Raw genomic sequence first — 55,470 nt, forward strand, 5'->3', positions numbered from 1 at the left:
CGAAGGCCCGCCGCTACCTCTCGTTAAGGGGATTCTCCCCCGTCTTGTACACAGGTCCGGGCGCCCACGTCCCAACGTTGAACACAGGGTTCAAGGAACTTTTTACACACAGGGTGGGGAAAGAAAAAGTCCCGATCAAATCGGATAAAGCCGCGCAAGCTCATTTGTTGTCCACAGAGTTCCACACACCTTCTACACACACTCCACGGCGTTTCGCGCAGATTCTCCCCAGTTTTATCCACAGGCTGAGTTGTGATGTGGGGATGGGGTTCATAGTGTTGACCGACGTCGACGGACGACAGCCGCCGCAGAGCGGCGATGTCGGAGGTCGTCCCGACAATCGAGCCAGGGAAGCGGTTCGTGCGACCAGCGCGAGCCGGCGTCCCGGCATGGTCTCGTCGTGCCCGCGCGAAACAGTGGAGGAGTGAACGTGTCGATCGCCCATATCGGTCTCGCCGACGGTCGTGACCCGGGCGACGCCCGCTCCCCCGAGCGCACGCCGCCGCACGACCTCCTGGCCGAGCAGAGCGCTCTCGGCGGCATGCTGCTGAGCAAGGATGCCGTCGCCGACGTGGTCGAGGTCATCCGGGGCACCGACTTCTACATCCCCAAGCACGAGATCATCTACGACGCGATCCTGTCGCTGTACTCGCACGGCGAGCCGACGGACGTCATCACCGTCACCGACGAGCTGACCAAGATCGGCGAGCTCTCCCGGGCCGGCGGAGCCGAGTACCTCCACACGCTCACCAGCCTCGTGCCGACCGCGGCCAACGCGGGCTACTACGCCAACATCGTCGGCGAGAAGGCACTGCTGCGCCGCCTGGTCGAGGCCGGAACCCGCATCACGCAGATGGGCTACAAGGCCGAGGGCGAGGTGCTCGACCTGGTCAACAACGCGCAGGCCGAGATCTACTCCGTCACCGGCACGCAGGAGACCGAGGACTACGTTCCGCTCACCGAGGCGGTCACGGTCGCCATCGACGAGATCGAGGCCGCGAAGCACAAGGACGGCTCGATGACGGGCGTCCCCACCGGCTTCGCCGAGCTCGACGAGCTGACGAACGGCCTGCACCCCGGCCAGATGGTGATCGTCGCGGCGCGACCCGCGCTCGGAAAGTCGACGCTCGCGCTCGACTTCGCCCGGGCCGCGGCGATCAAGCACGACATGCCGACGATCTTCTTCTCGCTCGAGATGGGCCGGAGCGAGATCGCGATGCGTCTGCTCTCCGCCGAGGCCACCGTCCCGCTGCAGAACATGCGCAAGGGAACAGTCGACAACCGCGACTGGACGACCATCGCCTCCACCCGCGGCCGCATCAACGACGCCCCCCTGTACATCGACGACAGCCCCAACATGACGCTCGTCGAGATCCGCGCCAAGTGCCGCCGGCTCAAGCAGCGGGTGGGCCTCAAGATGGTGATCATCGACTACCTGCAGCTGATGACCAGCGGCAAGCGGGTCGAGAGCCGCCAGCAGGAGGTCAGCGAGTTCTCGCGTGCGCTCAAGCTGCTCGCGAAGGAGCTGCAGGTGCCGGTCATCGCCCTGTCGCAGCTGAACCGTGGCCCGGAGCAGCGCGCCGACAAGCTCCCCGCCCTGAGCGACCTCCGCGAGTCGGGATCGATCGAGCAGGACGCGGACGTCGTCATCCTCCTCCACCGCGAGTCGGCCTACGAGAAGGACAACCCCCGCGCCGGCGAGGCCGACCTCATCGTCGCCAAGCACCGAAACGGCCCCACCCGCACCGTCACGGTCGCCTTCCAGGGCATGTACTCGCGCTTCACGGACATGGCGCCGATCTAAGCGCGTGTGAGCTGACCGGCCTGCACCCATGCTGACCCTCGATCGCGACGAAGCCCGGCGGATCGCCGTTCGCGCCCAGCGGCTCGACGCCCGGGCCGCGGTCGCCGTCGCCGAGGTCGTCCCGCTCGTCGAGCACCTGACGTTCCTTCAGCTCGACCCGACGGCGGTGATCGCTCCGAGCGCCGATCTCATCGCCTACACCCGGCTCGGCGCCGGCTACCGGCCCGAGCAGCTCCAGCAGGCTGTCGAGTGCGACCGCCTGCTCTACGAGCTCAAGGCACAGGACGATCCCGTCCAGCCGCCGTTCGCCATGGTCCGGCCCGTCTCCGACCTCGGGCTCAATCTCGACCGCATGTCCGCCGGGCCCGTCCACGGCGGATGGAAGGCCTGGCTGGAGGCGAACCCGGGCTTCCGGCGGGACGTGCTCGACCGCCTCCGCGCCGAAGGCCCGCTGATGTCGAAGGACATCCCAGACACCGGCCAGGCGCCGTGGGGCTCCTCCGGCTGGACGCACAACCGCAACGTCACGATGATGCTCGAACTGCTCCAGGGCCTCGGTGAGGTCGCCGTCGCCGGCCGGGTCGGCCGCCAGCGCACGTGGGACCTCGCGGAACGCGTCTACCCGGCGGGCATCCAGGTCGTCCCCGAGCGCGAGGCGAAAGGCATCCGCGACGCCAGACGGCTGAAGGCCCTCGGCGTCGCACGCCCGCAACTGGTGGGCGACGCGGGAGAACCGGCGCGCGTCGACGGGAGCTCACGCGAGTGGCGTGTCGACCCCGATGCGGTCGGGCAGCCATTCGCCGGACGTACCGCCCTGCTCTCGCCGTTCGACCGGCTGGTGCACGACCGGGTGCGCAGCGAGGAACTCTTCGGCTTCGAGTACCTGCTCGAGATGTACAAGCCCGAGGCGAAGCGCCGCTGGGGGTACTTCGCGCTGCCGATCCTCCACGGCGATCGCCTCGTCGGCAAGCTCGACGCCACCGCTGACCGCAAGGCAGGGCTGCTGCGCGTGGCGGCGGTGCACGAAGATGCGCCGTTCACCGCCGGCACGCGCGACGCCGTGGACGCGGCCATCACCGAGCTCGCCGCCTGGATCGGCGTCGAGGTCCCGCGATAGCGCGGATCGCGGCCGTGGCGCCTGTCAGACCTGGATGCTCACCTCGTAGACCTGATCGGTCGGATGCCCGGCGCGCTCGTGGATGCGCATGAGCGCCTCCTTGGACGGCCCCGTGGACAGGCAGAACACCTTCCCGCTCACCGGGTCGAGCCACGCACGCTCGATGTGCACGCCCTCCTCGGCCTCGATCGCAGCGTCGGCATCGTGCGCCTCCTGCAGCTGTTCCCTGGTGACGTCGACGAATCCGTCGTGAACGTCGATGAATGTGGCCATGATCGGCTCCTTTCTGATGACAGCAGCCTCGCCGACCGCGGCCGCCACGACATCGGTCATCCGACCCATCTCGCCTTCTTCCGGAAACGGTTCCGGCGCTACACTGCGCTCATGGGCACGGGGTCGCCGCCCGCGGGCGGCGTGGCCAGAGTCTGTCCGCTGTTCGTCGGGCGCGAGGACGTGATGGCGCTCGTACTGCGCCGGAGGGCCGAGGCGGCGGCGGGACGGGGCGAAATGCTGCTCGTGGGCGGTGAAGCCGGCATCGGCAAGTCGCGTCTTCTCGACGAGTTCGTCCTGCAAGCGGGCGGCCGGTCCGTCCGGGCAGATTCGTTCGCGGGTGACCGCGGCACGCCGGGGCTGCTCCTCCTCGGCATCGCTGCGGCGCTGCGTGAGGCCGAGCAGGATGCGGCGGCCGATCGGCTTCGGGAACTGGTGCTGAGAGCCGCCGATGACGCCGCTTCGGAGGGCGCGCGGCGCATCCTCGTCGCCGAACTCGCTGCGACGCTGGCGGAGGGTCTGGCGACGCCACTGCTGCTCCGCCTGGAAGACCTGCATTGGGCCGACCAGCTCAGCCTCGATGTGCTGCAGCGGGTCACGGTGTCCTTGCCGTTGGTCCCCTCGCTGGTCGTCGCCAGCTATCGCTCCGAAGAACCGGAGACGTCCCGGGATTTCACGACGTGGCGGTTGGGGCTGCTCGCCCAGCGACGCGCTGAGGAGGTGGTGCTGGAGCGCCTCGACCGCGACGGCACCCGGCGCATGCTCGCATCCATCGGAGGGGAGGAGCCCGCCGCGGACGAGGTCGACCGGCTGTTCGACGCCTCGGACGGAATCCCGTTGCATGTCGAAGAACTGGTCGCGGTCGGTGTGGATGCTGTCCCCGACACCATCGGCGAGGCCGTGGTCGTGAGGATGGCGCGGCTCGGTGAGAACGCGGCCCTCGCTCTGGCCGCCGCGGCGGTGATCGGGCGGGAGTTCGATCGCGGCTCGCTGGGGGCGGTCCTGGGCGATGCCGCGGGTGTCGACGCAGCGCTGGAGGAGCTCATCGCGGGGAATTTCGTCGTCCCGGCCGGAGACGGGTTCGACTTCCGTCACGCGCTGATCCGCGACGCCGTGTACGGCTCGGTGCCGGCGGCCAGGCGACGCGAACTGCACGCACGCGTCGTCGGGGCAGTGCCGCAGCTCTCCGACGCAGCCATGTCCCGCCATTTCGAGCGTGCCGGGCGCGCCGACGAGGCGTACGCCCGAGCGCGCAGGGCGGCGGGACGGGCCGCGGCTCTGTCGGCCCATCGTGAGGCCGTCGACCTGTATCGCCGGGCGGAGCGCACGGTCCCCTCCGGCACACCGGTGGCCGAGCGGGCAGAGCTCCACCGGCTGCTGGGAGCCGAGCTCGCCGCGACGGATGCCAATCGGGAGGCCGAACGGGAGTTCTCCCGGGCCATCGAACTGTTCCACGAGGCGGGAGACCCCGTGGCCGCGGCCGCCGCCGTGCCGGCGCTCGTCGCCGCCCGGCACCTCCTCGGCGCCGGATACGAGGCGCGAGCCGCAACCATCGAAGAGGCCCTCGACTGGATCGCCGGCGTCGGTGCGACGCCTGCGTCGGAGCACGTCCGCGGCCGCCTCCTCGCGGCCGACGCCGCTGCCGCCATGCTGGATCGCCGTCTCGACCTCAGCCTCCGCTTGACCGAGGAGGCGCGCGAGCTCCTCACCGACGACCCCGAAGAGAGTCTCGCCGTGGACGTCACGCGGGGAGCCGTGCTCGTCTTCGCCGGCGCGGGCGAGCAGGGCTGGGAACTCCTCGAGCACTCGGCCTCGGTGGCCGCCGCCCGCGGATGGGAGGCCGCGGCCGCCCGCGCGTACCGCATGATCGGCTCCTCCGCGTCGGTGCTGCTCCAGTACCGGCGCGGACGCCGGTGGCTGGAGGAGGGAATCGCGTACGCCACGCGGATCGAGCGCTGGAACGACGCCCACTACCTCGAAGCGCACCTGGCTCACGTTGAGTGGGCGACGGGGTCCCTCGACGCGGCCGAACGGCGGGCGAGCCGGGCGCGCGCCGACGGACGCGGCGGCATCACCACCGAGGTGACCGCCCTGCACGTGCTCGGCTACGTCGCCCTCTCGCGCGGCGACACCCGTCGGGCCTCCGCCCTGCTCACCGAGGCGGCGGAGATCGGCGAGCGCATGAACGAGCTGCAACGCCTCTCCCCCGCCCTGTGGGGGCTCGCGGAGGTCGCTCTCGCCGACGGCGACGCGGAGCGCGCGATCGAACTGTGCGAGCGGGGTCGGCGGGGCTCGGAGGCGATCCAGGATGCTGCGTACGCCTTCCCCTACCTGGTCACCGGCACGCGGGCGCACCTTCTTCTGGGCGACGTCACCGGCGCCCGTGGATGGGTGGAGCGGGCGGGAGCGCTCGTCCGGTCGCGGGGCATCCCCGGCACGGAGTACGGCATCGCGCATGCCGAGGCGCTCGTCGCGCTGGCCGAACGCCGGCTCAGCCGGGCGAAGGAGCTGCTCGCCGCTGCCGGGGACGGTTGGGATCGAGTGGACCGATGGTGGGAGGGGACTCAGGCGCTGCTCGACCGCGCGGAATGCGCCCGACGGACCCGCGGTCCGGCCGAGGCGGCCGCCCTGGTCGACGCGGCGCGCGCCCGGGCCGAGGCAGCCGGCGCCGACGCGCTGCTCGCGCGAACGGACGCCCTCACCCGGCGCCTGGCGCGGGGTGCCGAGATGTCGGTGCTGAGCTCGCGCGAGCACGAGGTCGCGCGACTCGTCGCGGCCGGGGCCACGAACCGTGAGATCGGAGAGAGTCTCCACATCGCACCCAAGACGGTGGCGACGCATGTCGAGCACATCCTCGCGAAGCTGGGCGCGGCCCGGCGGACGGAGATCGCCGCCTGGGCCGTCGAGGAGGCGCGGCGCGGTTCGGCCCGGTGAGGTTCATGCCTCCGACCTCTGCGCCCGGCGGAAGCGGGCGGGAGTGACGCCCACCTCCTCCCGGAACGCCCGGGTGAACGCGGACTCGGAGCGGTAGCCGACCTGCGACGAGATCGTCGACACGGTCAGGTCGGTGCCGGCGAGCAGGTCGGCGGCCCACATCAGGCGGGTACGAACCAGGAATCGGCCGAACGTGGTCCCGGTCGCCGCCTGGAAGCGGCGAATGAACGTCGCCCTCGACATCGCCGAATCGCGGGCCAGTGCGGCGATCGACCAGGAGTCCCCGGGTTTCTGCACCACGCGCTGGATCACGTCGGCGATCGGCCCGTCCGCGGCGGCCGTCCACAGGCCGCGATGAGCGCCCGCGCTCGCCGAGGTGCGGAGGACGAGCGCGATGAGCACCGTGCACAACGCCGACATGATGGCCGCACTCCCCGCACCGTCGTGCTGGGCCTCGGCACGCATCAGCGCGCTCAGCTGCAGGAGCACCGACCTGCCCGCCTCCGATTCGAACAGTGACACGTGGGTCGGCGTGGGCAACGAACCGAACAGGATGGCGCCGGCGCCCGGGGCAACGCGGTAGTGGCCGCAGAACAGGTCGATCACGGCCGGCCCGCCTCCGGCGCTGGAGGTGCGCGTGAAGGTGGCGCCCGCGGTCTCCACCGTTCCGCGGGCGGGCAGGGAGCCGGAGGTGATGACCCGGTGCCGCACGGCGGCGGGCAGGACGATCACGTCGCCGGCGACCATCGGGAAAAGGCGGCCGCCGACCTCGAACTTCAGCTCGCCCTCGAGGAGCACATGGAACGGCACCTCCCGTTCCGCACCGGGCTGCACCACCATGGTCGTCGACGCTCCGAGCAGGCACCGCTTGTCGAGCGTGGCCTCGAGACGCGCCATGCGCAGCATCCGGCTGATGTCATCCACTGTGAGACTTTCGAGCATTTTCTTGATACGCGAACATGTACAAGTATCATGACCGTCGCTGTTGACTGCAAGCATGGAAACCACGACAGCACTCACCGCGGACGTTCTCGTCCTCGGATTCGGCAAAGGCGGGAAGACCGCCGCGCACGCTCTCACCGACGCGGGGAAGCGGGTCATCCTGATCGAGCAGTCCGCCGACATGTACGGCGGAACCTGCCCGAACGTCGGCTGCGTCCCGACCAAGATGCTGGTCCACTACTCCACCTCCAAGCGGCTGGAGGATGAGGCCCAGGAGTTCTTCGCCAACTCGATCGAGGGCGTCCGCGCCCTGACCAGCGCCTTCCGGGCCGGCAACTTCGACGCTCTCGACGGCAAGGACACCGCGACGGTCATCACCGGCACCGCCCGATTCGTCGACCCGCACACGGTGGAGGTGGGGAGGGACGCCGACCGGATCACGGTCACAGCGCCGACCATCCTGATCAACACCGGCTCGGAGCCGATCGTCCCGGACATCCCGGGCCTAGCAGACAGCGCCCACCTCGTCAGCAGCACCGACCTCACACGGACGGGGACACTCCCCCGCCGGCTGGTCATCATCGGCGGCGGCTACCTCGGCCTGGAGTTCGCCTCCATCTACCGGCACTTCGGGGCGGAGGTGACCATCCTGGAGGCTGCCGACCGGCTGCTGGTCCGTGAGGACGAGGACGTCGCGGCCGTCGCGACCGGGATCCTGGAGGGCGACGGCATCTCCATCATCACCGGAGCCCGCGTCACGGGGGTGGCGGACACCGACGGCGCCGCCATCATCAGCTACGAGAAGGACGGGCGGACGCGCGACATCCGGACGGATGCCTTCCTCGCCGCGACCGGACGCCGTCCGGCCACGGCGGCCCTGGGTCTGGAGGCGGCGGGTGTCCGGACTACGGCCCGTGGCGCGATCGTGGTCGACGACCGGCTGCGCACGACGCAACCGCACATCTTCGCCCTCGGAGACGTCAACGGCGGCCCGCAGTTCACGTACGTGTCGCTGGACGACGCGCGGGTCGTGATCGACCAGCTGCTGGGGAGCGGGGAGCGGAGCACGGCCGACCGGGCGGCCGTGCCCGCGACGCTGTTCATCACGCCGCCGCTCGCTACCGTCGGGATGACCGAACGCGAAGCGCGCGAACGCGGGCTGAACATCCGCGTGGCCCGCGAGAACGTCGCCGACATCGTCGCGATGCCGCGGGCGTACACGATGGAGGAGACGCGCGGGGTGATGAAGTTCATCCTCGACGCCGACACCGACCTCATCCTGGGCGCCGCCATCCTCAGCATCGACGCCCAGGAGATCATCAACACGATCGCGCTCGCCATGCGCCAGGGCGTCACGGCCACCACGCTCAAGAACGCGATCTACACGCACCCGAGCTCGACGGAGGCGCTGAATGAAGTCCTCGGTGTCATCGTCGGGTAGGACGGGACCCGAGCGCAGGGCGGCGGATCATCCTCGCGGAGGACGCGCCGCCGCCCGGGCGGGGGTTCAATGGGATCCATGATGGGCATCATCCTCCCCGTGCTGCAGGGCGCCGGCAGTGTGGCGCTCGCCCTCGTGGCCTTCGCCCTGTCGTTCACGTGGCCGTCGCTGCGGGAGCCGATCGCGGCTCTGCGCACCGACCGCGCACGCCTGTTCGCGTCGCTCGGGCTCGGCCTGGTGCTCGCGCTGTCCGCCGCGCTGGTCTACGTCACGCCCGGCGTGCTGCTGCGGGACCCGCTGGGGATGCTGCTCGCCGTGCCGGTCGCCATCCTCTGGCTGACCGGGGCCGTCGCCCTTGTCATCCGGGGGATCGTTCTCGGCGGCGCGGCCCGGGGCATCTCGTACGCGCTCGCGACGGTCGCCGTCGCCGGGGTGATCGCCGGGATCGTGTCCGCGCTCGTGACGCAGCACGGCGTGACCGACACGGTGACGCCGATCGGAGGTTTCCTCCTCGCCCTCGGGGCGCTCGCCGCGTTCAGCCTGTGGGCACGCGCCGAGGAGCCGGCTCCGCGTCCGCTGGCGGTCTGACCGCCCAGCGGCGCGAGATCCACACGACGCCGTACCCGGCGGCGAGGATGACCACTGCGATCAGCAGCACGTAGAACGCGACCGAGAGGTACCCGTTCGGGCTCGTGTGCGGGTTGAGGAACGGATAGGGGTACCAGGGGCGCGTTCCGGAGACCGGTTCGGCAGCGATGGGAGCGCGCAGCAGCGTGTAGAAGGCCCAGACGATGGGGAAGGCGGCGATACCCCACACCGCGCGCAGCCGCAGCGGCGTGCGGCCCGGCGCGAAGAGCCAGTCGATCAGCAGGTAGAGCGGCGCGACGACGTGCAGCACCTCATTCGACCAGGCGACGGTCGTCCCCTGCGGCAGCGGGATGTTGCGGAGCAGCAGGTTGTAGACGACCCCCGTGGTCACCAGGTAGGTGACCGCCGCGGCTCGGATGCCGGTGTACCAGACCGGGTCGTCGCCGGTGCGGACCACGAGCAGCACGGCGCCGATGGCGAGCACGACGAGCCCGAAGACGTTCGAGTCGATCGTGAAGAAGCTGAAGAAGTTCAGAACCAGACCGGTCACGTCGCCGCCGCGTTCGCTGGTCGACCGGATGCTCGTCGCGAGCTGGGTCACCACCGCGGCGACCATGAGGAGGACGACCACCGCGCGGAGGACCGCGAAACCGATTCGCATGCCTGGATCGTAGCGAGCGCGGCCCCACGATGCGGCGAACGCGCAGGAAGCCGTTGACTAGACTGGAGGGCGAATCCGTACGAAAGAGGTCGCCGAATGGCTACCGCCGTCCCTGCCCCGGGCCCGACCGTCCATGCGCACAGCCGGTACTGGGTCGTCCCCGCGATCCGGGCCCTGGCGGCCCTCGCCGCCGGCGCGGTGATCACGTTCACCCGGGACGCGCACACGGCCGCGTTCGGACTCATCGTCTTCGGCGTGTTCGCCCTCGTCGACGGACTCGCCACGGGCATCCTGAGCTGGCTGTTCGCCGGCCGTCGCCTCACCCGCACGCTGTTCGCGGTGCAGGGCGCCATCGGCGTCGTCGCCGGCGTGGTGGCGCTCGCCCTGTCGGGCGGCGGGCTGGGGCTGTTCCTCTACCTCGTCACCGTCTGGGCAGCACTCGCCGGATTCCTGGAGCTGTACAACGGCATCCGCGAGCGCGGCCGGGACGCCGCCGCCCGCGACTGGTTGATCACCGGAGCTCTCACCGCGGTGCTCGCCCTCGTCCTCCTCTTCATCCCCGCCGACGCGGTGCTCGCGATCGGCCTGTTCGGGGCGTGGGCCGTCATCGTGGGCGTCTTCCAGGGGATCGGCGCCGCGACGCTGCGAGGGGCCTCCCGCCCGACGGCGGATGCCCGCGGAGCGGAGAGCGGATCGTGACCGCGCGCGACAAGAAAGACCCTCGAGTGACCCAGAACCTGCAGCCTTCGCGGCGCGACCGCTTCCTCCCCGTCGAGCTCATCGGCATCTCGGCCGGCCTGGCCGTCTTCGTCGGCCTGATCGTGCTGATCGCGACGCGCGAGTTCGTGCTCGCCGGGATCGCGCTCGGCGTGACGTTCATCATCGCCCTGGTTCTGCTCGCGCTGTTCGCGCTCGCCTTCAAGCCGACCGAGGCGGAGGTCGAGGACATCCACGAGCAGGATGCGGAGGCCCGCGCCAAGGCCGCCCAGGCGCGGCAGGACGGCGACGACCGCCCGCGCGGCCACTGACCGCCCGCCGCTGCGCCCCTACAGGTAGTCGACCAGCTCGGACGCCAGCCCGATGTACCCGGCGGGCGTCAGCGCCAGCAGCCGGTTCTTCGCCGCCTGCCCGATCTCCAGCCCCTCGACGAACGCGATGAGGGCCGCGTGGTCGACCCGCTTACCGCGGGTGAGCTCCTTGAGCAGCGCGTACGGGTCGGAGATCGTCGAGCGTCCGGCGGTGACCTCGGCCCGGATCACGGTCTGGATGGCCTCGGCGAGCACCTCCCAGTTCGCGTCGAGGTCGTCGGCGAGCGCCTGACGGTCGATGGCGATCTGACCGAGGCCGCGCTCGATGTTGTCGAGGGCGAGCAGCGAGTGGCCGAGCCCGACGCCGATGTTCCGCTGGGTGGTGGAGTCGGTCAGGTCGCGCTGCAGCCGGCTGGTGACGAGCGTCGCGGCCAGCGAGTCCAGCATGGCGCTCGACAGCTCCAGGTTCGCCTCGGCGTTCTCGAACCGGATCGGGTTCACCTTGTGCGGCATCGTCGAGGAGCCCGTAGCGCCCGGCTCCGGCACCTGGCGGAAGTAGCCGAGCGAGATGTAGGTCCAGATGTCGGTGCAGAGGTTGTGCAGGATGCGGTTGGCGTGCGAGATGCGGCTGTACAGCTCCGCCTGCCAGTCATGCGACTCGATCTGCGTGGTCAGCGGGTTCCAGTCGAGGCCGAGGCTCTCGACGAACTCGCGTGAGATGCGGGGCCAGTCCGCCTCGGGGTCGGCGACGAGATGGGCGGCGAACGTGCCGGTCGCTCCGCTGAACTTGCCGAGGTGCACGCCGCCCTCGATCTGCTCCCGCACCCGCTCGAGGCGGTGGACGAAGACCGCGAGCTCCTTGCCCATCGTGGTGGGCGTCGCCGGCTGGCCGTGGGTGCGGGCCAGCATGGCGTCGTCGCGGTACTGCTTCGCCTGCGCGCGCAGTTCCGCGATGACTGCACGAAACTTCGGCAGCCACGTCTCGCGCACGGCGGCGCTGACGGTCAGGGCGTAGGAGAGATTGTTGATGTCCTCGCTGGTGGCCGCGAAGTGCGTCAGCTCGGCGATGCTGTCGAGACCGAGCGCGTGCAGCCGCTCCCGGACCAGGTACTCGACCGCCTTCACGTCGTGCTTGGTGGTCGCCTCCAGCTCGGCGAGCCGGTCGATCTCCGGCTGCCCGAAGTCGTCGGCGAGGGCACGGAGCCCCCGCTTCTGCTCCTCCGTGAGCGGCGACGACCCGAACATCCCGTGCTCGGTCAGGTAGAGCAGCCACTCCACCTCCACCTGCACGCGTGCACGGTTGAGCCCGGCCTCGGAGAGGTGGTCGCCGAGTCCGAGCACGGCGGACCGGTAACGGCCGTCGAGCGGGCTGAGCGGCTGGGGAGGCAGGGCGGTCATGGTGCTCCTCGCGGGATCAGGCGGCGGGTTCCCCACCATTCTCCCGCACGAGGAGCGGCCCCGACGACGTCAGTCCCGGCTCACCGGGCGGATCAGCAGGCCCAGCAGCCACGCGATGATGCCGAGCACCAGCGCCCCCAGCACACCCGACCAGAAGCCGTCGATGTGCAGCCCGAAGCCCATCGCGTCGCTGATCCACGACACGATGAACAGCAGGAAGGCGTTCACGAGCAGGGAGATCAGTCCCAGCGTCAGGATGTACAGCGGGAACGCGACGACGCGGATCACCGTCCCCACGATCGCGTTGACCACACCGAAGATCAGCGCGATGAGCAGGTAGGTCAGCACGAGCGCGGTCGTGTCATCCGCATAGGGCTTCACGGTCACGCCGCTGACGATCAGCGTCGTGAGCCACAGGGCGAAGGCGTTGACGACCAGTCTGAGCAGGAATCGCATGGCCACATCTTCGCAGTGACCGGCACCGGGGTACAGGGGTCCGCTAGAGTCGGCGCGTGGCGAGACGACCCGACGGCCTGGTGGCACCAGAGTCTCTGGACGATGCGTCGACCAAGAAGGTGTACCGGCCGCTGCAGTGGTGGCCGCTTCGCGTCATGAACCCGTGGCACAAGTTCGCGGTCCTCGTCGCGCAGAATGCGAGCATCTGGCTCATCTCCCTCGCGCTCGGGCGCTTCGTGCCCGAGGTGGTGAACCTTGTCATCACTCAGACGCTCACAGCGGTGACGATCATCGCGGTCGCTCGCTCGTTCCGCGGGTGGGGAGAACCGGTCGCTCCGCCTCGAGCCTGGTGGAGGTTGTCGGCGCGGCCTCTCATCGGCTGGTGGCTCGGCGCGCTCTATCTCCTGAGTGCCTCGAGCCCGCTGTTCGACTCGGACAGCCGAAATGACGGCTGGGTGATCCTGTCGGTGGAGTTCGCCTTTCTCGGACTCGCGTTCCTCAACTCCTCGATTCGGCTCACAGCCCAGCGCCGCCGTCCACAGGCTTAGGGAATTCCCCTGCCGGTATGCGGGCGCGGCTAAGTTGGGTCTGTGAGTTCCGATGACACGCTCGGCGTGAGACTGCGCCCGGAGATCGTCGCCGTCCCCGCCTACCGGCAGGGGCGCCCGGCGCCGGCCGACGGTTACAAGCTGTCGAGCAATGAGAACCCGTACCCGCCGCTGCCCTCCGTGGTGGATGCGGTGGCCGCGACCCTCGGGGAGCTCAACCGCTACCCGAACGCCGGCGGCGCCGACCTGCGCGCGCGCCTGGCCGAGCGCCACGGCGTCTCCGTCGAGCAGGTGCACCTGGGCAGCGGCTCGGTCGCCCTGCTCTCTCAGCTGATCTCCGCCGCGGCCGGGGTGGGCGACGAGGTCGTGTACTCCTGGCGATCGTTCGAGGCGTACCCGGGCCTGGTCACTGTCGCCGGCGCGACCAGCGTGCAGGTGCCCAACCGGGCGGACGGAAGCCACGACCTCGACGCGCTGGCCGACGCCATCACCGACCGCACCCGCGTCGTCATCGTCTGCACCCCGAACAACCCGACCGGCACCATCGTCACCGCCGCGGACTTCGAGGCGTTCATGGCGCGCGTCCCGTCCGACCTGCTCGTGCTGCTCGACGAGGCGTACTACGAGTTCGTCACCGATGACGCGGCCGTGGACGGCATCCCGCTGCTCTCGCGCTACCCGAACCTCGTCGTGCTGCGCACGTTCTCGAAGGCGTACGGACTCGCGGCGCTCCGCATCGGCTACGCCGTCGGGCCCGCGGCCGTGCTGAATGCGGCGCGGTCGGCGGCGATCCCGCTGTCCGTCACCGACGCCTCCCGCGTCGCCGCCCTCGCGTCGATCGACGCGGAGGACGAGCTCATGGAGCGCGTCGCCCGCATCGCCATGGTGCGCGACCGGCTCCGGGATGCGCTGCTCGAGCAGGGCTGGGCGGTTCCGGAGGCGCAGGGCAACTTCGTCTGGCTGGCCACGGGCGAGCAGACGGAGGCCGCGAACGACGCCTTCTTCGATGCGGGCCTGACGGTCCGCGCCTTCCCGCCGGAGGGCATCCGGATCAGTGTCGGCGAGGAGCAGTCTGTGGACAAACTCCTTCAGGTGGCGGCCGATGTTGTGCGGAACCTACCAAATGGCCACCCCGGCAAGCGGTTAGGTTAGTACGGTGGTTGCGACGAACGAGAATCCGCGCCCGGCGAACACGGTCCAGCTGCTGACAGCGGACGGCCGTTTCCAGCCGAGCGAGACGTCGGCGGAGTACCTCCCGTATCTGGAGCGGCTCGACGAGAACGACTACCGCCGCTTCTACCGCGACATGGTGCGGGTCCGTGCCTTCGACAACGAGGCGGCCAACCTGCAGCGGCAGGGCCAGCTCGGCCTCTGGGTGCCCAGCCAGGGCCAGGAGGGCGCGCAGGTCGGCTCCGCGCACGCCGCGAAGCCGCAGGACCACCTGTTCCCGTCGTACCGCGAGCACGTGATCGGCATGATCCGCGGCATCGACCCCATCGGGATCATCGGCCTGCTGCGTGGCACGACGCACGGCGGTTGGGACCCGACGGACCCCGCCGTCGGCAACTTCCACCTGTACACGCTGGTCATCGGATCGCACACGCTGCACGCGACCGGGTACGCGATGGGCATCAAGTTCGACGGAGCGGTCGGCACGGGCGACCCCGAGAAGGATGCGGCCTCCATCGTCTACTTCGGCGACGGCGCCACGAGCCAGGGTGACGTGAGCGAGGCGTACGTCTTCGCCGCCAGCTACCAGACCCCGCAGGTCTTCTTCCTGCAGAACAACCACTGGGCGATCTCCGTGCCGGTGAGCACGCAGTCCCGCACCCCGCTCTACCTGCGCTCCAGCGGCTTCGGCATCCCGGGCGTGCAGATCGACGGCAACGACGTGCTGGCCTCCTATGCGGTCACCGCCAAGCACCTGGACGACGCCCGCAACGGCGAAGGCCCGAGCATGATCGAGGCGCTGACGTACCGGATGGGCGCGCACACCTCGAGCGATGACCCGAGCAAGTACCGCAGCGACGAAGAAGTCACCTATTGGGCCGAGCGCGACCCCATTCTGCGGTTCCGGATCTTCCTGGAGCAGCAGGGCGTCGGGCAGGCGTTCTTCGACAGCGCGGACGAGGAGGGTGCCGACCTCGCGGCGGACATCCGCCGGCGCACGCTGGAGCTCGGCACACCGAGCGTGGCCTCCATGTTCGACCACGTCTACAGTGAGCCGCACCCGGTGACCGAGGAGCAGCGGCGATGGCTCGAGGAGTACGAGGCATCGTTCGGAGGTGACGCATGAGCGACGTGAGAAGCGAGGCCGAGTACGTGGAGGCCGAACTGATCGAGAGCCATCCGGAGGACGGCGGCGCGAATGACGGCGACGGCGCGGTCAACAGCACCTCTCTCGACACCCAGGCGATCGATGTCGTCGAGATCATCGAGAGCGACCCCGACTCGCGCGTGCTCGAAGAGCACGTCGCCGAGCAGGAGTGGACGCGCGAGTTCGTGATCGAAGACGAGGACGCGGCCGCCGTAGCGCAGGCGAACGCCGACGCTCAGGCGTCCGCGGAGGTCGGCGTGGATGCCGCCGCCGCGGATCACGCGCCGGCGGACGCACCCGAGGCGGCTCAGCCGTCCGAGGAGGCGGCCCCCGCGCCGGCCCCCGCGCCGCGCATCCAGTCGCTCCCGATGGTCAAGGCGCTGAACGCCGGTCTGCGCCGCGCACTCGCCGACGACCCGAAGGTGCTCATCCTCGGCGAGGACGTGGGCCCCCTCGGCGGCGTCTTCCGCGTGACTGAGGGACTGCAGCAGGAGTTCGGGACTCAGCGGGTCGTCGACACCCCGCTCGCGGAGGCGGGCATCATCGGCACCGCGATCGGGCTCGCGATGCGCGGGTACCGCCCGGTCGTCGAGATCCAGTTCAACGGCTTCGTCTTCCCCGGCTTCGACCAGATCACGACGCAGCTCGCCAAGATGACGAACCGCCACAGCGGCAAAATGCGCTTCCCGGTCGTCATCCGCATCCCGCACGGCGGGCACATCGGCGCCGTCGAGCACCACCAGGAGTCGCCGGAGGCGTACTTCGCGCACACGGCCGGCCTCCGCGTGGTCGCGCCGTCGACGCCGCACGACGCCTACTGGATGATCCAGGAGGCGATCCGCTCCGACGACCCCGTGGTCTTCTTCGAGCCGATGAGCCGCTACTGGCCCAAGGGCGAGGTCGACCTGGTCGAGAACGCGACCCCCCTGCACGCGAGCCGCGTCGTCCGTACCGGTACCGACGCGACGGTCGTCGCGTGGGCCGGCATGGTCAGCGTCGCGCTCCGCGCGGCCGAGCTCGCCGCCGAGGAGGGGCGCAGCATCGAGGTCATCGACCTGCGGTCGCTCTCCCCCATCGACTACGCACCGGTCGTGGCCTCGGTGCAGAAGACCGGGCGCCTGATCGTCGCGCAGGAGGCGCCGGGCAACGTGTCCGTCGGCTCCGAGGTCGCGGCGACGGTCACCGAGAAGGCGTTCTACTCGCTCGAAGCCCCGGTGATCCGCGTCGCCGGCTTCGACGTCCCGTTCCCGCCGGCGAAACTCGAGGAGCTCTACCTCCCCGACGCCGACCGCATCCTCGAGGCCGTCGACCGAGCGCTGGCGTACTGAACGCCGGCGGCGCAGCGACGCCGCACCCTGACAGAGAGAAGTCGCACATGAGCGAGTCCCAGTTCCTGCTGCCCGATGTGGGCGAGGGTCTGACCGAGGCGGAGATCGTCTCGTGGAAGGTGGCGCCCGGCGAGCAGGTCGCGGTCAACCAGGTGATCGTCGAGATCGAGACCGCCAAGTCGCTGGTGGAGCTGCCGTCGCCGTTCGAGGGCACGGTGGGCGAACTCCTCGTCACGGAGGGGCAGACGGTCGAGGTCGGCACGCCGATCTTCACCGTCACCGCCGGAGGCGACCCCGCGCCCGCTCCCGAGCCTGCACCCGCCGACGAGCTCGTGGCCGACGCGGCCGCGACCGTTTCGCACGAGGAGGAGCCGAAGCCGGGCGCCGTTCTGGTCGGCTACGGCTCGGCCGGGCACGGCAGCAGCCGGCGCCGCCGCGTGAGCCACCCGGGCACGGCATCCATCCCCGTCGCGTTCAGCGGCAGCATCCCGCAGCAGTCCGCCGCACCCGCCGCCGCAGCGCACGCGCCGCAGGCGCCGGCGACCGCACGCGCGACCGCCCCGGCGGCCCGGCCCTCCGGTCCGGTCGTGGCCAAGCCGCCGATCCGCAAGCTCGCCAAGGACCTGGGCGTCGACCTCACGCTGGTCACCCCGACCGGTCCGATCGGCGACATCACCAGGGACGACGTGGTGCGGGAGGCGACGCAGGCGACCGTGTTCCGCAACATCCAGACGCCGGAGTGGCCGGACGACCGCGAGGAGCGCATCCCGGTCAAGGGCGTGCGCAAGGCGATCGCGAGCGCGATGACGTCGAGCGCCTTCAGCGCGCCGCACGTCAGCCTGTTCGTCGACGTCGACGCCACCCGAACCATGGAGTTCGTCAAGCGTCTGAAGAACTCGGCCGACTTCGCGGGCGTCAAGGTGTCGCCGCTGCTGATCATGGCCAAGGCGATCATCTGGGCCGTGCGCCGCAACCCCACGGTCAACTCGACGTGGACGGATGAGGAGATCGTCGTCCACCACTACGTGAACCTCGGCATCGCCGCGGCGACTCCGCGCGGGCTGATCGTGCCGAACGTCAAGGAGGCGCAGGGCATGACCCTGCTCGAGCTCGCGCGAGCCCTCGAGCAGCTGACGCTGACGGCCCGCGACGGCAAGACGCCGCCGAGCGACATGAGCGGCGGCACCATCACGATCACGAACATCGGCGTGTTCGGGATGGACACCGGCACGCCCATCCTGAACCCGGGCGAGGTCGGGATCGTCGCCCTCGGAACGATCAAGCAGAAGCCGTGGGTGGTCGACGGCGAGGTGCGCCCGCGCTACGTGACGACTCTCGGGGCCTCGTTCGACCACCGCGTGGTCGACGGCGACGTCGCCTCGCGCTTCCTGGCGGATGTGGCGTCCATCATCGAGGAGCCGGCGCTCCTGCTCGACTGAGTTTGACAATCATTCTCAACAAGCCGTAGTCTGTTGCGGTGCACGCGACCGCGTGCCCTCGCTTCGTGTCGTTCGCGACTTAGACAGGCTCCCCATGAAGACGCGCTCCCTCGTCTCCGCCCTGGCGCTCGCCGCCGTGACCGCGCTGGCGCTCGCCGGCTGCTCCACCCCGTCCGCTGAGGCGGATGGCACCCTCCGCGTCGTCGCCAGCACCAACGTGTACGGCGACATCGCCGAGACGATCGGCGGCGAATCCGTGCACGTCACCTCGCTGATGTCCGACCCGGCTCAGGACACGCACTCCTTCGAGGCCAGCGCCCAGAACCAGCTCGCCGTGAAGAAGGCCGACGTCGTCATCGAGAACGGCGGAGGCTACGACGACTTCATGCAGACGCTGGTGAAGGGCGCGCAGAGCGAGAGCGCGACCGTCCTGAACGTCGTGGACCTCTCGGGCAAGAAGCCCGTGGACGGCGAGCTCAACGAGCACGTCTGGTACGACATCCCGACGATCCGTACGCTGACCGACGCGCTGACCGTCGCGCTGGCGAAGGCGGACCCGTCGAAGAAGGCGGAGTTCGAGAAGAACGCCGAGGCCTTCGAAGCGAGACTGAGCGCACTGGAGGCGGCTGAGGCGAAGCTCAAGGCGTCGTACGCCGGTGAGGGCGTCGCCATCACGGAGCCGGTGCCGCTCTACCTGCTGGACGCCATCGGGTTGCAGAACAAGACCCCCGAGAAGTTCAGCGCCGCGATCGAGGAGGAGAACGACGTCTCCCCGGTCGTGCTCAAGGACACGCTTGCGCTGTTCAGCGGCCACCAGGTGCGGCTGCTCGTCTACAACGAGCAGACGACCGGGGCCCAGACGGAACGGGTGCTCGCCGCGGCGAAGCACGCCGGCATCCCCGTCGTGCCCGTGACCGAGACGCTGCCCGACGGCCTGCACTATGCGGGCTGGATGCAGGGCGTGCTCGATGAGATCGGAAAGGCGCTGGCACGATGAGCGAACCGTTGCAGCGAGTGGCAGCGCCCGGCGATCGCGACGTCGTCCTGAGGCTGCGCGACGCCTCCCTCGGGTTCGGCGAGCGGACGCTGTGGAGCGGCCTCGACCTGGATGTGCACGCCGGCGAGTTCGTCGCGGTCCTCGGGCCGAACGGCTCCGGCAAGACCAGCCTGCTGCGCACCATCCTGGGCCAGCAGCGTCTCGACTCCGGCGAGATCGCCTTCGAGGGGCACGCGGTCCGCCGCGGCGATCGCCGCATCGGCTACATCCCGCAGCAGAAGCTCATCCCCGCCGGCACTCCGCTGCGCGCCCGCGACCTGGTCGCCCTCGGCGTGAACGGTCACCGCTGGGGCCTCCCGCTCCCCCGCCGCGCGGACCGCGAGCAGGTCGACGGCCTGATCGACGCGGTCGGCGCCCGCCGCTACGCGGACGCCGCGGTCGGCTCCCTCTCCGGCGGCGAGCAGCAGCGGCTGCGTGTCGCCCAGGCCCTCGCCGGCGACCCGGCGCTCCTGCTCTGCGACGAGCCGCTGCTCTCGCTCGACCTGCAGCACCAGCGCGGCGTGAGCGAGCTCATCGACCGGCGGCGCCGCGAGCACGACAGCGCGGTGGTCTTCGTCACGCACGACGTGAACCCCGTGCTCGGGATGGTCGACCGCGTGCTCTACCTGGCCGGCGGCCGGTTCCGCACCGGCACGCCCGACGAGGTGCTGCGCAGCGACGTGCTGACGGACCTGTACGGGACCCCGGTGGACGTCATCCGCAGCCGGGGCCGCATCGTCGTGGTGGGCATCCCGGACGCGGAGACCCATGACCACCACGAACACACCCGCGAAGCGCACCCGGAGCCCGCCGCATGATGCACCTCGACATCTGGTCGCAGCTCTTCGACTTCACGGACTACGGCGAGCTGCTGCTGCTCGTGAAGAATTCGATCTTCGCCGGGGCCGTGCTGGGCATCGTCGGCGGACTCATCGGCGTGTTCGTGATGCAGCGCGACATGGCGTTCGCGGTGCACGGCATCAGCGAGCTCTCCTTCGCCGGCGCGGCGATCGCGCTGCTCTTCGGCGTCAACGTGGTGGCCGGCTCGCTGATCGGCTCCCTGATCGCGGCCGTGCTGATCGGCGTGCTCGGCGCGCGAGCGAGGGACCGCAACTCGATCATCGCGGTGCTCATGCCGTTCGGGCTCGGGCTCGGCATCCTGGCGCTCGCGCTGTATCCCGGCCGGAGCGCCAACAAGTTCGGGCTGCTCACCGGGCAGATCGTCTCGGTGGACGACCCCCAGCTGGGCTCGCTGCTGGTGATCGGCGCGATCGTGCTGATCGCGCTTCTGCTGATGTGGCGCCCGCTGACCTTCGACAGCCTGGATGCGGATGTGGCGGCCGCGCGCGGCATCCCGACCCGGTTCGTGGCGCTGGCGTTCATGGTGCTGCTCGGGCTGGCGGTCGCGGTGAGCGTGCAGATCGTCGGCGCACTGCTCGTGCTGTCGCTGCTGGTCACACCGGCCGCCGCAGCGATGCGCATCTCGTCGTCCCCGCTCGCCGTCCCCGTGCTCAGCGTGGTCTTCGCGCTGGTCTCGGTGGTGGGCGGGATCATGCTCGCCCTCGGCAGCGCCCTCCCGATCAGCCCCTACGTCACGACGATCTCGTTCGTCATCTACGTGGTGTGCCGGATCGCGGGCGGCCGGAGGACGCGGCGCCGAGCGGTCACGCGCGACCGCCGGCCGGAGGGCTCACGGCCGCTCGTGAGCCGGGCGGGATAGCCTGGGATGGTGAAGCGCAACACGTGGCAGCGGGAGGCCGTCCGCGAGGCCCTGACCTCGACGGAGGGCTTCATCAGCGCGCAAGGGCTGCACCTCAGCCTCCACGAGGCGGGGTCGCCGATCGGCCTCGCGACGGTCTACCGCGCGCTGGCCGACCTCGCCGCGGAAGGCGACGCGGACTCGCTGCAGTCGCCCGAGGGCGAGAGCCTGTACCGGGCGTGCACCACGGGCCACCACCATCACCTCATCTGCCGCAACTGCGGGCTCACCGTCGAGATCGAGGCGGACGCGGTCGAGGAGTGGGCGCGGCAGGCGGCGGCAGCGCACGGCTTCACGCAGGCGCAGCACGTCGTCGACGTGTTCGGCCTGTGCGCCTCGTGCACAGCCAAGGCTGATTTGGCCGGCCCCGCATCCATGGCGTAGAATGGTTCTTTGGCTGAGTGGGCTCCTCCCGCTCAGATCGTGTACGAAACCCCCACACTTTCATGCGTAGGGAAGTCGTGCGCCGACAAGTGACCTTGGGTGGTGCCGTCCGGCACCACGGTATTGGAGAAGAAAGAAATGGCAGCAGTGTGCCAGGTGACTGGAGCCGTTCCCGGCTTCGGTCACAACATCTCGCACTCGCACCGTCGCACGAAGCGCCGGTTCGACCCGAACATCCAGAAGAAGACGTACTACGTTCCGTCGCTTCGCCGTAACGTCACCCTGACCCTGAGCGCCAAGGGCATCAAGGTCATCGACGCCCGTGGCATCGAGGCAGTGGTCAAGGACCTCCTGGCCCGTGGGGAGAAGATCTAAGCATGGCGAAGCAGCAGGACATCCGTCCGATCATCAAGCTCCGTTCGACGGCGGGCACCGGTTACACCTACGTGACCAAGAAGAACCGCCGCAACGACCCCGACCGCCTCGTGCTCAAGAAGTACGACCCCATCGTGCGCAAGCACGTCGACTTCCGAGAGGAGCGCTAATCATGGCCAAGAAGTCCAAGATCGCCAAGAACGAGCAGCGCAAGGTCGTCGTCGAGCGCTACGCCGCCAAGCGCGCCGAGCTCAAGAAGGCCCTCGTCGACCCGAACGGTTCCGACGAGTCCCGTGAGGCCGCCCGCCTCGGCCTGCAGAAGCTTCCCCGTGACGCCTCCCCGATCCGCGTGCGCAACCGCGACGCCGTCGACGGTCGTCCCCGCGGAAACCTCAGCAAGTTCGGTATCTCCCGTGTTCGCTTCCGCGACATGGCGCACCGCGGCGAGCTGCCCGGCATCACCAAGTCGAGCTGGTAATCCAGCGCGACGACGCTCATCCGAGGGGCGTCCGGCTTCGGCCGGGCGCCCCTTTGGCGTCTCCATCGGTGAAAGAGGCCGGAAATCCGCGAGTTTCCGCGGGATTCTGATACATTCGAGGCGGTCGACCGACCAAACGTAATGGCCCAGTGTGGCCTCAACCGTTCCACAAGATAGCTGTAGATCCAGCACAAGGTCCGAGGAGGACACTCAATGGCTGACAACCTGAACAAGACCGAGCTCGTTGCCGCCGTCGCTGCGGCGTCGGGTCAGAGCCAGGCCACCGTCTCGAGCGTCGTCGACGCGTTCTTCAGCACCATCAGCGAGACCGTCGCCAAGGGTGGCAAGGTGACCATCCCGGGTTGGCTCGCCGCCGAGCGCAGCGAGACCGCTGCCCGCACCGGCCGCAACCCGCAGACGGGCGAGGAGATCTCGATCCCGGCCGGTCACCGCGTCAAGCTGACCGCGGGTTCGAAGCTCAAGGCTGCCGTCAAGTAGTCCTTCCCAGCTTTGCCCGAGGGCGGCGCCGCGATCTGCGGCGCCGCCTTCGTCGTATCCGGGCGTCCGCTGCTGTGGGCGGGCATCCAGGGCCGTGGACGTAGGCTGGACGGGTGCCACGAATCCTCCGCGTGATCGGCCCTGCCGTGCTGCTCCTTGCAGCCGCCGTGGCCATGATCGCCGCCCTCGCGTTCGGTGGCGGCGCGGCCGCGCCCCTGCTTGCCGACCCGGGCGTGCTGGTGCGCTGGGGGCTGCCCGCCGCGACGCTCGTGGTCAACCTCAGCCTGGCGGGAACAGTCGGCGCGCTCGTGCTGGCCTGCTTCGCCTTCTCCCCAGACCGCGACGAGTACGGCAAGGCGCTCGACTTCGCCGCGGGCAGCGCCGGCGTCATGACGGTCGCCGCGGCCGCGACCGGGCTCTTCACCTTCGTGAGCGTGTCGAATGTGCCGTGGTCGTTCGACGCCACCTTCAGCAACGGGCTGAGCTCCTTCGTCACCAGCGTCTCGCTCGGGCAGGCGTGGCTCGGCATCACCCTGATCGCCGCGGCGGTCACCGTCCTCTGCTTCGCGGTGCGCAACCAGACCGCCATCGTCTTCGTCACCCTTCTCGCCATGGCGACCGTGGTGCCGATGGCGCAGCAGGGGCACAGCGCCGAGGCCGCGGGTCACGATGCCGCGGTCACGTCTTTCGGCCTGCACGTGCTGTTCGCCGCGATCTGGCTGGGCGGGCTCGTCACCCTCGTCGTCGTCAAGCAGACCCTCGGGAAGGGACGCCTGGTCACGGTGCTGGAGCGCTACTCAACGGTGGCCCTCCTCTGTTTCATCGTCGTGGCGGCCTCGGGCTATGTGAACGCGGAGCTGCGCGTCGGCACGCTCGCCGAGCTCGCGACGCCCTACGGCATCCTGGTGCTGGTCAAGGTCGCGGCGCTGGTGGTGCTCGGCCTGTTCGGCCTGACCCAGCGCCGCTTCCTGATCAACCGGCTGAAGACGAGCGGTGAGCCGCGCAGCTTCTGGTGGATCGTCGTCGCCGAGCTCGCCTTCATGGGCATCGCCTCGGGCGTCGCCGCGGCGCTCGCCCGCACCGTCACGCCGGTCCCCGAGACGCGAGCGGCCACGCCGACTCCGGCCGAGATCCTCACTGGCGAGAAGCTGCCTCCGGAGCTCACCTGGGGGCGTCTGTTCACCAGCTGGAACTTCGACCTGCTCTGGGTGCTCGCCTGCGCGTTCGGGCTCTTCTTCTATCTCGCCGGTGTGTGGCGTCTGCGCCGCCGCGGCGATGCCTGGCCGATCTACCGCACCGTCCTGTGGACCCTGGGCATCGTGCTGCTCTTCTACATCACCAACGGTGGTGTGAACGTCTACGAGAAGTACCTCTTCTCGGCCCACATGTCGGCGCACATGGTGCTCACCATGGCCGTCCCGCTCCTCTTGGTACCGGGCGCGCCGGTGACTCTGGCGGCCCGGGCGATCCGCAAGCGCCGCGACGGGTCGCGCGGAGGCCGCGAGTGGATGCTGCTCGCGGTGCACTCGCGCTTCGCGGCCGTCATCTCCAACCCGATCGTCGCCGCGGTGCTGTTCGCGGGCTCGCTGTGGGCGTTCTACTACACGCCGCTGTTCCGGTGGGCCACCACGGACCACATCGGGCACGAGTGGATGATCACGCACTTCCTGATCACCGGGTACCTCTTCGTGCAGTCGCTGATCGGGATCGATCCGGTGAAGTACCGGCTGCCCTACCCGTTCCGTCTGCTGCTCCTGCTGCTCACCATGGCGTTCCACGCGTTCTTCGGCCTGTCGATCATGCAGATGCACGGGCTGATGCTCGCCGACTGGTTCGGGGCGATGGGGCGCACCTGGGGCGACGCTCCGCTGGTCGACCAGCAGACCGCCGGTGGGATCGCCTGGAGCATCGGCGAGATCCCGACGGTCATCCTCGCCATCGTCGTGGCGATCCAGTGGAGCCGCAGCGACGAGCGGGAGACCCGCCGGCGGGACCGCAACGCCGACCGCACCGGCGAGGCCGAGCTCGAGGCCTACAACGAACGGCTCGCCCGGATGGCGGACCGCGACCGAGCGGTCCGCTAGGGCTCCTGCGCCACCACGATGGCAAGCGACCCGTCCGGCCGGATGGTGACGCTGCTCAGGCTCATCGAGAACGGATGGTCGTCGCTGCGCTCGCTGACGGTGCCGTCGAAGAGCGACTGGACGGTCACGTCCAGGTGGGCGACGCCCACCATCTCGTCCGTCTTCCAGCCGGTGTCGCCCGCCACGAGGCGGACCACCGGATAGGTGACCATCGACCAGACCGGGTCGCCCTGGACCCGGTCGTCGATCTCGGCGCCGAACGGGCACCCCGCCGGCTGCAGCACCTTCTGCTCCGCGCAGCGGTCGAGGAAGCCGTCGACCTGCTTCTGCACGGCGGTGGTGAACGCGGTGGTGGGCTGCGCATCCACGACGGTCTCGGTCACTTCGCCGGGCGATACCCGCGCGAGCACGGGCGCAGCGCGGACGTAGGCCGACGTGTGCGACAGTTCCAGCGGCGCGAGGGGGACGGCGAGATAGTCGGCGGAGACGCTGAAGGCGTCGGCCGGCTGGTCCGGCGAGGCGGCGCGCGGGCTCACGGTGTGGCGGCCGACGGTGAAGTCGTCCGCGTGGGCCACAGTGATCCGGGCGACGCCCAGCGGCGTGGAGGCGAACGACCAGGTGGGCAGCACGCCGAGGACGGAGCCGGTCTGCCGCACGTGGAACGTGGCCGAGACGGGCTCGCCGTCGGCGGAGGCCTCCACGACGACGGTGCGCGTGCCGTCCTTCTCGGCCGTCTCGGACGCGATGCGCGCATCCCGGATCGCGGGCAGGATGTCCGACCGCAGCAGCTCCCGTGATGCGCCGGTCGGCAGCTGAGCAGCGCGGAGCGACGCCCGCGTCGGCGCGGCGCCCGGCATGGCGAGGGCCTCCGGGACGCGGTGGGCGGCCAGGTTCCCGACGAACGCCTCCACGAAGCCGGACGAGCTGTAGTACGTCCGCTGGACGGCACCGATGGCGGCGCCGAGCGCGATCAGGAGGAGCACGCCGAGTCCCGACCAGAGCAGGACGGCGCGCCGGAGCGCGCGCGTCTCCCCCACAGCCATGAGGCCATCCTAGGGTCCTGTGGATAAGCGGCAGCCGCCGTGCAGGCGGGGTTAGAGTAGTCCGGCAAGCCGGGCGAGACGGAAGGGGAGGTCATGGGCCGTCTTTCCCTCTCGCCTGAGCAGCAGGCGGTCTTCGACCTCATCGAGAACACCCGCGAGCACGTCTTCGTCACCGGCCGCGCGGGCACCGGCAAGTCGACGCTGCTCAACCACCTCTCGTGGAACACCGAGAAGTCGCTCGTCATCTCCGCGCCCACCGGCGTGGCGGCGCTGAACGTCGGCGGCCAGACCATCCACTCGCTCTTCCGCCTGCCGATCGGGGTCATCGCCGACCACGCCATCGACCAGAGCGCCGAGCTGCGCAAGTTGCTCAACAGCATCGACACACTGGTGATCGACGAGGTCTCCATGGTCAACGCCGACCTGATGGATGCGGTCGACCGGAGTCTTCGCCAGGCGCGGCAGCGCGCGGGCGAGCCGTTCGGCGGCGTGCAGGTGGTGCTGTTCGGCGATCCCTACCAGCTGGCGCCCGTGCCCGGCGACCGGGAGGAGCGGGCGTACTTCGCCGACACCTACCGCTCGATGTGGTTCTTCGACGCGAAGGTGTGGCAGGAGACCGACCTCCGAATCGTCGAGCTGCTGCAGGTGCACCGGCAGCACGAATCGGACTTCCGCTTCATGCTCAACGCGGTGCGCCATGGCCGGGTGACGAAGGAGATCGCCGACCGGCTCAACGAGGTGGGCGCGCGCCCCGCGCCGGACGACGGGACGATCACGCTGGCGACCCGCAACGACACCGTCAACCGCATCAACGCGCAGGCGCTGGAGCGGCTCCCCGGCCGGGCGCTCACGGCCAAGGCGGAGGTCAGCGGCGACTTCGGCGGGCGCAACTTCCCGGCGGACGAGACGCTGGAGCTCAAAGTGGGCGCGCGGGTCATGTTCCTGCGCAACGACGTGGGACAGGGCGACGGGCCGCGGTGGGTGAACGGCACGATCGGCACGGTCACCAAGATCGACTCCAACGTCTACGTGGATGTCGACGGCGAGGTGCACGAGGTCGAGCCGGCCATCTGGGAGAAGTTCCGCTATACGTGGTCACCCGAGACGAAGAAGCTCACGAAGGACGTGGTGGCCGAGTTCACGCAGTTCCCGCTCCGGCTGGCCTGGGCGGTCACCATCCACAAGTCGCAGGGCAAGACCTACGACTCCGCGATCGTCGACCTCGGGACCCGCGCGTTCACGTCCGGGCAGACCTACGTCGCGCTCAGCCGGATCACGACGCTCGATGGGCTCTACCTGACCCGACCCCTGCGGCCGAGCGACATCACCGTCGACCCCGACGTGGAGCGGTTCATGAGCGACGCGCGCCCGGTCAGCATGCCGGTCGGCGGGGCCACGCGGTGACGGCGGGGCGGACGCGAGAGAGGGGAACCGGATGGCGGTGACGTTCGTGCTGGACTTCAGCGACGGGCAGCGGCTCGAGACGAGCGGCAACGGTGTGATCGGGCGGAATCCCGCCGTGCATACCCCGGGTACCGAGATGGAGGACCCGGCGCACGTGGAGCTCGTGACCATTCAGGACGACGTGAAGTCCGTGTCCCGGGCCCACCTGGCCTTCGGGCAGTACGACGGCGTCTTCTGGGTGATGGACCTCGGCTCGGCGAACGGCACGACCATCACCTACCCGGGCGAGGGGACGTTCGCCTGCGACCCGAAGACGCGGCACGAGGTCGATCCCGGCTCGGTCGTGCGCTTCGGGAGCGCGTCGTTCGCGCTGACCCGGCGCTGACAGCCCCTCGGGGGGCCGGTCAGTGGTGGTGGTGGACCGTCACCGCGGCGACCCCGGCATCCGTCAGGGTCAGCGCCGGGATGGTCACCGCGCTGACGACGCAGGCGCTCAGCACCAGGCCGGCGAAGAAGCGGAAGAAGCTGCTCTGATCGGGGTTCGGCCGGCCGCGGCGGATGACGACGGCCGCGGTCGCAGCGACGGCCACGTCGAGCAGGGAGGCGGCTCCCATCGGCACGAAGGGCAGCGCGAGGACAGTCCCGCCCGAGGCGGTGGCGCCGACGACGGCAAGAGCGGCCCACATGCCGACGGGCAGGAGGGCGAGGGCCGGAACCAGCCGGAACGCCGGCGGCCGGTCCTTCGCCAGCGTGGCGGCGGCCCAGACTAGCTCTGCGAGCGCCAGGACCAGGAAGGCCGCGAGGAGTGCAGGGGGTGCGCTGGGAGCCAGGGCCGCATGCAGCAGCCCCGCTCCCAGCGCGGCCACGGCCAGGAACGCGCGGGTCGCCGGGCCCACCGCGACGGCCGAATGGGCCGAGGCGGCGGGGGCGACCCGCAGCGTTTCCGTCATCCTGCTCATGGGATCCGTGGCCCCGCCGGTCAGGCGGCGGCTGTGGTGGCGCGGGTGCCGCGGTCGGCGCCGAGGCCGGTGCCGAGCAGGACGATCGCGCTCACGAGGTGCAGGAAGTGGTCAGGCGTGTTCAGGGCCAGGATGTTGGCGTCCGTGCCCACGAGGAAGAAGCCGACGATGCCGAGCAGCAGGTAGACGGCGCCGACGGTGATGTTGACGGCCTTGGCCGCAGCGACGCGGGTGAGCCCGGCGATGAGCAGGGCGGCGCCGATCAGGAGGTGGGCGATGTTGTGCAGCGGGTTTACCTCGAAGATGCCGAGCAGCAGTCCGCCCTTCGTGGCGACGAAGCCCACGCCGCCGGTGACAGCGAAGCCGAGGAGCCCGACCAGCAGGTAGACCGCACCGAAGATGGTGGCCACCAGGCGATTCGGTGATGTGCGCATTGTCTCGTTCCTTCCATAGGACGGCGCACGGGCGCGCGCCTCACTTTCCCATTCGAAGCGTCGTCCGAATCGGATTGGAGCCACAGCCCCTTGCGGAAGGGTCTGGTTTCTGCCGCACGTTACAATCGCTGGACACGCAGGGCGACCGTCGGGGGTACAACTGATGCGACGAGACACGACGTTCAAGCGGTTGGCGCTCGCCGCGACCGCGGGAATCGTCGCGCTGATCCTCGCCGGCTGCACCGGCGCATCCGGCAGCACGGACCTGCCGGAGCAGCAGTCCGGCGGCTTCTCGAAAGACGTCTCGAAGCGCCTCTCGACCGCGGTCACCGACGCCATGACCCTCGCCGACGCTTCAGCGGGCTTCGCCGGTGTGTGGGCACCCTGGGCGGGCAGCTGGACGGCCGCGCAGGGCACGACGACCCGCGGCGGCTCGAAGCCGGTCACTGAGGGCATGACGTTCCGCATCGGCCAGAACACGACGCCGATGACGTGCACCGTGCTGCTCCGGCTCGTCGACGAGGGCCGCGTCGAACTCGACGACCCGGTGACCAAGTGGGTGCCCGGCCTGGTCGGGGTCGACGGCGTGACCCTGCGGGAGCTGTGCCAGAACACCTCCGGCATCGGCGACTACGCCGCGGCACTCCGCTCGCAGTTCGTCCTCAACCCGACCCGCCAGTGGCCGCCGCTGGAGCTGGCGAGCGACGGCATCGCGATGCAGCGCTACGGCAACCCGGGCGAGAAGTACGGCGCGTCGTCCACGAACGCGGTCCTCGTCGGGATGGCGCTGCAGAACGCCACCAGCCGTAGCTGGCCCCAGCTCTACAAGCAGTACGTGTTCGACCGGCTCGGCATGAACGCCAGTACGCTGCCGGAGAGCGCGCAGCTGACCGTGCCGGGGCCGCATCCCACCGGCTACGCCGCGGGACTCGACGGCGCGGGAGCCACGGTCTGCGAGCCGATGCGCGACGTCAGCCGCCTCTCCCCCTCGCAGGGATGGACGAGCGCCGGAGTGGTCTCCACCGTCTCCGACCTGAAGGCGTTCGGCCAGGCGCTCGCCACCGGCGACCTCCTCAGCGAGAAGTCCCGCAAGGCGCAGACGGACGCCGTCGTGAACGGTCAGTCGTGGCAGCGCTACGGCCTGGGCGTGCAGCTGCTCGGTCCCCTGCGCGGCAGCAGCGGGGCGATCCCGGGCTACCTGTCGGCGGTGTTCGCCGACCCGTCCTCCGGGCTGACGGTCGTCGTGGCGCTCAACAACTCCACTCCCGGCGCGGGCTTCGCCCAGCTGCTGGCGCAGCGCCTGGCATCCATCGTCTCGAAGGTTCCGCCCGCGCAGAAGGGAGCGAAAACCGTCGCGTCCCTCCCCTGGTCGGAGCAGCAGACCATCGACGCGATGGCCAAGGCGGCGCCCTGCCCGGCGAAGAAGGCCGGCTGAACCCTTTCCAATACCCCGCGTCATGAAACCGCCGCGGCTGCGTCCTCCCTAGTGGGGCAGTCGCACCAGTGTTGATCCGCCGCGATCACGGCTGCTCAGCGACGTCTATGAGTACGCTCATGACACCGCTCCAACGCAGCCGCTCGCGCCGCGTCCTACTCTGCCACCACCAGCCATCTACGGCCCGCAGCCGCCGGGGGGTATTTCGTGAAGGACGTGAGCCTGGCGTGGCCGTCAGATTCTTGCCGATGGCTTACAAAGGACTAGTACATGGCGATTCTTTTTGCACTGTTCCTCGTCGTGGGCGCACTGGGAGCGCTCGCGATATGGCGGATGGAAAAATCTCGTAGCCGGACGCTCGACACGCACTTCAGTGGCGTAGTAGTGGGGAAGCGCAAATCGGCAGAAAGGGCCGAGGGTACATTGCCGCCCCGAGGCGTTGGTCCAGGGGGTATCAGGATCGTTCCTGAGTCGTTCATCCTTGAGATTCGGCACGAGCACGAAACTCGCTATTTAGTCGTCGATGAGGCCACATTCGATAGCTACGAGCCTGGTGATGATTATCCGAGAGTGAGCGGCGACGACGGGGAATAAAGCGGATGCAATTCGGTCCAATTCTCATAGGCTTTCTGGCGTTCCTGTTCGGAGTCATATGTGTCGCCGTGCCAAGCAGACTGCGCCTTCCAGACGGAACCCGCTGGATGCCGCTCCACAAGCGCCGTCGGCGAATGACCCCGAGTGAAGTCCGGATTAGCGGCTGGGTATTCGTAGGCATCGGTGTACTCGCAGCCCTGGGCGGATGCCTTTCGTTATTCCGTTGACGGCGACGAACCTGGGCAATACCTGATCGCCTGCGCCGCCTGCAATGTTTCAGTTCGCCAGGTGGCTCACGGATGTGCGTCATGGATGGGAGGTCGATCGCGTCTGAAACTAACGATGCGTTGTTCAAGCCTTCCGACCGCGATCATCGCGGTTACAGCCGCTTTCGGCCGATAGGACAGTGAGTCTCTTGAAGAGGGGGTCGGTGCGTTCAAGCCGAACAAGATGGCGCTGGGTCAACGTGGTGATTGCCCCGTGTGCAGTCTTGGTGGCCCTGTTGACCGCCTGCGGGCAAACTGACCTACAACGGGTTGCTTTGACGATGAACACATCGCGCCCCATGGATTCGAGAGCGACGCAACTGTGCGAAACACTTGTCGGCGACGGGAGAGTGCCAGCAATCGGGCGCCTACTTGCGGCTCAAGATTCCTCGCACGAAGAGGTACGCCGCCTCATCACAATGGTGAATAGGAGGGCTAGTGCTGAGCCTTCGGGCCTTTCGGGCACCGGGTACGCGTCGCTCTGTCTGACAACGCCGCTGGGGGATCGAGCGAACCGGTTGCTCGTCTACGTTTTGCCAGATCACGAGGCCGCCCCTTTATACGGCTGGAGGCAAGGCAGGTGATTACGGAGATCGGAGGTGCGTAGCCGGTGAAGTCCACAGAACGACGATTACTGGAGTGTGAACATGGCAGCTTGCGTGATGATCGCTCGGCCACTGCGCCTACCTAAGTGAGCCACTCAGCGAGTTTCACGCAATGCTCCTCCGCTGCGAAGCTCCTGGGTGCCGCGGTCGCGAGAAGCCGCGGAACCCCATCTCACTTTCAAGGGGAAGGCCGCTGATTGAAACAGAGACGCTGCATGAGAGTCGTGAATGCGCTTGCTGCTGGCGCACTCATTGTTTCCGCAGCCAGCGGTTGCGCCGCGGCCCCCGCTGCCGCTCCGCCGTCGCTTGCTGCTGATTGTGCGAGAGCGAGGGCAGCCGGATCGCACCTGTCTTCAGCAGCAAGCAGCCATGCAGCAGACACCTCGGTCGCTGCGGACCGCGCATTCTCGGAGGCGCGGAACACGTTCGATGCGTCGATCAACGACCTTCATGATCAGCGATTGCGGGCAGCAGCCGACGCTCTGGTCGAGCGGCTCACCACTGGACCGGTGCGAGGCACGGCGACTCGCCGTGTCGACGCATCGGCTCTCAGCGACTGGAACCGGTCGGTCACCTCGATCTGCGGCCCACACTTCGCACCGCGACGCGACGCGCAAGTCTTCTAGGGCGTAATCGCCTGCTTACGCCCCCGCCAGCGCCGCGAGTTCCGCGCGCACCGGGAACGCGTCGTCCTCCAGCACGAGCTGCAGGGCGGCGCCGGTGGCGCGGTTGACGATGACGGGCGCCAGCAGGTTGACCGTGCTGCCCTCGCGGGAGGGCGTCACGACGACCAGCAGAAGGGCGTCCGCCGCCTCGGCGATGCCGAGCTCCGCGGCGCGGTCGTCGGGCAGCTCGGGCGAGTAGCCGGGGAGGTGGCGGGAGGCGTCGATCGTGAAGAGACGGATCTCGGGGCGCTCCAGGGACGCGAGCGTGTACAGGCCGTCGGCGGCCGCGACCGCGTCCAGGGTGAAGGCGTCGAGCGGCTCCAGGCCGGGAGGCGGGGTGAGGAAGTGGACGGCGCTCACCGGAGGAAGTCCATCAGCGTCGGCTGCAGCACGCGGGCCGTCACGGCGATCGCGGTCTGGTAGTTCACGTCCTGGGTCTTCAGGTCGAGGATGACCTTGCTCAAGTCCACATCCTCCAGCGACGAGCGCTGGCCCTCGAGGGCGTTCGCGCCGACGGCCAGGGCGTCCTTCGCCTTGTCGATGCGGGTCTGGCGGCCGCCGACCTCCGCGTGCTCTCCCACGATCGCCTTCATCCTGTCGTCGATCTCCGCCAGGCGGGGGGTGACGTTCACGCCCGTGCGGAGGTCGTTCGCAACGTTGTCGATCAGCGCGAACACCGACGACGCACCGGTACCGAAGGCGGCGGCGCCGTCCGCATCCACCCGCACCGTGGTGTCGGGGCCGATCCTGCGCTCCACTGTACTTCCCGCCGTGCCGGTGAACGAGTAGTCCGGCTGGAAGGCGACGCCCGCATCCGAGTTGCCGGCGAACACCGTCCGGCCCAGGTACGTGGTGTTGGCGAGCGAGAGGAGGCTCATCTTGAGCCCGTCGAGCTCGGTCGCGATCGAGTCCTTCGCCGTCTGCGACATCGCGCCGTCGTTCGCGCCCTGAACGGTCAGGTCGCGCACGCGGTGCATCAGCGTCTCGACCGACGTGAGCGCCGAGTCGGCCGTGGTCAGCCAGGCGTCGCCGTTCGAGACGTTCCGCTGGTACTGGGAGGTCGCGGCCTGGTCCGACCGGACGCCGAGCGCGCTCGCGGTGGCGGTCGGGTCGTCCGACGGCTTGTTCAGCAGGCGACGGCTGGTCGCCTGGTCGTACAGCTGGGCCTGGCGCTGCAGGCTGAGCTGCAGGTTCCGCTGGGCGTTGAGGGTCTGGGTCGCGTTGGTCACACGGCTGATCACGGCTACCTCCCGACGAGTCCGGTGTGGTTGATGAGCACATCGAGGGCCTCGTCCACGGCGGTCATCACGCGCGCGGCGCCCTGGTAGGCGTGCTGGAAGGACAGCATGTTCATGTTCTCCTCGTCCAGGTCGACGGAGGCGCCGGCCAGCTGGGCGTTCGTCGCCGAGCTCGTCGCCATGTCGGCCAGGTCGGACTGCTGCTGCTCGGTGCGGCTCGCCACTCCGACGCGCACCACGAACGCCGACCACTGCTTGTCGACGGCGTTCGTTCCCGTGCCCAGCTGGCTGATCGCGTCCGCGACGCTCCCGTCCGATCCGCCGGCGCCGGGCGTCCCGGTGGCGATCTGGCTCACGCTCGTGGGGACCACGGAGAGGCCGAGAGCGGCGGGCTTGGTCGGGTCGATGGCGAAGAAGTCGAGGCCGGTGGCGCCGGTCGGCGTGGTGCCGGTCTGGTGCACGGCGTTCACCCGCTGCGCGAGGGTCACCGCGAAGGCGTTGTAGCTGGCGGCCGCCTCGGCCAGCACTCCCCCGGTGCCGTTCGCGTCGGCCGGCGCGAGAGTGGACACCGCGCCGGCGATGGAGCCGCCCTCCATGGCGATCGCCGCGCCGGGGCGGTACGCCCACTCCAGCCGCGGCGGGTCGCCGGCCGCGTCGGCCAGCCGGTTGGCTCCCGCCGCCTGCACGGCGTTCGCGGTGGTGCCCGAGACCAGCGCGTTGCCGCCGACCAGCACATCCACCGTGCCGTCGTCGTTCGGTCGCACCACTCCCCCGGCAAGCTTGGCGATGGAGGTGGTGAGCAGATCCCGGCGGTCCATCAGCTCGTTCGCGGACTGCCCCGACGCGAGCGCCGTGCGGATGCGGCCGTTGAGGTCGGCGACCTGCGTCGCGGCGGCGTTCAGGTCGGACACCATGCCGTCGACCGAGGTGCGCAGCGCGCTCCACTGGCCGTCGACCGCGCTGTAGCCGCTCTTCAGCTGGGTGACGACGCTGCCCGCCTGCCCGAGCAGCACGCCGGCGGGCGCCTGCTCGCCGGGCTGGTTGGAGACGTCGCCCCACGCCGACCAGAACTTCTGCAGCTGCGTCGAGAGGCCGTTCGTGCCGGGCTCGTTGAGCGACGACTCGAGGGTGGAGAGCGCGTCGGCGCGGGTGTTCGTATAGCCGGAGAGCGCCGTCGTGCTGCGGACGCGCGCGTCGATCGCGGCGTCGTCGAGGCGCTGGATGCCGTCCACGTTCACGCCCTGGCCGGGGCGGACGCCGCCGCTGAAGAGGCCGGTGCTGTTGAGCGGGGCGACGCCCGAGGTGCTGACACGCTGACGGGTGTAACCGGCGGTGTTCGCGTTGACCAGGTTCTGCCCGACGACGTCGAGGCCCGCCTTCGCCGCGACCAGGCCGGTGTAGGCGGTGTTCAGCCCGCTGAAGGTGCTCATCCGGTCACGCCTCCGTGTCGAAGAAGCGCGCGGTGTCGCCCAGGCTGCCCGCGCCGCCGGCGCCGTACACGCCGGGGTCGTCGTTTCCGCCGGAGAGCGAGCTGAGCGTCTCCTGCGTGGAGCGTGCCGCCTCCCGCAGCAAGCGCTCGTTGGTGTCGCGCACCTCGGCGATCTGGGCGGTGAGCTCGGTCATGGCGGCCAGATGGGAGCCGAAGATGTCGGACCAGATGCCGTCGGGGGCGCCCGCGGCCAGCTCGCGCAGGGTCGCATCCGGGCTCAGTCCCCACTCGGTGGCGAGGGATGCGACCTCGACGGTGCGGGCCAGGCCGGCCGCGCGCATCCGCTCGATGACCTGCTCGACCTCACGGGTGGCGTGGGAGATCCAGCGCGACTTGCCGGCGATGAGCAGCAGCTGCTCCTCCTCCAGCTTGAAGAGCAGGAGCTCCAGAAGCTCGCGCTCCTTCCACAGCTGCGCTGAGAGCTCGCTCGCGGCCATGTCGCTACCAACTTCCTCGTGAGTCGATGTGCGCACCTGGTCTCCTCGGGTCTGACGGACGGGTGGACGGTGTCCCCGTCACGACAGACCATCGGCACGCTTGCGCCCGATGTTAGGCGCGAGCAGCACCTGTGCCGGGATGCGACCTACCGCTTCACAGAGGGGTGTCAGTATTCCCCGTACTGGGGGTACGGGCTGCCCCGTAATGGGGGCAGATGGCATGCATTCTGAACAGTCTCGAATTGTTACCGTGAACAACGGAAGACGCCTAGCACCTCGCTCGGCACCCGACTAAGTCCGAGCGTCCACCGCACCGCCCGAGTACCCGCGAGAACCTCCCCGAACGAGGTCGACGCGCGGTACCCGTCCGATGAAGAGGGGTCGCCCAGCGTGAACCGGAACGAACGCAACACGCTCGTCGTCGAGAACCTGCCGCTTGTCGGCTACCTGGTCTCCGACCTGTGCTCGCGCGCCACGCACCTGTCGCGCGACGACCTGGCCTCGGCCGGCGCCGTCGCCCTCGTGCAGGCGGCCGACGCGTACGACGCCTCCACCGGCGTGCCCTTCGGCGCCTACGCCCGCACCCGGATCGTCGGGGCGCTCGCCGACGAGCTCCGCGCCTCCGACTGGGCCACCCGCGGTGCGCGCAAGCGGATCAAGGAGACGCTCGCGGTGCAGGAGAGCCTGACGTCCTCCCTCGGACGCAAGCCGACCGTGGAGGAGATCGCGAACGCCCTCGGCGTCGACCGTGAGACAGCGGCGGCCGGGCTCGCGGACGCCTCTCGCACCGTCACCGCCCTCGACGAGACCATCGAGCCGTTCCTGGTGTCGGAGACGCCGGCCCCCGAGGATGCGCTGCTCGCCGACGAGCAGACGGCGTACGTCCGCGCCGCGGTCGCCGCGCTGCCCGACCGGATGCGCTCCATCGTCGAGGCCATCTACTTCGACGACCGCACGGTCACCGAGATCGCCGAGGAGCTCGGCATCACCCACTCCGCCGTCTCGCAGCAGCGGTCGGAGGCGATCCGGCTGATGCGCGAGGGGATGGCGACCCACTACTCCGATGACGGCGACCCCGTCGTCATCGAGGCGAAGACCTCGCAGGCCCGGCGCAGCGCGTATCTGGCGCGTCTCGCGCAGCACGCGGTCGCGGGCGTCTCGCGCCTCTCCCCCACGTCGCCGAGCTCGGTGCGCGCGTCCTGACAGCGGATCGCTAACGGGACGGAACAGACAGCCGATAGGGGCTGATGCGGACCACGGAAGGGCCGCGGACCACCACCCAGTCATGGAGGAAACATCATGGGTATGCAGATCAACACCAACATCGCGGCGAACAACGCCTACCGCAACCTGAACAACACGCAGAGCGACCTCTCGAAGTCGCTCGAGAAGCTGTCCAGCGGCCTCCGCATCAACCGTGCGGCGGACGACGCGGCGGGTCTCGCCATCTCGGAGGGCCTGAAGTCGCAGGTCGGCGGTCTCACCGTCGCCGCCCGCAACGCTCAGGACGGCATCAGCGTCGTGCAGACCGCTGAAGGTTCGCTCACCGAGGTCCACTCCATCCTGCAGCGCATGCGCGACCTCGCGGTGCAGGGCGGCAACGACTCGAACAACGCGACCTCGCGCGCGGCGATCAAGACGGAGGCCGACGAGCTGGGCAAGGAGCTCGACCGCATCACGCAGGGCACCAACTTCAACGGGATCGACCTGCTGAAGGGCGGCACGCTGAACTTCCAGGTCGGCGCGGGCTCGACGGCGAACGACACCATCGCGGTCGGCCTGGCCAACGTGGCGACCTCGGTCGGCACCCTCGGCAGCGCCACCGGTGCGACCGGCTTCGACGTCAGCACCAACGCGGCGGCGAACACCACGATCACTGCGATCGACACCGCGATCACCGCGATCTCGACGGCCCGCTCGGAGCTCGGTGCTTCGCAGAACCGCTTCGAGTCCGCTGTCCGCAGCCTGAACGTCTCGAAGGAGAACCTCTCGGCCGCGTCCAGCCGCATCACCGACACCGACATGGCCGAGGAGATGGTGAAGTACACCCGCTCCAACATCCTGTCGCAGGCCGGCACCGCGATGCTCGCTCAGGCGAACCAGTCCAACCAGGGCGTCCTGCAGCTGCTCCGCTGATGAGGCCCGGCGGCCGGGGCGTAGTCCCCAAAGCGTGCCCCGGCCGCCGCACCACCCCGCTCCATCGCACCACCCGAAGCACCCCGCACCGCCGTCGTAGGAGGGAGACCACCGCATGGGCATGGCCGTCGACGGGCTCATAAGCGGTCTGAACACCACGCAGCTGATCGACAGCCTGATGCAGGCGGAGGCGATCCCGCAGACCCTGCTGAAGAACAAGGTCACCGACTCCACCACCTACATCACTGCGATGCAGGCGCTCAACACGAAGGTCGCGGCCCTCGCGGATGCGGCGGCCAAGCTGGCGAAGCCGGCCGGCACCGACCTGCACACCGCGTCCACCACCTCCACCTCGGTCACCGCCACCGCGGGCACGGGAGCCGTGGACGGCACCATCGACTTCACCGTGGACAAGCTGGCGCAGGCCCAGGTCACGGTGACCGGGCCGCTCACGCAGTGGCCGGACCAGCCCCCGACCCTCACCTTCGTCGCCGCCGACGGAACGGTGAAGCAGGTCACGGCGGGCAGCTCCTCCCTCGCCGACGTGGCGGCCGCGATCAACCAGGCCGGGGTGGGCGTCAGTGCCACCCAGGTCGCCGCGGGACTCGACCCCGGCACCGGCCAGCAGCTCTATCGGCTGCAGCTCAGCTCCACGAAGACCGGCTCGGCGGGCGCCTTCACCGCGTACCGCGGCACGCCGGCCGACGTCACCGCAGGCACCGCGACGAATCTCCTCTCCGACCCGGGCGCGGCCCAGGTGCGGGCGGCCCAGGATGCGCAGCTCACCCTGTGGGCGGGCACCGGCGCCGCGCAGACGGTCACCAGCTCGACCAATACGTTCACGGGGGTTCTGCCCGGCGTGACCGTGTCGGTGAGCTCCGTGTCCAGCACCCCGGTCACGCTCACCGTCGCGCGCGACGACAAGGGACTCACCGCCGCCGCAAGTTCGCTCGTCTCGAGCGTGAACGACATCTTCACCCTGATCGCGCAGAAGCAGGCGGTCACCACGTCGACCGACTCGGCCGGCGGCACCGTGGTCACCGGTGGCGCCTTCACCGGCGACTCGACGACCCGCGACGTCAACCAGAAGCTGGTGGATGCGATCAGCTCCCCCATCGGCGGCGTCTCCCCCTCGACCTACGGCATCAGCATCCAGCGCGACGGCACCGTCACGTTCGACCAGAACGTCTTCGCCACTGCGATGGCGGCGGATCCGGACGCCGTGAAGAGCGCTCTGACGACCATCGCGCAGCGGGTCGCGGACGCCTCGACCGCTGCGAGCGACACGTACACCGGATCGCTGTCGTTGCGCATCAAGGGCGAGCAGTCGACCGTCAAAGACCTCAACGACCAGATCACCGACTGGGACACCCGGCTCTCCGACCGTCGCTCGACGCTCGAGAAGACCTATGCGAACCTCGAGGTGCAGCTGCAGCAGCTGCAGTCCCAGTCGTCGTGGCTGACCGGCCAGCTGTCGTCCCTCCCCACTGCGAGCGCATCATGAACGTCCTCACCTCCGCCGCCGCCAAGCTCAACGCGTACAACCGCGACAGCGTGCTCTCCGCCAGCCCGGCGCGGCTGCTCACCATGCTCTACGACCGGCTCCTGCTCGACCTCACCCGTGGCGAGGCGGCGCTCCAGGCGGCGCAGTGGCCGACGGCGTGGGAGAACCTGCGCCACGCCGACCAGATCGTCGCCGAGCTCGCCGGCACGCTGCGCGTCGACCTGTGGGACGGCGCGGACGGCCTGCTCCAGCTCTACGGCTACCTGGCGGACCTCATCGTCGGCGGGATGATCGAGCGCGACCCGGCGAAGGTGCGCGAGGCGATCGAGCTGGCCGAGCCGCTGCGCCAGACCTGGCACGAGGCCGCCCGCATCCTGCCGGCCGCTACCGCCGCGGAGACGGATCGGGACCTCGGTGTCGCCTGACGCCGTCGAGGTGGATGAGCTGCGCGAGGACGTCCTCGGCTGGTCCGACGCCCTCGACCGCATGGAGCAGGAGCTGCACGGTGCGCTCGCCGCGGTGGACCCGGTCCCCTGGCGTCCCCCGATCGGTCTGGGCCCCATCCCGCCCGAGCTGCAGGAGCGCGCCGCGCGGCTGCTCGAGGCGCAGCTGCACACCATGCGCTACCTCGAGGACGTGCGCCAGACGACCGCGCGCCACCTGGCCGCGGTGCGTGCGGTGCCCCGCGCGGAGGCCGGACCGCACCCGGTGTACTTCGACCTGATCGGCTGAGTCCCCCGACGGGGTTCTCCACCTGTGGATAACTCTGTGCAGAATCCGTGGATACGCGGGTGAATCGTGTGGAGGACACGCGCGGGATGTGTGCACTCTCAGATTCTCAGCGAAGCGTAATGCCGCCTGACCAGGCATTTTCAGCGTGACGCGCGCCGTTCGAACGGGTCTTCGAAAACACACGGCTGTAATTCACATCGGGGTACAAGCTGTGGATGGATGTGTGGGAATCGCCCACCGAACACCCCCCGAAAGCGGGAGCTAACGGTTGCGGGGGAGCGGTCGATAGCTCTTCCTGAGCACGGATCGCTCATCGACTTGGCCACGGATGGGCCGCCCCACGACCCTGGAGTGCAGCTGTGCTCGAATCCGTGACCAGCGCCGCCCTGACGAGCGCCCTCGACGGCCTCGCCGCGCGCCAGCGCGCCATCGCGAACAACATCGCCAACGTGAACACGCCGGGCTATACGGCCGAGCGGGTGTCGTTCGAGGATGCGCTCGCCGCCTCCGTCGCCGACCACGACGGACACGTCTCCGCGACCACCGCGCGCTCGCTCGAGCCGACCCGCCTCGACGGCAACAACGTGAACCTCGACACCGAGACGCTGTCGAACGTCGACACCGTGCTCCGCTTCCAGTTCGCGTCGCAGGCCGCCAGTAACCAGTTCTCCGCCATCCGTGCCGCACTGAAGACCAGCTGAGGAGTATGACGTGACCTTCGACGCCATCGGGATCGCCGGAACCGGCCTGACCCTGCACCGGAAGTGGCTGGACGCCATCTCGGACAACCTCGCCAACATCAACACCGCGAAGCCCACCGACGGCGCCGCCTTCCAGGCGCGCTACATCGTCGCGCAGGAGGGCGAAGGCGTCTCCGGCGCCTACGTCGCGGGCGCCGCCTACGGCAGCGCCGAGGGCCGCATGGTCTACGAGCCCGACAACCCGGTCGCCGACGCGAACGGATACGTGCGCTACCCGGACATCGACCTGTCGGAGCAGATGGGGTCGCTCATCATGGCGCAGCGCGGCTACCAGGCCAACGCGGCCGTCGTCGACCGGGCCAAGGAGACCTACCAGGCGGCCCTGCAGATCGGGAGGAACTGATGCCCATCCCCGCCATCGGAGCGATCTCCGCCGTGACCGCCGACCCGGGCGTCTCGGCGACCTCGGCCGCGGGCGGCACCGGGGGAGCGTCCTTCGGGAACGCCCTCACCGGAGCCGTCGACGACCTGCAGCAGCTGCAGGGGACCAGCGACAAGCTGGCGATCCAGGCGGTCACCGGCAACCTGGACGACATCCATGACGCGACCATCGCATCCACCCGCGCCCAGGTGACCCTGGAGCTGGTGGCCGGCGTGCGCAACAAGGCCGTGGACGCGTTCAACGAGATCATGCGGATGCAGGCCTGATGCCCCAGCAGGTGACGAGCTTCTTCCGGCGGATCGGCGACTCCATCCGCGGGTTCTCGCTGGCCCAGCGGGTCATCGCGATCATCGGCGTCGCGGTCGTGGCCCTCGGGATCACCGGGATCGCCATGTGGGCGTCCCAGCCGTCGTACACGCCGCTGTTCTCCGGCGTCGCGGCGTCCGACGCCTCCGCGATCGTCGACCAGCTGCGCACCGACAACGTGCCGTACCAGCTGACCGACGGCGGATCCACCATCCTGGTGCCGCAGGAGAAGGTCTACGACGAGCGGCTGAAGGCGGCGTCCGCCGGGCTCCCGGCCTCCAACACGGGCGGCTATTCGCTGCTCGACAAGATGGGCGTCACGTCGTCCGAGTTCCAGCAGAACGTCACGTACAAGCGGGCGATGGAGGGCGAGCTCGGCAACACGATCGCCGCGATGAAGGGCGTCAAGACCGCGTCCGTGCGGCTGGCGATCCCCGAGGAGACCGTCTTCGCGGCGGACAAGAAGGACCCGACGGCCTCCGTCTTCGTCGAGACGCAGAGCGGCGTGAACCTCAGCGCCGACCAGGTGCAGGCCATCGTGCACCTCACGAGCGCGGCGGTTCCCGGCATGAAGCCGACCGACGTCGCCGTGGTGGACGCCGACGGCACCGTGCTGAGCACGGTCGGCGGCGGCGCGACCGGGGGAGCGGACAAGCAGGCCAGCGACTACGAGACCCGGGTCAAGGCCGCGGTGCAGGACATGCTCGACAAGGTGGTCGGTGCGGGCAACGCGACCGTCGCGGTGGCGGCGGACGTCAGCACCGAGAGCGCGCAGCGCACGGAGGAGTCGTACACCGCGCCGACCGATGCGCCCTCGCTCAGCGAGACCACCCAGAAGGAGACCTACACGGGCTCCGGGGCGGCGGGGGGCGCCGGCGTGCTCGGCCCCGACAACATCGCCGTGCCCAACGGGACCAACGGCAACGGCAGCTTCAACTCCGAGTCGAGCACGAAGGACAACGCGGTCGACAAGGTGACCGAGCAGCGCACCATCCCGGCCGGGGCGATCAACCGCCAGACGGTCTCGGTCGCGCTCAACTCGGACGCGGTCGGCGGCGTCAGCGCCAACGAGATCCGCAACCTGGTCAACGCGGCGGCGGGCATCGACGTCAAGCGCGGCGACTCGGTGAGCGTCGAGATGGTCCCGTTCAGCAAGGCGGGGGCGACCGAGGCGGCCAAGGCGATCAAGGAGGCGAAGGACGCCGCGGCGGCCGACCAGCTGACCAGCATCATCCGCACCTCGCTCATCGCCGGGGCGATCGTCGCAGCCGCGATCATCGCGTTCGCGCTGTTCCGCCGCGGCCGGCGCCGGGCCGCCGAGAACGCCGAGCTCGCGCTGGACGCGGACTCGCTCGCGCTCGACGCCTCCCCGTTCCCGATCGCTCTGGAGCAGGCGGCGCCCACCGTGCCGATGCAGCTGGACCCGCTGCCGGACCCGACCCCGGACCCCGGCGAGGTGGAGGCCGACCGCCGCAGGGCGGAGATCGAGGCGCTCGCCGAGCGCGACCCGCACAAGACGGCCGAGTTCCTCCGCAGCCTCATGGATGACAGGGCCGGCGTATGAACGCGACCCTGACCGGCGCCCAGAAGGTCGCCGTGGTGCTGATGAACATGGATCAGCAGCGCGCGGCCCAGGTGATGAAGCAGTTCTCCGACGAGGAGGCCGACGAGATCACCGCCGAGATCCTGCGGCTGCGCCGCGTGGACCCCGGCGTCGCCGAGAAGGCGCTGAACGAGTTCCACGACCTGGCCACCCGCGGCACCATGACGACCCGCGGCGGCCGCGACATCGCGGTGGGGCTGCTGGAGGCGTCCTTCGGCGCCGAGCGCGCGACCGGCGTGCTCAACCGGGTGGCGTCGAACCTCGCGGGTAAGCAGTTCGAGTTCCTCGACACCGTGGAGCCGGCCCAGGTGCAGATGCTGCTCGCGGGGGAGCTGCCGCAGACCAGCGCGCTCGTGCTGGCGCACCTGCGCGCGGACCACGCGTCGCGCATCCTGACCGGGCTGGACGAGCGCACGCGCACGGAGGTCGCCCACGCGATCGCGACCATGGGGTCGCCGAGCCCGGATGCGGTTCGGGTCGTGGCGGAGACGCTGAAGCAGCGCGCGACCGCGGTGGTGGGATCCCGGGCGTCGTCCGACGCCGTCGGGGGAGTGCAGCCGCTCGTCGACATCATCAACCGCTCCGACGCGGCCACCGAGAAGGCGCTGCTCGAGGCTCTGGAGCAGCGCGACCCGCAGCTGGCCGAAGAGGTGCGCTCGCGCATGCTGACCTTCGAGGACATCGTGCGGCTGGAGTCCCGCGACGTGCAGCAGGTGCTGCGCGGCGTGGATGCGGCCGTGCTGGCGGTCGCGATGAAGGGCGCGGGCGAGGCGGTCACCGAGGTCATCACGTCGAACCTGTCCGAGCGCAACCGGGAGATCCTCGAGGACGAGGTCCGCATCCTCGGCCCGGTGCGGGTTTCGCAGGTCGAGGACGCGCGCGCCGAGATCGTGCGCGCCATCCGCGACCTGGAGGCCACGGGCGCGATCACCGTGCAGCGCGGGGACGAGGACGCGTATGTCGAGTGAGTCCGCCGTCTCCGCGGTCGCGTTCGAGCCGCTCGCCGTCCCGGTGATCGCCGAGACCGAGCACGAGCGCGCCGCGATGACGTCCGCGCGCTCGCGCGGGTACGCGGCGGGGTTCGCCGACGGGCGTCGCGCCGCCGCCGAGGAGCAGGCGCGCTGGCTGGCCGCCGCCGAGGACACGCGTGCGGCGGAGGCCGTCGAGGCGGCGGACCGGGTCGCGGTGCTGGCCGCCGCGCTGCGGAGTGCGGCGGTGGAGTTGCGGGAGGCGACGGTCCCACTGCTCGCGGAGGCCGAGTCCGTGCTGCTGGAGGCGGCGTTCGAGCTCGCGACCACCGTGGTCGGTGTCGCGCTGCAGGACCGGCTCGCGGCAGCGCGCGCGGCGGTGGAGCGCGTGGTCGCCGCCGGCCGCCCAGGGGCGGTGCCGGTGGTGCGCATGCACCCGGACGACGTCGCCGAGCTGCACCGCGCCGGGATCGCGTACGAGGACACGCAGCTGGTCGCGGACCCGACCCTGACGCGCGGCGATGCGATCGGTGAGCTGCCGACGGGCTGGCTCGACGGGCGCATCCACACCGCCATGCTCCGCGCGAAGGAGGCGCTGTCATGAGCGCGGTCCTGGACCGCTGGCGGGCGGCCGTCGCCGCCGCTTCCGTCGAACGCGTCGGCCGGGTCACCGGTGTCGTCGGTCTCGGCGCGGAGCTCGAGGGCGTCCCGGCGGCGTTGGGCGACGTCGTCGTCATCGGCGAGGAGCCGGGCGTGCACGCCGAGGTCGTGGCCACGACGGCCGACCGCGTCCGCGTGATGCCGTACGGGCCGCTGACCGGGATCGCCGCGGGAGCGCCGGCGCGGGCCGTTCGCGCACCGCTGCTGGTGCCGACCGGGCGCGGGATGCTCGGCCGCGTCGTCGACGCGCTCGGACGACCGGTGGACGGACTCGGACCGATCGAACCGGACGGGTTCGTTCCGCTCGGCAACCGGGCGCCCGATGCCATGCGGCGGGCGCGCATCCGGCAGCCCCTCGGCCTCGGCGTGCGGGTGCTCGACACGATGGTCACCGCCGGCCGGGGCCAGCGCCTCGGGCTCTTCGCCGGATCGGGCGTCGGCAAGTCGTCCCTGCTGTCGATGATCGCGCGAGGGACGGACGCGCAGGTGTCGGTGATCGCGCTGGTGGGGGAGCGCGGCCGCGAGGTCCGCGAGTTCCTCGAGGACGACCTCGGGCCCGCCGGACTGGCCCGCTCGGTCGTCGTGGTCGCGACCTCGGACGAGCCGGCCGTCATGCGGCTCCGCGCCGCCTTCGCGGCGACCAGGATCGCCGAGGCGTTCCGCGACGAGGGCGCCGACGTGGTGCTGATGATGGACTCGCTCACCCGCGTCGCCATGGCGCAGCGCGAGATCGGGCTGTCGGCGGGGGAGCCGCCGGCGACCCGCGGCTACCCGCCGTCGACGTTCTCCCTGCTCGCCCAGCTGCTGGAGCGCGCCGGGACGGGCGAGACCGGATCGATCACCGGGCTGTACACCGTGCTGGTCGACGGCGACGACCACAACGAGCCGATCGCGGACGCCGCCCGCTCCATCCTCGACGGGCACGTGGTGCTCGACCGCAAGCTGTCCGTGGTCGGGCACTTCCCGTCGGTGGACGTGCTGGGCTCCGTCTCGCGGCTCGCGTCGCGCGTGACCACGCCGGAGCAGCGCGCCTCGGCGGTGGCGCTGCGCAGCATCCTGGCCGCCAAGGTCGCCGCGCAGGACCTGCTCGACGTCGGTGCGTACAAGCCGGGCACCAACCCGAAGGTGGATGCCGCGGTCGCCCACGCCGGCGCGATTGACGCGTTCCTGCGCCAGGGCATCGGCGAACCGGCCGCGGCGGCGGAATCGTGGGCGCGGCTGGATGCGCTCGTCCGAATGCTGGGAGGCGTGTGATGGCACGGGCGTTCGCCCTGGCGGGCCTGCTGCGACTGCGGCAGATCGAGAAGGAGCACGCGGCCAGCGACCTGGCCGCGGCCAACGCGATGCGGCGGGATGCGGGGGAGCGGCAGGCGCGGGCCATCGCGGCGCTTCACGCGGTCCCGGTCGAGGCGACCGACGCCGGGACGCTCTTCGCCATGGCGGCCGCGCGCGCCTCCAGCCGCAGCATGCTGGCCGACCTGTCGGCGCTCGCCGCGGAGGCCGAGGCGCAGGCGGCGGACGCGCAGCACGCGTTCACCGAAGCCAAGAAGCGGGCGGTCGGGCTGGAGAAGCTGGAGTCGCGGCACCGGGCGGAGGTCGTCGCGGGCGACCTGAGCAGCGAGCAGGCGGCCATCGATGAGATCGCGACGGGCGCGTGGCAGCGCGCCAGGAACGGGGGAGACGTATGACCGTGACGGATGCGATCGGCCGGATCGCGCAGATCCAGGCGACGCTGGTGCAGCTGGAGACGGGCACGCGGGCGACGAGCGCGACGTCGGCGTCGTCCGGGAGCTCGGCTGCGACCTCGACCTCGGCGGCGGACTTCGCCTCGGCGCTCTCCGGGGCGCTCGGCGCCACCGACGGCACCTCGACCGGGGCCGTGACCGGGTCGGATGTCGTCGCCGACGCCAAGAAGTACCTCGGCGTTCCCTACGTGTTCGGCGGGACCAGCGCCTCCGGGCTCGACTGCTCGGGTCTGGTGCAGCGAGTGTTCAAAGACCTCGGGATCGACGTGCCGCGCCTGGTCTCGGGCCAGTCGACGGTCGGCACCGAGGTGCCGTCGCTGGCCCAGGCGCAGCCCGGCGACCTCATCGTCACCAACGGCGGCGAGCACATCGTGATCTACGCGGGCGACGGCAAGGTCATCCACGCGCCCAGCGAGGGACGCACCGTGAGCCTGGTGGACAACTGGATGAAGGACTCCGACATCGTGACGATCCGACGGGTCGTGCCACAGGCGGCTCCGGCCGTGGCGTCTCCCGCGGCGTCCGCAGGAGTCGGGTCGCTGGCGTCGCTGCTGTCCGGGGCCGGCTCCGCCGGGTCGGCGGGCTCGTCGGCGCAGGCCGACATGCTGCGGTCGCTGTTCGCATCGCTGAGCCAGGGCGGTTCGCTGTGAGCCCGGGCGGGGTGACCGCGGCGCCGCCGACGGTGGCCGCGCGTCCGGCTTCCGGCTCATCGGCGAAGGGGTCGGGGGAGGCGTTCGACGCGTTCCTGCAGGGGGCAGTGGATGCGGGGCCCCGCGACGCGCAGGACGCGCGGCCGGATGCAGCGCGGCCCGAACCGCGACGGGACGAGCACGGTCGGCCCGTCGGGCGCGCGGCGCACCCCGGCAAGGTGTCGGGCGATCACAGCGGTCACGGGCGTCCGCGCGCGGCGAGCGGGGACAGCGACATCGGGACTCCGGCTGCGACGGATGCGACGAGTGCGGAGGGGACGACCACGGGTGCGGCTGGCACCGACCCTGCGGCGGCCGCCGCGGCGCTCGTGACGGATGCCGCTCTCCCGGCTACGGTGGATGCGACTGCCGCGACGCTGCCGGCTTCGGTCGGCGTTGCACCCCTAGTGCCCGCCGCCACGGGCGAGGCCGTCACGGCCGTCGCGGATGGCGGCGCCGCTCCGCTCGCTGCGGCGACGGCGGAGATCACGCCGGGTGCGGCCGTCGCCTCGGCGATCGCTGCTCCTGCGGAGGCCGCGGCAGCGTCCGAGACGGCGAACGGCGCGAACATCGCGAAACCGTCCGCGGGAGCGAAGGCGGCCGCCCCGACTGCCGCCGCGGGATCTGCCGTGCCCGAGTCGCGCGCCGGCAGCCCTCAGCTGGGGTTCGCATCGCCCGCCGGCACGCCTGCCGTTCCCCCGGCGGCGCCCAACACGTCCCTCGACGGGGCGACGAACGAGCAGCCTGGTGCAACCGGCGCCCCCGCGGCGCCCGTGATCGAGTCCCGTGACCATGCGGTCGCAACGCCGACCGCGCCCGCTGTCGCCGCATCCACCGCAGCCGTTGCGGCCGGCACCTCCGCGGGAACCGCCGGCACCGCATCCACTGTCGTGCAGAGCGCTGCCGACGCCGCGCGCCCGAAGCTTGCGGCGACCGACGCCGCAGCATCCTCCGCGCCCGCCGCGTCGCCCACACCCACGCCCACGATCACGCCGGATCGCACGGCCGCCGCCCAGCCCCCTGCTCCCGCGCCCGCCGCATCCACCACCCCCTCGTTGCCCGCGCAGCTGGCGCGCCCGGTCTTCACGCTGGCCGCCGCGGGAGCGGGCGAGCACGTGATGACCGTGCACGTCACGCCCGACACCCTCGGACCCGTGACCGTTCGCGCGCACGTCGGCAGTGAGGGCGTCCGCGTCGAGCTGTTCGCGCCGACCGACCTGGGACGGGATGCGCTGCGCGCCATCCTCCCCGACCTGCGCCGCGACCTCAGCGGCGCGGGCCTGAGCGGAACGCTCGACCTCTCGTCGCAGAACCAGCCCGCGCCGCAGCATGACGCACCCTCCGATGGCGGACGCGGGTTCGCCGGAGGGCAGCGCGAGGAGGCGCGCCGCCCCGGCGTCGCGCAGGCGGCATCCACACGCTCCACTCCGTCCGCACCCGCGGACGGGTCCACGCACACCATCGACCTGATCGTCTAGAAGGGAGCCACCGTGGCCGTCGACCCCATCACCGGAACCGATACCGCCTCCACGGGCGGCATCTACTCCACACCACCCACGCGCACGCCGAAGCAGTCGCTCGACAGCGAGGCGTTCATGCAGCTGCTCGTGACCCAGCTCCGCAACCAGGACCCGAGCTCGCCGATGGACACCAACCAGATGATCTCGCAGACCACGCAGCTGGCCATGATGGAGAAGCTCACCAACATGGACACGACCGCCCAGGAGGGGTTCGCCCTGCAGATGCGGCAGGCGGCGGCGACCCTCATCGGGCACACCGTGAGCTACCTCGACAAGAACGGCGACACGCAGACCGGTGTCGCCTCCTCCGTCTCCTACGCGGGCGCCGTGCCGATCGTCACGGTCGGCGATCAGAAGATCGCGCTCGACTCCATCCTCGGGGTGGTGACGCCGGCCGCCGCGGGCTCCGGCACGTCCTCGGGCTCCGGCTCGTCGTCCGGCTCGGGCTCGTCGTCCGGCTCCGGCTCGTCCGGTTCGGGCTCCACCGCACCGACCGCCTGACCTCACCGCTCTTCCTCACGAAAGGAACCACCCATGCTCCGCTCGCTCTACTCCGGAATCTCCGGCCTCCGCTCGCACCAGACCATGCTCGACGTGACCGGCAACAACATCGCCAACGTCAACACGACCGCGTTCAAGGCGTCGGCCGTGCAGTTCCAGGACACGCTCTCGCAGCTGGTCAAGGGCGCCGGCGGCGCTCAGGCCGAGACCGGCGGCACGAACCCGGCCCAGATCGGCCTCGGCGTGCTCGTCGCCGGAATCTCCACTAACTTCACCCAGGGCGCGGCCCAGGCGACCGGCCGCTCCACCGACATGATGATCAACGGCGACGGCTTCTTCGTAATGAAGATGGGCGGCGAGACCGTCTACACGCGCGCCGGGTCGCTCGACCCCGACGAGCTGGGCCGGCTCGTGGGACCCGGCGGCGCCATCCTGCAGGGATGGAACGCGGTCAACGGCGTCGTGCAGCAGGGCGGCGCGCTGAGCGACATCACGATCCCGCTGAAGGCGGTCACCCCGGCCTCGGCCACGACCACCGCGAACGTGACCGGCAACCTCCCCGCCGATGCGGCGAACGGCGACCAGCTCGTGCGCGACATCTCCGTCTACGACGCCAACGGCTCCGCCCGCAAGCTCACGCTGACCTTCACGAAGACGGCCGCCGGCTGGGATGTTGCGGGCGCGGATGCGGCGGGCGCGACCGGCACCGGATCGCTCACGTTCACGAACGGCACCCTCACCGCGGGCGGATCGCTGACCGTCGGCGGTGTCGCGGTGAACCTCGGCTCGGTCACCGGCTACTCGGGGATCACCTCGGTGGCCTTCAAGGACCAGAACGGCCGCGCGGCCGGAACGCTGGAGTCGTTCACTCTCGACAAGGACGGCACCATCACCGGCCTCTTCTCGAACGGCGACAAGCAGTCCGTCGGGCGCATCGCGCTGGCCACGTTCGTCAACCCGGGCGGCCTCGAGAAGGCCGGCGGCTCGACCTACCGCGCGACCGTCAACTCCGGTGCCGCACAGCTCGGCGGACCGGGCGAGGACGGCCTCGGCCAGCTGCAGGGCGGCTCGCTGGAGATGTCGAACGTCGACCTGTCGCAGGAGTTCACCAACCTGATCGTCGCGCAGCGCGGCTTCCAGGCGAACGCCCGCATCATCACGACATCCGACGAGGTGCTGCAGGAGCTGACGAACCTGAAGCGGTGATTCCCTGGGAACTGAACGGTCTCCTGACCGGTCGCATCGACAGCAGGGGTCTTCGGGAAACGCTGGAGCCCCTGCTGTCTACCCAGGGTGGATCACGTGGCTGGCGCGGTTACGCTGAGCAGCGCCCCGCAGCGCTGCCACCGGAAGCAACCCGATCAGCTCGATCTGACCGCGATACCCGCTACGCCAAGAGCAAGACCGCGGCTACCCGAGATCGCCCGCGTATCTCATCAACAGGGAGTCCCGTCGCTCGAAGCCGACGGCCTCGTAGAGCCGAATCGCCGACTCACGCGACGGCCGTGACGTGAGATCCAGTGTCCGCAGACGACGGGTCCGAGCCAATTCGATGACCGCCTCCAGGAGGGCGCGGGCGATGCCGCGGCCGCGGAGCGTCTCGTCGACCACGACGTCGTCGAGGTGGCCGCGAACGCCCGTCGGCAGGGGAAACGAAGCGAGCGTCGCCATGCCGACGAGTGCGCCGTTTTCGCGGGCAACCACCAGATCGGTTCCGTCGTGCTGCAGCATCGCCTCGATTCGTGCCCGATCGAAGGTCGCCGTTGAGGAGAGCTGCGGCAGCAGTCGCTGAAGCGCGTCGAAGTCATCCTCGGACAGGGCATCGGCAACAGCGATGTGAACCCCGGGCTCGGAAGCGAGTGACGCGGCGACTGTCGGCTCCGCGCGAGGGACGTCAGCCAACACGCGGTCGATCCACTCGCGACGGGCCAAAGCGGGAATGGCGTCCCGCTCGAACCATCCGAGCTCCACGATCTCGTCGAGATCAGGCGTCGCCGGGCTGAGAAGGCGGCACTCGTAGGCGGTCGTGATGTACGTCGCCCGGTCGCCGTTGGGGTACTCGACTGCGAGTAGAGGCCCACCGTAGGCGCCCACGATCCCGAAGATCTGTACGTGAGCACCCGTCTCCTCGAAGATCTCCCGCACGACGGCGTCCGCGGGCTCCTCACCGGGCTCGACCCCGCCACCGATGAGGCTCCACAATCCGGAGGCATCCCGGGCGAGCAGGAACTGCTCGCCGTCGCGGATGACCGCGGTGACAGCGGGAAGCAGCAGCAGGTCGGTCCCGACCCGGTCGCGAATCGACTGAACGTACTCGGACATCGGCATGCGAGAAGCCTACGCAGCGCGGGTGACGCGGATCGGTACCGTTGAGGGATGAGCGCGCCTGACGCCCGACCGGACGGTCCCCTGACGCTCCGTGTCGGAGGGTCGACCCGCGACGAGCTGCGGACGGCCCTCCACGCGGCGGGAGTGCAGCTCAACGCGTATGCCGAGACGTTGCTCGACCACCCGGTGTTCGATCCGCGGGACGCGGAGGTGGTCGACATTCTGGAGCGCGACCTCGCCGACCTCGAACTGGTCGGCGGCGGGACCCTGCCCGAGGTGTTCGACGCGGCTCGCGCGCACGGACTGGAGCTGTGCCCTCCGGACACGGGCCCGTACCTCCGGCTGGCGATGTCGTGGCAGGAGAACGCGCCCGACTCGGTGCTCTCCGCAGGGCGGTCGCCGGCTGGGGCGCTCAAGGTCGCCGCGGCGCCGCTCAGCGACGATGTCGAGTATCCGAAAGGGTTCTACCTCCGCGTCGTCGACGGGCGTCCGTGGCTGCGGGGTTACCGCTGCGATGACGAGTACCGGTACTCGTCCGGCGACCGGTTCGCGTTCCGAGTCGGCGGCTGAGGGGCGGCGGCTGACGGGGGCCGGCTGACGGCGGGGTCCATCGGGCGGCAGCCGCTCGGGCGGAGCCTGGCGGGCGGGGCCGGGCGGTCGTCGTCGTGCAGAGTCCCGCTGTGCGCAGCCCGTAGGCTCGTGTCGTGCCCATCGTCGCCGAGCTCGCGCCGACACTGCTCGGCGTGGCGGTCCTCGCCCTCGTCGCGGTCGGGGTGCTGGCCGCCTACCGTGTGCCGCACCGCTGGGCGCCCGCGCTGGCCATCCTGCGCGGTGCGGCGCAGCTGGCGATCATCAGCGTCATCCTCGCCGGGGTCATCACCAACCCGCTGTGGGTCACGCTCGCGCTGCTCGTCATGTTCTCGGTCGCAGCCGGCACCGCCACCCACCGCGTGGGATGGTCGCGCGGGCACGCGGCGATGATGGCGACGGCGATGGCCAGCGGCGTGATCGTGTCGTTCTCGGTCGTCTTCCTGACCGGCGCGATCGCGTTCACCGCCCGGTACGCGCTGGCGATCGGCGGCATCGTGATCGGCAACTCGATGAGCATCGCGACGCTCGCCGGGCGCCGGTTCACCGAGGGCGTCCGGGACCACTGGGACGAGGTGGAGGGATGGCTCGCGCTCGGCGCCACGCCGCGGCAGTCCACACTCGACCAGGCGCGCACCGCGGTGTACTCAGCGCTGATCCCCTCCGTCGACCAGACCAAGACGACCGGGCTCGTCACGCTGCCCGGCGCGTTCGTGGGCGCGATCTTCGGGGGAGTGTCGCCCCTCGAGGCGGGCCGCTTCCAGGTGGTCGTGCTCGCCGCGATCATGGCGGCCGGGGCGATCACCGCGGTGATCGTCTCCACGTGGCTGGCGCCCGTGCGAATGCGCCCCGCCGCACTGCGCTGACGCGCCCCGCACATCCCGTTACCCTCGTCTGTCCCTGGCCCCCTCTCGCCGAAGTGCACGTCGTTGCGCAGCAATACGGCGTGTCGCCCGCAACAAGGCGCACCTCGGCGATCTGACGGCTGGACGCCGGCAGCATGGCCGCATCCCTGTGCCGCTGCGGGCGCTGAAGTGCACGTTGTTGTGCGGTTGTGCGGCGTGTCGGGCGCAACAACGTGCACCTCAGCGATCGGGCGGCGCAGGCGCGCGCGTCGTGAGCGCGCATGCCACGAGCGCCCGATCGATTCGTGAGTGGATGCGCGAATCCCGCGCGAGTGGCGACATCATGTCGCCACTCGCGCCCGCGCGGTCGAGGCGCGCGCGTCCCCGCGTCCGCGACTCGTGAGTAGATGCCCGAATCCCCTACGACTGGCGACATCGTGTCGCTACTCGTGCCCCCGCGGTTTTCACCAGGCGGGCCCGCGTCAGCGAGTCGTGAGTGGATGTGCAAATCCCCCGCGAATAGCGACATCATGTCACCACTCGCGCCCCCGCGGTCGCCCGCGAGCGTCCCCGCGTCAGCGAGTCGTGAGTGGATGCGCGAATCCCGCGCAAGTGGCGACATGACGTCACCACTCGCGGCACCGGACCGCGGGCGCGAGGCCCGCTTTCAACGTTGTAAAGTCGGGGGAGGCGCGCGCGAGAGGGGAGCATCCATGGCTGCGACGATGCACGATGTCAGCCGGCTCGCCGGCGTGTCCATCAAGACGGTGTCCAACGTCATCAACGACTACCCGTACGTGCGCGAGGAGACCCGGCGGAAGGTCCTCGACGCGATCGCCACTCTCGGCTACACCCCGAACCTGTCGGCGCGCAGCCTGCGGTCGGGGCGGACGAACGTCATCTCGCTGATGATCCCCGACCTGCGCAACGCGTACTTCGCCGAGCTGGCCGACTCCGTGATGCGCGCGGCAGCCGAGCGCGGACTCGCCGTGCTGATCGAGCAGTTCGGCGACGACCGGCAGCACGAGATCGACGTGCTGCGCCAGCCGCGCGCCCGGATGGTGGACGGCGTGCTCTACAGCGTCCTCACCCTCGACCAGGGTGACGTCGACCTGATCGCCGAGCTCACCACGCCCGTCGTGCTGCTCGGCGACCGGAGCCTGAACGGCACCCGTGACCACGTGACCATGCGCAACACCGAGGGCGCCCGGGCGGCCACCGAGCACCTCATCGCGGGCGGCCGCCGCCGGGTCGTCGCGCTGGGCGCGCATCCCGGCGAGGAGATCGGCTCGGCCGCGCTGCGCCTCGAGGGGTACCGGCAGGCCCTCGAGGCGGCGGGCATCCCGTTCGACGAGTCGCTCGTCGTCCCGGTCGGCTCGTGGCACCGGCGCAACGGCGCCGAGGGGATGCGCGACTTCCTCGCGGCCGGGACCCCGTTCGACGGGGTGGTCGCGTTCAACGACGCGATCGCGCTGGGCGCGCTGCGCGTGTTGCAGGAGTCCGGCCTGCGCATCCCGGAGGATGTGGCCGTGGTCGGATTCGACGACATCGACGAGACCCAGTACTCGATGCCGACGCTGTCGACGATCGACCCCGGACGCGAGGAGATCGCCGCCACCGCCGTCGACCTGCTGATCCGGCGGATCGAGGGCTCCTCCGAGGTGTTCGTGCCCGAGGAGATCGCGGTGCCCTTCCGGCTGGTGCAGCGGGAGTCGTCGGCAGGCTGATCGGAAAAACCATTTGACACGGTCACATCCGTCGCGCAATATGGTCTCTACAACGTTGTACTACAACGTTGTAGACAAGGGTGTCAGTCACACCGCGAAGGGAATCCAATGAAGAAGCTCCTTGCAGCGGGCGGCGTGATCGCGGTCGCGGTCGCGGCGCTCACCGGGTGTTCCGGAGGCAGTGGCGCAGCAGCCAGCTGCCAGAACAAGATCGTCAACTCGGACGCCAAGCAGGTCACCATGTGGGCCTGGTATCCGAACTTCGAACCGGTCGTCGACCTGTTCAACAAGAACCACAAAGACGTCCAGATCTGCTGGACGAACACCGGCGCGGGCAACGACGAGTACACCAAGTTCTCGACCGCGATCCAGGCCGGTTCCGGCGCTCCGGATGTCGTGATGCTGGAGAGCGAGGTCGTCCCGAGCTACATCGCCGACGGCTCCATCGTGAACCTCAGCAAGCTCGGCGCCGACAAGGTCAAGACCAACTACTCCGAGGGCGCCTGGAGCGACGTCAGCAGCAGCGGCGACGCCTACGCGATCCCGGTCGACGGCGGTCCCGTCGGGCTGCTCTACCGCAAGGACCTCTTCGACAAGTACGGCCTCACCGTCCCGACCACCTGGGACGAGTACGCGGCCGACGCCGAGAAGATCAAGCAGGCCACCGGCGGCAAGACGCTCATGACCGACTTCCCGGGCAACGGCCGTGCCTACCAGACGGCCCTGTTCGCCCAGGCCGGCGCCGCGCCGTTCGAACTGAGCGGCAAGCAGGACATCAAGGTCGACCTGGACGACCCGGCGAGCCAGAAGGTGCTCACCTACTGGAACGGCCTCGTGCAGAAGAAGCTGGTCGGCACCGAGGACTCCTCGACCACCGATTACAACACCCACCTGGTGAACGGCACCTACGCCTCCGTGATCGCGGCGGCGTGGCTTCCCGGCTACCTGCAGGGCTTCACCGGCGCGGACAAGACGGCGAAGTGGGCCGTCGCCCCGGTCCCGCAGTGGGACACGGCCAACC

58 protein-coding genes (1 of these 58 running past the window's edge) are annotated in these 55,470 nt (G+C 70.2%); 45 read left to right on the forward strand and 13 right to left on the reverse strand.

Going from position 1 to position 55,470, the window contains the following annotated elements; translation table 11 throughout:
* Positions 1-430: 430 nt before the first annotated feature.
* A complete protein-coding gene (gene dnaB / locus ACTJI1_RS13625; RefSeq protein ID WP_018189010.1) occupies positions 431-1,804 on the forward strand; it encodes a replicative DNA helicase in 1,374 nt (457 codons plus the stop codon).
* Between the two features lie 28 nt (positions 1,805-1,832).
* Complete coding sequence (locus ACTJI1_RS13630; protein WP_440743055.1) at positions 1,833-2,921, forward strand: DNA glycosylase AlkZ-like family protein; 1,089 nt, start codon at positions 1,833-1,835, stop codon at positions 2,919-2,921.
* Between the two features lie 24 nt (positions 2,922-2,945).
* On the opposite strand, the gene ACTJI1_RS13635 is transcribed toward ACTJI1_RS13630, so the two are convergent.
* A complete protein-coding gene (locus tag ACTJI1_RS13635) occupies positions 2,946-3,194 on the reverse strand; it encodes an SCO4226 family nickel-binding protein (protein ID WP_310132635.1) in 249 nt (82 codons plus the stop codon).
* A gap of 111 nt (positions 3,195-3,305) precedes the next feature.
* Between ACTJI1_RS13635 and ACTJI1_RS13640 the strand changes: the two genes are divergently transcribed.
* Positions 3,306-6,125, forward strand: coding sequence for an ATP-binding protein (locus ACTJI1_RS13640; protein WP_440743056.1), 2,820 nt, complete (start codon positions 3,306-3,308; stop codon positions 6,123-6,125).
* 3 nt (positions 6,126-6,128) lie between these two features.
* Here the strand turns inward: ACTJI1_RS13640 and ACTJI1_RS13645 are convergent, their stop codons facing one another.
* Positions 6,129-7,049 carry a cupin domain-containing protein gene (locus tag ACTJI1_RS13645; protein WP_440743057.1) on the reverse strand — a complete coding sequence of 307 codons (921 nt, stop codon included), beginning with the start codon at positions 7,047-7,049 and terminating at the stop codon, positions 6,129-6,131.
* Positions 7,050-7,122: 73 nt separating this feature from the next.
* Between ACTJI1_RS13645 and ACTJI1_RS13650 the strand changes: the two genes are divergently transcribed.
* Both ACTJI1_RS13650 and ACTJI1_RS13655 read left to right on the forward strand, forming a co-directional pair.
* On the forward strand, positions 7,123-8,508 hold the full coding sequence (locus ACTJI1_RS13650) for a dihydrolipoyl dehydrogenase family protein (RefSeq protein ID WP_440743058.1): 1,386 nt from the start codon (positions 7,123-7,125) through the stop codon (positions 8,506-8,508).
* 78 nt (positions 8,509-8,586) lie between these two features.
* On the forward strand, positions 8,587-9,096 hold the full coding sequence (locus ACTJI1_RS13655) for a hypothetical protein (RefSeq protein ID WP_440743059.1): 510 nt from the start codon (positions 8,587-8,589) through the stop codon (positions 9,094-9,096).
* On the opposite strand, the gene ACTJI1_RS13660 is transcribed toward ACTJI1_RS13655, so the two are convergent.
* Complete coding sequence (locus ACTJI1_RS13660; RefSeq protein WP_440743060.1) at positions 9,044-9,757, reverse strand: Pr6Pr family membrane protein; 714 nt, start codon at positions 9,755-9,757, stop codon at positions 9,044-9,046. The two genes, ACTJI1_RS13655 and ACTJI1_RS13660, sit on opposite strands and share 53 nt — an antisense overlap.
* A 96-nt stretch (positions 9,758-9,853) precedes the next feature.
* On the opposite strand from ACTJI1_RS13660, the gene ACTJI1_RS13665 reads away from it, so the two are divergent.
* Complete coding sequence (locus tag ACTJI1_RS13665; RefSeq protein WP_440743061.1) at positions 9,854-10,456, forward strand: DUF308 domain-containing protein; 603 nt, start codon at positions 9,854-9,856, stop codon at positions 10,454-10,456.
* Positions 10,457-10,482: 26 nt separating this feature from the next.
* Positions 10,483-10,785, forward strand: coding sequence for a hypothetical protein (locus ACTJI1_RS13670; protein WP_440743062.1), 303 nt, complete (start codon positions 10,483-10,485; stop codon positions 10,783-10,785).
* An 18-nt stretch (positions 10,786-10,803) separates the two neighbouring features.
* Here ACTJI1_RS13670 and purB read toward each other — a convergent pair whose 3' ends face one another.
* Positions 10,804-12,183, reverse strand: a complete 1,380-nt coding sequence (gene purB / locus ACTJI1_RS13675; RefSeq protein WP_440743063.1) for an adenylosuccinate lyase — start codon at positions 12,181-12,183, stop codon at positions 10,804-10,806.
* A 69-nt stretch (positions 12,184-12,252) separates the two neighbouring features.
* Positions 12,253-12,639, reverse strand: a complete 387-nt coding sequence (locus tag ACTJI1_RS13680; protein ID WP_310132617.1) for a phage holin family protein — start codon at positions 12,637-12,639, stop codon at positions 12,253-12,255.
* A 56-nt stretch (positions 12,640-12,695) separates the two neighbouring features.
* Between ACTJI1_RS13680 and ACTJI1_RS13685 the strand changes: the two genes are divergently transcribed.
* The 14 genes from ACTJI1_RS13685 to ACTJI1_RS13750 all read left to right on the forward strand — a co-directional run bounded on the left by ACTJI1_RS13685 (position 12,696) and on the right by ACTJI1_RS13750 (position 24,885).
* Positions 12,696-13,187 (forward strand): hypothetical protein, encoded by a 492-nt coding sequence (locus tag ACTJI1_RS13685; protein ID WP_440743064.1) that lies wholly within the window; start codon positions 12,696-12,698, stop codon positions 13,185-13,187.
* 42 nt (positions 13,188-13,229) lie between these two features.
* Positions 13,230-14,339 (forward strand): pyridoxal phosphate-dependent aminotransferase, encoded by a 1,110-nt coding sequence (locus ACTJI1_RS13690; protein WP_440743065.1) that lies wholly within the window; start codon positions 13,230-13,232, stop codon positions 14,337-14,339.
* A 4-nt stretch (positions 14,340-14,343) separates the two neighbouring features.
* Positions 14,344-15,483, forward strand: coding sequence for a thiamine pyrophosphate-dependent dehydrogenase E1 component subunit alpha (locus ACTJI1_RS13695; RefSeq protein ID WP_440743066.1), 1,140 nt, complete (start codon positions 14,344-14,346; stop codon positions 15,481-15,483).
* A 389-nt stretch (positions 15,484-15,872) separates the two neighbouring features.
* On the forward strand, positions 15,873-16,832 hold the full coding sequence (locus ACTJI1_RS13700) for an alpha-ketoacid dehydrogenase subunit beta (RefSeq protein ID WP_440743390.1): 960 nt from the start codon (positions 15,873-15,875) through the stop codon (positions 16,830-16,832).
* Positions 16,833-16,879: 47 nt separating this feature from the next.
* Complete coding sequence (locus ACTJI1_RS13705) at positions 16,880-18,271, forward strand: dihydrolipoamide acetyltransferase family protein (RefSeq protein WP_440743067.1); 1,392 nt, start codon at positions 16,880-16,882, stop codon at positions 18,269-18,271.
* A 94-nt stretch (positions 18,272-18,365) separates the two neighbouring features.
* Positions 18,366-19,268 carry a metal ABC transporter solute-binding protein, Zn/Mn family gene (locus tag ACTJI1_RS13710; protein WP_440743068.1) on the forward strand — a complete coding sequence of 301 codons (903 nt, stop codon included), beginning with the start codon at positions 18,366-18,368 and terminating at the stop codon, positions 19,266-19,268.
* A complete protein-coding gene (locus ACTJI1_RS13715) occupies positions 19,265-20,125 on the forward strand; it encodes a metal ABC transporter ATP-binding protein (protein ID WP_310132601.1) in 861 nt (286 codons plus the stop codon). Before ACTJI1_RS13710 ends, ACTJI1_RS13715 begins: the two co-directional genes overlap by 4 nt.
* Positions 20,122-21,027, forward strand: coding sequence for a metal ABC transporter permease (locus tag ACTJI1_RS13720; RefSeq protein WP_440743069.1), 906 nt, complete (start codon positions 20,122-20,124; stop codon positions 21,025-21,027). Before ACTJI1_RS13715 ends, ACTJI1_RS13720 begins: the two co-directional genes overlap by 4 nt.
* Positions 21,028-21,033: 6 nt before the next feature.
* Positions 21,034-21,450, forward strand: a complete 417-nt coding sequence (locus ACTJI1_RS13725; protein ID WP_310132597.1) for a Fur family transcriptional regulator — start codon at positions 21,034-21,036, stop codon at positions 21,448-21,450.
* Positions 21,451-21,588: 138 nt separating this feature from the next.
* Entirely contained in the window at positions 21,589-21,825 is a 237-nt protein-coding gene (gene rpmB, locus ACTJI1_RS13730; RefSeq protein ID WP_121263096.1) for a 50S ribosomal protein L28, read from the forward strand.
* A 2-nt stretch (positions 21,826-21,827) separates the two neighbouring features.
* Positions 21,828-21,995, forward strand: coding sequence for a 50S ribosomal protein L33 (gene rpmG / locus ACTJI1_RS13735; protein WP_055922173.1), 168 nt, complete (start codon positions 21,828-21,830; stop codon positions 21,993-21,995).
* A gap of 2 nt (positions 21,996-21,997) precedes the next feature.
* Positions 21,998-22,303, forward strand: coding sequence for a 30S ribosomal protein S14 (rpsN, locus tag ACTJI1_RS13740; protein WP_310132587.1), 306 nt, complete (start codon positions 21,998-22,000; stop codon positions 22,301-22,303).
* A 213-nt stretch (positions 22,304-22,516) separates the two neighbouring features.
* The gene (locus ACTJI1_RS13745; RefSeq protein ID WP_018188985.1) at positions 22,517-22,801 is read left to right on the forward strand and encodes an HU family DNA-binding protein; all 285 of its coding nucleotides are present in this window, start codon (positions 22,517-22,519) and stop codon (positions 22,799-22,801) included.
* A gap of 173 nt (positions 22,802-22,974) precedes the next feature.
* Complete coding sequence (locus ACTJI1_RS13750) at positions 22,975-24,885, forward strand: cytochrome c oxidase assembly protein (protein WP_440743391.1); 1,911 nt, start codon at positions 22,975-22,977, stop codon at positions 24,883-24,885.
* Here ACTJI1_RS13750 and ACTJI1_RS13755 read toward each other — a convergent pair.
* A complete protein-coding gene (locus tag ACTJI1_RS13755) occupies positions 24,882-25,928 on the reverse strand; it encodes a hypothetical protein (protein ID WP_440743070.1) in 1,047 nt (348 codons plus the stop codon). The genes ACTJI1_RS13750 and ACTJI1_RS13755 overlap by 4 nt on opposite strands.
* 93 nt (positions 25,929-26,021) lie before the next feature.
* On the opposite strand from ACTJI1_RS13755, the gene ACTJI1_RS13760 reads away from it, so the two are divergent.
* Entirely contained in the window at positions 26,022-27,332 is a 1,311-nt protein-coding gene (locus ACTJI1_RS13760) for an ATP-dependent DNA helicase (RefSeq protein WP_310132580.1), read from the forward strand.
* Positions 27,333-27,363: 31 nt separating this feature from the next.
* Complete coding sequence (locus ACTJI1_RS13765) at positions 27,364-27,717, forward strand: FHA domain-containing protein (RefSeq protein WP_310132578.1); 354 nt, start codon at positions 27,364-27,366, stop codon at positions 27,715-27,717.
* Positions 27,718-27,736: 19 nt separating this feature from the next.
* Here the strand turns inward: ACTJI1_RS13765 and ACTJI1_RS13770 are convergent, their stop codons facing one another.
* The gene (locus ACTJI1_RS13770) at positions 27,737-28,282 is read right to left on the reverse strand and encodes a hypothetical protein (protein WP_440743071.1); all 546 of its coding nucleotides are present in this window, start codon (positions 28,280-28,282) and stop codon (positions 27,737-27,739) included.
* A 29-nt stretch (positions 28,283-28,311) separates the two neighbouring features.
* Positions 28,312-28,725, reverse strand: coding sequence for a DUF4383 domain-containing protein (locus ACTJI1_RS13775; protein ID WP_018188979.1), 414 nt, complete (start codon positions 28,723-28,725; stop codon positions 28,312-28,314).
* Positions 28,726-28,888: 163 nt separating this feature from the next.
* Here ACTJI1_RS13775 and ACTJI1_RS13780 point away from each other — a divergent pair, with 163 nt between their 5' ends.
* On the forward strand, positions 28,889-30,160 hold the full coding sequence (locus ACTJI1_RS13780) for a serine hydrolase domain-containing protein (RefSeq protein WP_440743072.1): 1,272 nt from the start codon (positions 28,889-28,891) through the stop codon (positions 30,158-30,160).
* 2,106 nt (positions 30,161-32,266) lie between these two features.
* Here the strand turns inward: ACTJI1_RS13780 and ACTJI1_RS13785 are convergent.
* Genes ACTJI1_RS13785 through ACTJI1_RS13800 form a run of 4 tightly spaced genes read right to left on the reverse strand, consistent with a single transcriptional unit; the run spans position 32,267 to position 35,454 of the window.
* Positions 32,267-32,650, reverse strand: a complete 384-nt coding sequence (locus tag ACTJI1_RS13785; RefSeq protein ID WP_440743073.1) for a flagellar assembly protein FliW — start codon at positions 32,648-32,650, stop codon at positions 32,267-32,269.
* The gene (gene flgL, locus ACTJI1_RS13790) at positions 32,647-33,519 is read right to left on the reverse strand and encodes a flagellar hook-associated protein FlgL (RefSeq protein WP_440743074.1); all 873 of its coding nucleotides are present in this window, start codon (positions 33,517-33,519) and stop codon (positions 32,647-32,649) included. Before flgL ends, ACTJI1_RS13785 begins: the two co-directional genes overlap by 4 nt.
* Positions 33,520-33,533: 14 nt before the next feature.
* The gene (gene flgK / locus ACTJI1_RS13795) at positions 33,534-34,958 is read right to left on the reverse strand and encodes a flagellar hook-associated protein FlgK (RefSeq protein WP_440743075.1); all 1,425 of its coding nucleotides are present in this window, start codon (positions 34,956-34,958) and stop codon (positions 33,534-33,536) included.
* Between the two features lie 4 nt (positions 34,959-34,962).
* Positions 34,963-35,454, reverse strand: coding sequence for a flagellar protein FlgN (locus tag ACTJI1_RS13800; protein WP_440743076.1), 492 nt, complete (start codon positions 35,452-35,454; stop codon positions 34,963-34,965).
* Between the two features lie 390 nt (positions 35,455-35,844).
* On the opposite strand from ACTJI1_RS13800, the gene ACTJI1_RS13805 reads away from it, so the two are divergent.
* The 17 genes from ACTJI1_RS13805 to ACTJI1_RS13885 all read left to right on the forward strand — a co-directional run bounded on the left by ACTJI1_RS13805 (position 35,845) and on the right by ACTJI1_RS13885 (position 50,167).
* Positions 35,845-36,657, forward strand: coding sequence for a sigma-70 family RNA polymerase sigma factor (locus tag ACTJI1_RS13805; protein ID WP_440743077.1), 813 nt, complete (start codon positions 35,845-35,847; stop codon positions 36,655-36,657).
* A 96-nt stretch (positions 36,658-36,753) separates the two neighbouring features.
* Positions 36,754-37,590 (forward strand): flagellin N-terminal helical domain-containing protein, encoded by an 837-nt coding sequence (locus ACTJI1_RS13810; RefSeq protein ID WP_440743078.1) that lies wholly within the window; start codon positions 36,754-36,756, stop codon positions 37,588-37,590.
* A 115-nt stretch (positions 37,591-37,705) separates the two neighbouring features.
* A complete protein-coding gene (gene fliD / locus ACTJI1_RS13815) occupies positions 37,706-39,094 on the forward strand; it encodes a flagellar filament capping protein FliD (RefSeq protein ID WP_440743079.1) in 1,389 nt (462 codons plus the stop codon).
* Entirely contained in the window at positions 39,091-39,519 is a 429-nt protein-coding gene (locus ACTJI1_RS13820) for a flagellar export chaperone FliS (RefSeq protein ID WP_310132553.1), read from the forward strand. The genes fliD and ACTJI1_RS13820 overlap by 4 nt, the downstream gene beginning before the upstream one ends.
* The gene (locus tag ACTJI1_RS13825; RefSeq protein WP_440743080.1) at positions 39,509-39,826 is read left to right on the forward strand and encodes a hypothetical protein; all 318 of its coding nucleotides are present in this window, start codon (positions 39,509-39,511) and stop codon (positions 39,824-39,826) included. Before ACTJI1_RS13820 ends, ACTJI1_RS13825 begins: the two co-directional genes overlap by 11 nt.
* A gap of 359 nt (positions 39,827-40,185) precedes the next feature.
* Positions 40,186-40,527, forward strand: coding sequence for a flagellar basal body rod protein FlgB (locus ACTJI1_RS13830; RefSeq protein WP_440743081.1), 342 nt, complete (start codon positions 40,186-40,188; stop codon positions 40,525-40,527).
* A gap of 10 nt (positions 40,528-40,537) precedes the next feature.
* Complete coding sequence (locus tag ACTJI1_RS13835) at positions 40,538-40,930, forward strand: flagellar basal body rod protein FlgC (protein ID WP_310132548.1); 393 nt, start codon at positions 40,538-40,540, stop codon at positions 40,928-40,930.
* Positions 40,930-41,235, forward strand: a complete 306-nt coding sequence (fliE, locus tag ACTJI1_RS13840) for a flagellar hook-basal body complex protein FliE (RefSeq protein ID WP_440743082.1) — start codon at positions 40,930-40,932, stop codon at positions 41,233-41,235. The genes ACTJI1_RS13835 and fliE overlap by 1 nt, the downstream gene beginning before the upstream one ends.
* Positions 41,235-42,839 carry a flagellar basal-body MS-ring/collar protein FliF gene (gene fliF / locus ACTJI1_RS13845; RefSeq protein WP_440743083.1) on the forward strand — a complete coding sequence of 535 codons (1,605 nt, stop codon included), beginning with the start codon at positions 41,235-41,237 and terminating at the stop codon, positions 42,837-42,839. The genes fliE and fliF overlap by 1 nt, the downstream gene beginning before the upstream one ends.
* Positions 42,836-43,846 (forward strand): flagellar motor switch protein FliG, encoded by a 1,011-nt coding sequence (gene fliG, locus ACTJI1_RS13850; protein WP_440743084.1) that lies wholly within the window; start codon positions 42,836-42,838, stop codon positions 43,844-43,846. Before fliF ends, fliG begins: the two co-directional genes overlap by 4 nt.
* Complete coding sequence (locus tag ACTJI1_RS13855) at positions 43,836-44,450, forward strand: FliH/SctL family protein (protein ID WP_440743085.1); 615 nt, start codon at positions 43,836-43,838, stop codon at positions 44,448-44,450. The genes fliG and ACTJI1_RS13855 overlap by 11 nt, the downstream gene beginning before the upstream one ends.
* Positions 44,447-45,760: a FliI/YscN family ATPase gene (locus ACTJI1_RS13860; protein ID WP_440743086.1), complete on the forward strand. Its 1,314-nt coding sequence runs from the start codon at positions 44,447-44,449 to the stop codon at positions 45,758-45,760. The genes ACTJI1_RS13855 and ACTJI1_RS13860 overlap by 4 nt, the downstream gene beginning before the upstream one ends.
* Positions 45,760-46,194, forward strand: coding sequence for a hypothetical protein (locus ACTJI1_RS13865; protein WP_440743087.1), 435 nt, complete (start codon positions 45,760-45,762; stop codon positions 46,192-46,194). The genes ACTJI1_RS13860 and ACTJI1_RS13865 overlap by 1 nt, the downstream gene beginning before the upstream one ends.
* Positions 46,191-46,901, forward strand: coding sequence for a C40 family peptidase (locus ACTJI1_RS13870; protein WP_440743088.1), 711 nt, complete (start codon positions 46,191-46,193; stop codon positions 46,899-46,901). The genes ACTJI1_RS13865 and ACTJI1_RS13870 overlap by 4 nt, the downstream gene beginning before the upstream one ends.
* Positions 46,898-48,418: a flagellar hook-length control protein FliK gene (locus ACTJI1_RS13875; protein WP_440743089.1), complete on the forward strand. Its 1,521-nt coding sequence runs from the start codon at positions 46,898-46,900 to the stop codon at positions 48,416-48,418. The genes ACTJI1_RS13870 and ACTJI1_RS13875 overlap by 4 nt, the downstream gene beginning before the upstream one ends.
* A 12-nt stretch (positions 48,419-48,430) precedes the next feature.
* Positions 48,431-48,961: a flagellar hook capping FlgD N-terminal domain-containing protein gene (locus tag ACTJI1_RS13880; protein ID WP_440743090.1), complete on the forward strand. Its 531-nt coding sequence runs from the start codon at positions 48,431-48,433 to the stop codon at positions 48,959-48,961.
* A gap of 33 nt (positions 48,962-48,994) precedes the next feature.
* Complete coding sequence (locus ACTJI1_RS13885; RefSeq protein ID WP_440743091.1) at positions 48,995-50,167, forward strand: flagellar hook protein FlgE; 1,173 nt, start codon at positions 48,995-48,997, stop codon at positions 50,165-50,167.
* Between the two features lie 204 nt (positions 50,168-50,371).
* On the opposite strand, the gene ACTJI1_RS13890 is transcribed toward ACTJI1_RS13885, so the two are convergent.
* Positions 50,372-51,289, reverse strand: coding sequence for a GNAT family N-acetyltransferase (locus tag ACTJI1_RS13890; RefSeq protein WP_440743092.1), 918 nt, complete (start codon positions 51,287-51,289; stop codon positions 50,372-50,374).
* Between the two features lie 48 nt (positions 51,290-51,337).
* On the opposite strand from ACTJI1_RS13890, the gene ACTJI1_RS13895 reads away from it, so the two are divergent.
* The 4 genes from ACTJI1_RS13895 to ACTJI1_RS13910 all read left to right on the forward strand — a co-directional run.
* Positions 51,338-51,859 carry a hypothetical protein gene (locus tag ACTJI1_RS13895; protein ID WP_440743093.1) on the forward strand — a complete coding sequence of 174 codons (522 nt, stop codon included), beginning with the start codon at positions 51,338-51,340 and terminating at the stop codon, positions 51,857-51,859.
* Positions 51,860-51,993: 134 nt separating this feature from the next.
* Entirely contained in the window at positions 51,994-52,743 is a 750-nt protein-coding gene (locus ACTJI1_RS13900) for an ABC transporter permease (RefSeq protein ID WP_440743094.1), read from the forward strand.
* 692 nt (positions 52,744-53,435) lie between these two features.
* On the forward strand, positions 53,436-54,449 hold the full coding sequence (locus ACTJI1_RS13905) for a LacI family DNA-binding transcriptional regulator (protein WP_440743095.1): 1,014 nt from the start codon (positions 53,436-53,438) through the stop codon (positions 54,447-54,449).
* Positions 54,450-54,557: 108 nt separating this feature from the next.
* Positions 54,558-55,470: the 5' portion of an ABC transporter substrate-binding protein gene (locus tag ACTJI1_RS13910; protein ID WP_440743096.1), read on the forward strand. Its footprint extends 413 nt past the window's final position; the window shows 913 of its 1,326 coding nt (coding positions 1-913); the start codon lies at positions 54,558-54,560; its stop codon lies off the right edge, out of view.

The sequence above is a fragment of the Leifsonia sp. 22587 genome (assembly GCF_052044215.1).
Taxonomy (GTDB): Bacteria; Actinomycetota; Actinomycetes; order Actinomycetales; family Microbacteriaceae; genus Leifsonia; species Leifsonia shinshuensis_C.

Bases quoted from the DNA above. Each gene is read 5' to 3' on its own strand.
- ACTJI1_RS13630 (WP_440743055.1), top strand. From the start codon at position 1,833: ATGCTGACCCTCGATCGCGACGAAGCCCGGCGGATCGCCGTTCGCGCC.
- ACTJI1_RS13635 (WP_310132635.1), bottom strand. From the start codon at position 3,194: ATGGCCACATTCATCGACGTTCACGACGGATTCGTCGACGTCACCAGG.
- ACTJI1_RS13640 (WP_440743056.1), top strand. From the start codon at position 3,306: ATGGGCACGGGGTCGCCGCCCGCGGGCGGCGTGGCCAGAGTCTGTCCG.
- ACTJI1_RS13650 (WP_440743058.1), top strand. From the start codon at position 7,123: ATGGAAACCACGACAGCACTCACCGCGGACGTTCTCGTCCTCGGATTC.
- ACTJI1_RS13655 (WP_440743059.1), top strand. From the start codon at position 8,587: ATGATGGGCATCATCCTCCCCGTGCTGCAGGGCGCCGGCAGTGTGGCG.
- ACTJI1_RS13660 (WP_440743060.1), bottom strand. From the start codon at position 9,757: ATGCGAATCGGTTTCGCGGTCCTCCGCGCGGTGGTCGTCCTCCTCATG.
- ACTJI1_RS13665 (WP_440743061.1), top strand. From the start codon at position 9,854: ATGGCTACCGCCGTCCCTGCCCCGGGCCCGACCGTCCATGCGCACAGC.
- purB (WP_440743063.1), bottom strand. From the start codon at position 12,183: ATGACCGCCCTGCCTCCCCAGCCGCTCAGCCCGCTCGACGGCCGTTAC.
- ACTJI1_RS13680 (WP_310132617.1), bottom strand. From the start codon at position 12,639: ATGCGATTCCTGCTCAGACTGGTCGTCAACGCCTTCGCCCTGTGGCTC.
- ACTJI1_RS13700 (WP_440743390.1), top strand. From the start codon at position 15,873: ATGGTCAAGGCGCTGAACGCCGGTCTGCGCCGCGCACTCGCCGACGAC.
- ACTJI1_RS13705 (WP_440743067.1), top strand. From the start codon at position 16,880: ATGAGCGAGTCCCAGTTCCTGCTGCCCGATGTGGGCGAGGGTCTGACC.
- ACTJI1_RS13710 (WP_440743068.1), top strand. From the start codon at position 18,366: ATGAAGACGCGCTCCCTCGTCTCCGCCCTGGCGCTCGCCGCCGTGACC.
- ACTJI1_RS13715 (WP_310132601.1), top strand. From the start codon at position 19,265: ATGAGCGAACCGTTGCAGCGAGTGGCAGCGCCCGGCGATCGCGACGTC.
- ACTJI1_RS13720 (WP_440743069.1), top strand. From the start codon at position 20,122: ATGATGCACCTCGACATCTGGTCGCAGCTCTTCGACTTCACGGACTAC.
- ACTJI1_RS13725 (WP_310132597.1), top strand. From the start codon at position 21,034: ATGGTGAAGCGCAACACGTGGCAGCGGGAGGCCGTCCGCGAGGCCCTG.
- rpmB (WP_121263096.1), top strand. From the start codon at position 21,589: ATGGCAGCAGTGTGCCAGGTGACTGGAGCCGTTCCCGGCTTCGGTCAC.
- rpmG (WP_055922173.1), top strand. From the start codon at position 21,828: ATGGCGAAGCAGCAGGACATCCGTCCGATCATCAAGCTCCGTTCGACG.
- rpsN (WP_310132587.1), top strand. From the start codon at position 21,998: ATGGCCAAGAAGTCCAAGATCGCCAAGAACGAGCAGCGCAAGGTCGTC.
- ACTJI1_RS13745 (WP_018188985.1), top strand. From the start codon at position 22,517: ATGGCTGACAACCTGAACAAGACCGAGCTCGTTGCCGCCGTCGCTGCG.
- ACTJI1_RS13750 (WP_440743391.1), top strand. From the start codon at position 22,975: ATGATCGCCGCCCTCGCGTTCGGTGGCGGCGCGGCCGCGCCCCTGCTT.
- ACTJI1_RS13755 (WP_440743070.1), bottom strand. From the start codon at position 25,928: ATGGCTGTGGGGGAGACGCGCGCGCTCCGGCGCGCCGTCCTGCTCTGG.
- ACTJI1_RS13760 (WP_310132580.1), top strand. From the start codon at position 26,022: ATGGGCCGTCTTTCCCTCTCGCCTGAGCAGCAGGCGGTCTTCGACCTC.
- ACTJI1_RS13765 (WP_310132578.1), top strand. From the start codon at position 27,364: ATGGCGGTGACGTTCGTGCTGGACTTCAGCGACGGGCAGCGGCTCGAG.
- ACTJI1_RS13770 (WP_440743071.1), bottom strand. From the start codon at position 28,282: ATGACGGAAACGCTGCGGGTCGCCCCCGCCGCCTCGGCCCATTCGGCC.
- ACTJI1_RS13775 (WP_018188979.1), bottom strand. From the start codon at position 28,725: ATGCGCACATCACCGAATCGCCTGGTGGCCACCATCTTCGGTGCGGTC.
- ACTJI1_RS13780 (WP_440743072.1), top strand. From the start codon at position 28,889: ATGCGACGAGACACGACGTTCAAGCGGTTGGCGCTCGCCGCGACCGCG.
- flgK (WP_440743075.1), bottom strand. From the start codon at position 34,958: ATGAGCACCTTCAGCGGGCTGAACACCGCCTACACCGGCCTGGTCGCG.
- ACTJI1_RS13800 (WP_440743076.1), bottom strand. From the start codon at position 35,454: ATGGCCGCGAGCGAGCTCTCAGCGCAGCTGTGGAAGGAGCGCGAGCTT.
- ACTJI1_RS13810 (WP_440743078.1), top strand. From the start codon at position 36,754: ATGGGTATGCAGATCAACACCAACATCGCGGCGAACAACGCCTACCGC.
- fliD (WP_440743079.1), top strand. From the start codon at position 37,706: ATGGGCATGGCCGTCGACGGGCTCATAAGCGGTCTGAACACCACGCAG.
- ACTJI1_RS13820 (WP_310132553.1), top strand. From the start codon at position 39,091: ATGAACGTCCTCACCTCCGCCGCCGCCAAGCTCAACGCGTACAACCGC.
- fliE (WP_440743082.1), top strand. From the start codon at position 40,930: ATGCCCATCCCCGCCATCGGAGCGATCTCCGCCGTGACCGCCGACCCG.
- fliF (WP_440743083.1), top strand. From the start codon at position 41,235: ATGCCCCAGCAGGTGACGAGCTTCTTCCGGCGGATCGGCGACTCCATC.
- fliG (WP_440743084.1), top strand. From the start codon at position 42,836: ATGAACGCGACCCTGACCGGCGCCCAGAAGGTCGCCGTGGTGCTGATG.
- ACTJI1_RS13855 (WP_440743085.1), top strand. From the start codon at position 43,836: ATGTCGAGTGAGTCCGCCGTCTCCGCGGTCGCGTTCGAGCCGCTCGCC.
- ACTJI1_RS13860 (WP_440743086.1), top strand. From the start codon at position 44,447: ATGAGCGCGGTCCTGGACCGCTGGCGGGCGGCCGTCGCCGCCGCTTCC.
- ACTJI1_RS13865 (WP_440743087.1), top strand. From the start codon at position 45,760: ATGGCACGGGCGTTCGCCCTGGCGGGCCTGCTGCGACTGCGGCAGATC.
- ACTJI1_RS13870 (WP_440743088.1), top strand. From the start codon at position 46,191: ATGACCGTGACGGATGCGATCGGCCGGATCGCGCAGATCCAGGCGACG.
- ACTJI1_RS13885 (WP_440743091.1), top strand. From the start codon at position 48,995: ATGCTCCGCTCGCTCTACTCCGGAATCTCCGGCCTCCGCTCGCACCAG.
- ACTJI1_RS13890 (WP_440743092.1), bottom strand. From the start codon at position 51,289: ATGCCGATGTCCGAGTACGTTCAGTCGATTCGCGACCGGGTCGGGACC.
- ACTJI1_RS13895 (WP_440743093.1), top strand. From the start codon at position 51,338: ATGAGCGCGCCTGACGCCCGACCGGACGGTCCCCTGACGCTCCGTGTC.
- ACTJI1_RS13905 (WP_440743095.1), top strand. From the start codon at position 53,436: ATGGCTGCGACGATGCACGATGTCAGCCGGCTCGCCGGCGTGTCCATC.